Genomic DNA, 56,444 nt, shown 5'->3' with positions numbered 1-56,444 from the left:
GGACCAAAAAGCCATGTGGTTACCTACTATGTCAACGGGGGAAAGGCCGTCAATATCGTTGCTGTTCACGAAACTGAAACCTGGGTCGAAGAATCGTGGAATACGCTCAGCACCAAAGAAGCCTTGCTCGGAGACTTCGAAGGGTGGCATACCTATATCCGCCAGTTGTTTGAGCGTGTTACCGAAGTGTACAGATGGGGTCTGTTCGATCGCGACCCAATGAAGACCTGGTCAAAAGGGCGCATCACCTTGCTTGGCGATGCCGCGCACCCCATGCTGCCTTTTTTATCCCAAGGTGCCGCAATGGCCATTGAAGATGCATACGTTCTGGCCAAGGCGATCGACGGTCTGCCTGGCCGCCTGGATCTTGCCCTGGCTCAATACGAGGCCGAGCGATTGCCACGTACCAGTCGGGTTCAGCTTGAAGCACGCGAGCGCGGCAAGACATATCATTTGTCTTCAAAGGAAGAACAGGCGCGTCGTGATGCAGAATATCGCGAGCAGCAAAAGAAAGATCCGCATGCCGGCGGCATCAAGGCGAACTGGGTGTACGCTTACAATGCGACCGATTTTACCCCTGTAATGGATAGATGAATCATGACCGAGATCACGCGCCCGACAGCGACTCCACCTCGTCCAGCAGGACGCCGTCCCGGGCGCCCGGAAGGCAGTGCGGCCGGAGACAATACTGCCGAACGCATCCTGGATGCCGCCGAAGAAGTATTTGCAGAAGTGGGCTATTCGGGTGCAACCTTGCGCATGGTGGCTGCGCGGGCCGACGTGACCCAGGCGCTGATCAATTATTACTTTCGCAGCAAATACGGGCTTTACGAAGACGTATTCATCCGTCGCGGCAAAACGATTTCCGAAGAGCGCATGAAATTGCTCAAGGACCTCGAGAAGCGCTCTGACGTCACCGTGAAGGATGTCGTCAAGGCGTTTCTGGCGCCGACAATCGCGATGCGAAGCTCGCCGCGCGGCCGACTGTTTCTGCGTCTGCAGGCGCGCTTGCACACCGAGCCCGCAGATATCTCTTACAAGCTTCGTGGCGAAGCGTACGACGCCTCCACGCGTGCTTATATCGATATGTTGGCCAAGGTGTGTCCCCACCTGTCTGCCAAAGATGTCAACTGGCGCATGGGTTTGATGATAGGCGCGTACATGTATGTGTTTTCTGATACGCACCGCCTCGAGCAACTGGCTCCCGGAATCTGCGATCCGGACGATGCTGACGAAATATTCGAACAGATTACGGCCTTTGTCACGGCCGGAATCAGCGCGCCTTCATCGGTCCGCCAAGGTTAGCCGCAGTGTCGGTTCGACGCCGGGCTGGTACCCCACATGCATCATTAGGTGGCCGCTTGGGCCGCGTTACGGGCAGGCGTGCGGGGTAAAGAGTAGGCACCTTCCTGATATGCCCAGGACGGCCATAATGCGTGCGCAAGTGCCTCATGGGCCAAGGTCGTGTCCAGCACCGTTGGCTCATATTTGTCGGGAGCGCTATAGCGAAACTGGCGTGCAGCTTTGTGAGGCTCCAGCACGAGAAGCTGATCGTGCTTGAGGTAGCCATAGTTTTCACCGTACTGCATCATGGCCCGCCCGCCGCCAGCACCTGTCAAATCATGGCCTATCATCGGATGCAAGGCGTCAATCCCGGCCACCGAAAGCAAGGTCGGGGCAAGGTCGATCTGGCTGATCAGGCGCTCATCGCGGCGAGGCGCAATATCTGCCCCAAGAATAAGTGCAGGAATATGAAAATGGCGTAGTGGCACCAGGCTGGCGCCTCCCACCCTTGAGTCGTGGTCGGCCACAACAAGAAACACAGTGTCCTTCCAGTAATCACTTTGCCGCGCCTGTTCGAAGAATCTGCCCAGGGCCCAGTCTGCATAGCGAACCGTATTTTCGACCGTGGCCGGATCCCCGACTGGTTCAATTCGTCCTTCCGGATATTCCCAGGGCGAGTGGTTGCTTACCGAAAAGGCAAGGGTAAGCGTAGGTTGATCTGGCGGGGCGCTGAGAAGGTCGTGCAGCCGGTCGAACATGTCTTCATCCGACACGCCCCAGGTACCGACAAACTTTGGATTCTTGAATGTCGGTCGGTCGTGCAGCTCGGTGAACCCATTACCCAGAAAAAAGCTTTTCATGTTGTCGAAGTGAGCTTCGCCACCATAAATGAAGCGCGACCGATAATCGCGTTGAGTGAGCAATTGGGCCAGAGTGAAGAAATTGCTCTGGGCCCCCGGCAGTCGCAGCACGGCATCCGAGATAGTGGGGGGGAAGCCCGCGCTCACTGCTTCGAGGCCCCGCACCGACCGCGTGCCAGTCGCGTAAGCGCGGGTGAAGTTCCAGCCAATTTTGGCAAGGGCGTCAAAGCAGGGCGTGAGGTTGGCTCCGCCCAAGGCGCCGACATATTGTGCGCCAAGGCTTTCCTGCACAATCAGGACGATATTGAGCGGTTCTGCCCTTCGCGCCGTGGCGGTCTGTTGGTGTAGCGTAGACTTCGGTTGCGCTGGAGCGATTCCTGCCTGTTCGCACACCACGGCCAGCATTTCATCGGTATCCATGCCGCCATATACATCTGCGGCAGACCGCTCGTTCTTCATGCTGTAGATGGCGTAGCATACGTTGTAGAACGAATTGAGCGGCAGGGTGTTGAGCATGCTGTCGCCACAGTAGGCGACTGTCGAGGGGTTGATGGGACGATGGCTCAGCGTGCCCCGGATGGCAATGAAACTGATGGCCAGTGCAGCCACCGACATAAGTGATGCTTGCCACCAGGGTAACGGCCGGTCGGGCACACCGTTTCCGAACAGGACATGACCCAGCAAGGCGAAGGCTGCAAGCGCCAGCGCCGCGCCAATCAACAGACCCTTATAGCCTTTCCACAGCATGCCGAAAACTTCATTGGGGTGGCGCAGATATTCAACATACAGCTTGTTGGGGCGCGTGTCATATTCGATTATGAATTGTGGGGTCGACAGCTCGAGAAGCACAAAAAGCATCCAGCAGAGCATCATCCACCAGCCGGTAATGGCTACCGCCCAGGGCATGTGACCCAACCAGGGAGCGAGCACAGCCGGCATTCCCACGCAGATCGCGATCTGGTGGGCATCAATGCGCAGTCCCCCCTTGAAGACTGGCAGAAGGCCGCCGGCGGATGACACGCGTCGCCATTGCCATGCGGTCAGCAGCCCGCGACTCAATGTGAGCAGCAAGAGGCTCGATACGATAAACAGAATGACAAGTTGGCGCATGGGAAATTGCGTCGGCCGTCGACCTCGAAAGGCGTGTGGCGTACCGCGCAGGCATTGAAAAGGTTGGCGTAATATATAACAATGCGACGGAAAAAGCGCGATCGACAAAACTTCCAGGCACACTCAATGACAAAGAATACGCGTCGCTCATCCGGCCTTCCGTCTTCAGAAAGGTACGATTTCTCCGAGCAGGTGGGTCATTTGCTTCGCCGTGCCTATCAGCGGCACACGGCCCTGTTTCAGCAAATGATTCCAGATACGCAGCTTACGGCGGCGCAGTTTGTCGTACTTTGCGCAATCCGCGATTCGGGAGCATGTTCGTTAAGCCATATCGTCAAGAAGACAGCTATTGACCAGGCTACCATCCGGGGTGTTATCGACAGGCTCAAGGTGCGTAAGCTGGTCTCGGTGCGCCATGATGAAATGGACCGACGCAAGGTTTTGGTCAGTCTCACCGAAGCCGGCGAACAGCTGGTCGAGTCGATGGTCCCTTTTGCCTTTGATATCACCGAGAAGACCTTTGAAGGGTTCAATCCGGCCGAACGAATGGCCTTGCTCTATCTGCTCAATAAAATGAGTGGCGACGATGTCGATGTCGGCAAGACCTAGGGTTTTCGAGTAGTGACGAGCTGGCCAGTACCGTACTTTTTATGATGTATACGCTTTAAATTTGCGTCCGTATCCCCGCGGAACGGCGTGTGTGCATCCTTGTGTCCGCGTTTGAACCCGGTTTTTCCTCGTGCCCCTCGTCGTTTATCAGGCGATGGCAGCCCCTATTTCCAAAATCGAATAAAGGGTTTATCCCTATGATTTGTATCTTTTGTTCAAAAAATTACATGTGTACACTTCAATCGATGCACCATTCCCTTTGATTGGGCACGACACCGGCACCGGGCCGGTGTTGTGCATTGAATAAGGAATTTCCATGAAAGGCTCGAGAGTTTGTTCAGTACTGATGGCCGCAATAGTGGGTGTTTCACTATCGATGTCGGCCTCAGCTAAAGATACGATCAAGATAGGTGAAATCAATAGCTACAAGACGCAGCCGGCGTTCCTGGGGCCGTACAAGAACGGCATGGATCTGGCGGTAGAAGAGATCAACAAGGCCGGTGGTATCAACGGAAAAAAAGTTGAACTCGTCATCCGCGACGACAACTCAAACACGGGCGATGCAGTGCGTGCAGTCGAAGATCTGCTGTCGCGCGACAAGGTCGACGTCCTGACAGGTACCTTCCTGTCCCACATCGGTCTTGCAGTTACCGACTACGCCAAGCATAAAAAAGTTTTCTTCCTGGCCAGCGAACCGCTTACTGACAAGATCGTCTGGGAAGACGGCAACCGCTACACCTTCCGCCTGCGCGCCTCCACATACATGCAGGTCGCCATGCTGGTGCCCGAAGCAGTGAAGATGAACAAGAAGCGCTGGGCGCTGGTGTATCCGAACTACGAGTACGGCCAGTCCGCAGTGGCAACATTCAAGAAGCTGCTGAAAGAAGCTCAGCCCGACGTCGAGTTCGTCGCAGAACAGGCCACACCGTTAGGCAAGGTTGACGCTGCCAACGTCATTCAGGCCCTGGCCGATGCCAAGCCGGACGCCATGTTCAACGTCCTCTTCGCCGCCGACCTGGCCAAGCTGGTTCGTGCCGGAACACAGCGTAACTTCTTCAAGGATCTGTCGGTGGTCAGTCTTCTCACCGGCGAGCCCGAGTACCTCGACCCCCTGGGTGCCGAGACGCCTGAAGGCTGGGTTGTTACCGGTTATCCCTGGTACGCCATCGACACGCCCGAACACAAGAAGTTTCTTGAGGCCTATCAGGCCAAGTTCAACGACTATCCCCGTCTGGGTACGGTCGTTGGCTATAGCGCCATCAAATCATTGGCCGCAGGTATCGAACGCGCCGGTGGATCTACCGATACTGAAGACATGATCAAGGCGTTTACCGGCCTGAACGTGGAAACACCCTTTGGCCCCATCACGTATCGTGAAATCGACCATCAGTCGACCATGGGCGCCTACGTGGGCAAACTCGCCGTCAAGGATGGCAAGGGCATCATGACCGACATCCGGTACATTGACGGTGCCGATGTACAGCCGTCGGATGAAGAGATCAGGAAAATGCGTCCTGCCAATTAAGGCAGCACGCAGGTAACGCGCGCCGCGCCAGCGGCGCGCATCTTCAACCACGGGGTATGAAGAGCAATGGATGTATCGGGTTTAATTGTTCAGCTGCTTAATGGCTTGGCTGAAGCATCATCGCTGTTTTTGGTCGCTGCGGGCCTCTCACTGATTTTCGGTGTCACCCGCATCGTCAACTTTGCGCATGGTTCCTTGTACATGCTGGGGTTGTACATTGCGTACACCCTGGTTCAATCGATCGGTCAGACGCCTCTCGGCTTCTGGGCCGGCCTTATCGCTGCAGCGCTGCTGATTGGTGCGCTGGGCGCTCTGATCGAAATCGTTCTGCTGCGACGCATCTATCGCGCGCCGGAACTTTTCCAATTGCTGGCCACCTTCGCGCTCGTGCTCATCTTCAATGACGCCGCGCTGTGGCTGTGGGGTCCCGAAGACTTGCTCGGCCCACTGGCACCGGGCCTCAACGGTTCCTTCATGATTTTGGGTCGCTACTTTCCGTGGTATGACCTTGTACTGATATTCATCGGGCCTGTAGTGCTGGGCCTGTTGTGGCTGCTCCTGACGCGAACCCGTTGGGGAACCCTTGTCCGCGCAGCTACCCAAGACCGCGAGATGCTTGGCGCACTTGGTGTAAACCAGGCCTGGTTGTTTACCGGTGTGTTTGCGCTGGGTGCCTTCCTTGCCGGCCTTGGTGGAGCAGTCCAGATTCCACGCGTGCCGGCCAACCTGACGTTGGATATCAGCGTCATTGGCGATGCCTTCGTCATTGTGGTCGTTGGCGGCATGGGTTCCATCCCAGGCGCTTACATTGCAGCGCTGCTCATTGCCGAGCTTAAAGCGCTGTGTATTGCGCTTGGCACCGTCACCATTGGGGGCATCAGCTTCGCCTTTCCCAAGCTGACCCTGGTGGTCGAATTCATATTCATGGCCGTCGTGCTTATCTTCCGTCCGTGGGGTCTGTTCGGCAAGCCACAAGGTCACAGCCGCAACTCTGCACCCATCGAAGCGCCGCTGCGTCGTTCCACCATGCCGTTCAAGGTATTCATGGTCGCGTTGATGGTCGTGCTGGTGGCCATTCCGCTGATGTCCGACTGGTATCCCTATGCACCGGTACTGATGCTTGACATCATCATCGCTGCGCTATTTGCACTTAGCCTTCATTTCATGATGGGGCCAGGAGGCATGAACTCGTTCGGGCATGCTGCCTACTATGGCCTGGGTGCCTATGGTGCCGCCTTGCTGCTCAGAGAGGCCGCATTCTCCATGGGCTGGGCCATTGCCACGGCGCCTCTGATTGCCGGTGTCGGTGCCTTGGTGTTCGGCTGGTTCTGCATCCGTTTGTCAGGCGTATACCTGGCCATGCTTACCCTGGCGTTCGCGCAGATCGTCTGGTCGATTGTGTTCCAGTGGGACGATTTCACCGGGGGTTCAAATGGCTTGATCGGCATTTGGCCTCCATCTTGGCTGGAGGGTGATACCTATTACTACTTCGCCCTTGCCATAGTGTTTGTGGCCACCCTGGTGCTCAGGCGTATTCTTTTCTCGCCGTTCGGTTACGCCATGCGTTCCAGCCGTGACTCGGGGCTGCGGGCTGACGCCATAGGCATTGACGTCAAGCGGGTGCAATGGATCACCTTCATCATCTCCGGCGTTTTTGCCGGCCTGGCGGGCGCCTTGTTTGTGTTCTCCAAAGGAAGCGCGGCACCTGAAGTCATCTCAATCAGCAAATCCGTCGACGGTCTGGTCATGGTATTGCTGGGTGGCGTACAAACGCTTATCGGGCCTATCGTCGGCGCTGCGACCTTCAAGGTTTTGCAGGATTACTTCCTGGGCGCAACCGAATATTGGCACGCCATGTTCGGCGGAGTAATTTTGATCCTCGTGTTGGCCTTCCCGCAAGGCATCGCCGGGTATATCAGGCAGGTGTTTGAGGGCATCGAGGCCCGTCGCCTGAGGGTCAAGGAGGAGAAAGCGGCATGAGCCTGCTCGAAGTCAGAAACCTTACCAAGAAGTTCGGTGGCAACCTGGCCGTAGACGACATCAGCTTCGATCTGCAGCAAGGTGAACTCCTGGCCCTGATCGGGCCAAACGGCGCCGGAAAGACCACCACCTTCAACATGGTGAACGGGCAGTTGCAAGCCACTGCAGGCTCCGTGAAGCTTGATGGTGCCGAGCTCATCGGCCAGGCACCCCGCAAGATCGCGCACATGGGCGTGGGGCGTACCTTTCAGATCGCCGCCACCTTTGCTTCGCTGACCGTGGTCGAAAACGTGCAAATGGCCTTGCTGTCGCATCACCGCAGAATCTATTCCTTCTTTAGCGTAGCTGCCGACCAGTACCGCCAGGAGGCCATTGATCTGCTTGCCCAGGTCGGTATGGCCTCCCAGGCCGACCGGCCCTGCAGCGAACTGGCATATGGCGACGTCAAACGCGTAGAGCTGGCCATGGGGCTTGCCAACAATCCCAAACTTCTGCTCATGGACGAGCCCACGGCCGGAATGGCGCCCAAAGAGCGCAACGAGCTGATGGCACTGACCAAAGAGCTGGTTGTCCAGCGCAATATGGCGGTGCTTTTCACCGAGCACAGCATGGACGTCGTCTTCGCCTACGCGGATCGCATGATCGTTCTTGCGCGAGGCAAACTTATCGCCGAAGGCGACGCCAATCACATACGAAATCATCCCAAGGTTCAAGAAGTCTATTTCGGCTCAGGCAAGACCTTTGAAAAGAACCAGACGGCGCAGGCGACAACATGAATCACACAGGCAACACTATCCAACAGCCCCTGCTTGAAGTTTCCGGACTCAACGCCTGGTATGGGGCAGCACACATCTTGTTCGATGTCAGTCTCAATGTCGGACGTGGTGAAGTCGTCGCCCTGATGGGCCGTAACGGCGCGGGCAAGTCGACCACCTTCAAATCCATCATGGGCCTTATGTCCAAATGGAAGGGCGATGTCACATTCATGGGCAAACGCGTGTCCGGCCAGCAGCCCTTCGAAATCGCAAGGGCCGGCCTGGGTTTCGTACCGGAAGACCGGCGCGTATTTACCGACCTCACCGTCACCGAAAACCTCGAGGTCGGTCGTCAGCCCCCGCGCAAATGGCCCGATGGCACCCCCGCTCCAACCTGGACTCCCGAGGCACTGTACAAGCTGTTTCCCAACCTGGGTGCCATGCAAGACCGTCCGGGCGGCTTCATGAGCGGCGGCGAACAGCAGATGCTCACCGTCGCACGTACGCTAATGGGCAACCCCTTTCTTGTCCTGCTCGACGAACCGTCCGAAGGCGTTGCGCCAGTAATTGTCGAGCAAATGGCTGCCATGATCATCGCGCTCAAAGAGCAGGGCGTAAGCATCCTTCTTTCCGAGCAGAACGTCCACTTCGCCGAGCTCGTTTCTGATCGCGTCTACGTGCTCGAAAAAGGACAAATCCGCTATCACGGCTCCATGGAAGAATTGGCCGCCAACGAAGAGGTCCGTCGCGCTTACCTGACTGTTTGAGAGCTGACCGTACCGGTCAAGACGTGTTCCGCTCCACGCCATGGAGCGGAACGTTCTTGCTGTTGGTCTGTATGTTGTTTGGGGTTATTAGTTAAATCGCACCCTGCGCTCAACGAGCTCAGACCGTCGGTGAACTGGCGCGACTCAAACGCAATTTTGCAGAACCCTTCGTCGCGACCATACAGGATTTCATCAGCCTGGCGCCTCAAGAGCCCAAGCAGGCGACGTTGCCCAACACGAAAGTCTTAAAAAGGCACGGACATTCACTCGCCCCGTAACGCCCGAACCTTCTCCTCCAGCCCTTTCCACTCCGGCTTATCTGGCGCAAACCTCATCCGCAAATACTTCAGCAGCGTCACCAGTTGCTCATCATTCATGCTGTCGGCAAACCCCGGCATATATCCCAGTTCAGCCATCGCCGGATTATCAAGTCCGTGTAAAAGAATCTGGATCGTATTGTCCGGATGATCGCTGTGAAGATTCGTGTTCAGTGCCAGCGAAGGACGTGATCCGAACAGTGGGGGACCTTCCCGCGCATCATGGCACACCGCGCACGCCCCTTGGAAAAGGTTCTCGCCCGCCAGCGACAGAACGCGCTGGTCCTCGCGGCTTCGAGCTTCAAGCTGTGCCGCCTTCAATGCCGGTGGCGTATCTGCAGCCGGCAGTGGTGCCAGGGTCGAAAGATAATGTGCCACTGCGCGGACATCATCGTCCGGCAGTTCCGCCATGCTTTGAATCACCGGAGCCATCGGCCCTGATGCCACTCCATGCAATGGCGAATACCCCGTACGCAAATACCGATAGAGCTCCTCTTCCGTCCAAGGGATCGGGGCTCGTGACAAGGCGTTCAGCGCCGGTGCCTCCCAACCTTCTGCAAAGCCTCCTGCAAGGAAATGTTCCCCCTGCTTCTCGGCGCCCAATGCATTGCGCGGGGAATGACAGGCCGCGCAATGGCCCAGACCCTGAACCAGGTAGGCTCCGCGATTCCAGAGCGTCGTCTGAGCCGGGTCAGGCTGATATTGCTCGTTCTTGTGATAAAGCAAATTCCAGCCGGCCAGCAGCGGGCGCGCATTGTAAGGAAATGCCAGTTCTGTGGCGGGAACCGTGTTGCGAACCGGCTCGCGGGTCATCAGATAGGCATAGAGAGACTGCATGTCTGCATCTGAAATCTTGGCAAACGCTGTATACGGAAAGGCCGGGTACAGGTGTCGTCCGTCGCGATGTATGCCTTCACGCATGGCTCGCTCGAAAGCGGCATACGACCAGGTGCCTATCCCCGTCTCTTTGTCCGGAGTGATGTTGGTTGTGTAGATTTTGCCGAACGGAGTTTCAAGGGCCAGTCCACCCGCATTGGGTATGCCGCCCTCGGCCGTGTGGCAGACCATGCAGTCGCCCGCTGCGGCAACCAGTCGGCCGCGCTCGATTGCGGCGGCCGAGTAAATGGACGTGTCGACATTCGCCACCGGAGCTATCGCTCCGCGCCATGGCATGGCTGCCACCAGCAGCCCACCCACAGCAGCCGCAATACCACCCAGCAGCCCGTAACCCGCCTTGCGGCTGCGACGAGACTCGCGTTTCAGAGCCAGTTGGCGCTTGATTTGCTCTTTATCAAACGGCGGCTGGCGAAAGCGGACGCCCGTAGCGTCGTAAATCGCGTTGGCAATGGCAGCTGCAGCAGGAAGTTCGGCATTCCGGCTCCACGCCAGCCCGGTAGGCCCGGGTTGTACCAGTTGAACCTTGGTCGAAGATTGCGCCAGGGGCAGGTCCGTGTCGGGATTCGACCATGTGTCATGTCCGGTGGCTTGACGCAGCCAATGTGCCGCTGCCTTCCGGATATCCGTTTCAACTCGCGGAGCTTCGGATGTCTGCGCTGAACGGGTATTGTGGCCGACCGTCAGCCCGGTAAGGTCGATGGCACCACTACTCGGGTCTATGCGGATGTCGGCCACCCAGGCCGACCAGACCTCACGGGGCGGCTCTTCGGTTGCGTCGATAACATGCGCGTAGGCAAAGCCTCGACCCTCGTAGGGTGTGCGTTTCGCTGTACCTGGGGACGTCCATTTGGCCTTTTCCGCGACTGACGCGATCAGCTCCCGGCCAGTCTCGCTGTCTATTTGGGCGAGGCGTGCGCGAACAGGATCTTTCCCGGATTCCCTGCATGCCTCGTCGAAAAAGGATTCTTGCGCAAACACTTGTGCCGCCGGCGGCAGGCCCAATGTGGCGCTGTCCACTGTCAGGCCCGGTGAAGGGGGTGCGAAGCACGCATGCTTACCGTAGTTCGCGACCTGCACTATCGATTGAGGCCCTTGCGACGTTTCGAAGCCGCAAAGCAAGGCGGCGATAGACGGCCGCTGTCGCGGTGAGACCATCGACGATATTGAAAGCCCCGTTATTCCGGCGTGTTCTGAATCGTTATGGGACTGGGGTTGTGAGCCCATGCCGGCCGATGTGGAGTCAGCCGATCCGACCGAAGCATCGGTCTGGTTTGCCGAGACCTTTAATTCAATCGCGTCGGCGCGAAATGTCTCGGCGTCTTGCTGGACACGGACAGCGCGATTGCACAGGCGGGCGAGAATGGCAGCGTCGGCTGCCACATCGTAACCTTCGGCCGCAACCTGGCCGTTGGCTATGATACGAACCGATTCCTCGGGTACAGCGCATATCTGGCTCAGCTCGCGCCGCAATGCGTCCGGTTGGCGAGTGCACGTCCAGACCGTAAGTTCGGCGCCCGAAAATTGGGCGATCGCCCAGGCTAAAGTTTGCTCAGATGGGGCGGGCCAGACATATGTGCGGGTCAGCGTTGCCGGGTTTCGGGGTGCTGGGCGTCCGCCGGCTGGCAACGATTGCTCGCCCGAAGGCAGCCGGCATGCGTCCATATCGCTCGAAACCGGGGTCGCCCAAGCCGCATGAAGTCTGGATCGAGCCATCAGTGCCTGGCCGTGCTGGGAGGCTACGACGCCAACAAAATCCTTCTGGACGACCACCCTGACCACGCCAGGTGTGGAGCTGGCGGCTTCTGCATCCATATGGTCCAGGCGTGCCCCGGTATAAGCGATGCCGTCCCAGTGCAGAACGGGCGGACGCAGGGTGACGCCGTGAAGCAGCTGGTCCACCGGAGGTGGCGCAATGTCGCCCGACCCCACTACCGAGGGCGAGCTCTGACGAGCAAGTTCCACAGGTGTTGTCATGAATCAGATTTCGCCGCTTGAAGGGCGGCCGCCATAATTTCCACATGCGTTCCGCAACGACAGAGATTGAACTTGAGCTCGTTGCGGATTTGTTGTTCGGTTGGGTGTGGATTGCGATTGAGTAGCGCCTGCAAGGTCATGATCATGCCGTTGATGCAGTAGCCGCACTGGGCGGCTTGCTGGTCAATGAATGCCTGTTGTACGGGAGAGGGGTTTTCGGGTGTGCCGAGCCCTTCGAGTGTGGTGATCTTGTGTCCGGCAAGCCCTTTTACCGGAATGACACAGGAGCGGGCCGCCACTCCGTCTACAAGTACGGTACACGCTCCACATTCACCAAGGCCGCAACCGAACTTGGGACCGTTCAACTGCAGGTCGTTGCGAAGGATGTAAAGCAACGGTGTATCGGCTTCGACCTCTATGGAATGGGTCTTGCCGTTGACGTCGAGCGAAATGGTTTGGGTACGGCGGTTCATGCTCTTGTTCTGATCGTATGCCAGGGATAACTCTGCCATTAAAGTGTATGCGTGATAACTGCGCAGGTAAAGTGCTTCCTGGGGGAACCAGCATGTTGAATGAATTGGCTCCAGATTACCAAAGCAAGCGGCTCAACAAACCGCTGTGAATTAAGGGTTTACCCGAATCGCTTGAGCAAGTTTGCTCCCAAAACTTTATTTTCCCGCGGGATTGGAGTACTTTGAAAATCTAATGTGTGCATGCGATACAGGTAAAGCATTTGGCTGTGTCATCAGCACTCGACCCCATACCCGCATCGTCAACCCAGGGTGCTCGCCATGTCGTTTTCCCAACCAAAAGAGCAGCTACAGGCCTTGTTCGGCCAGCCCGACACCTTATTGATCACCCGGGCTCCGGGAAAGGTGGCCAAGCCACCGCCGCGCCAGCCTGGCATCGCCTCTGACTACCTGCAGCCGTACGACGATGTTTTCATCGCTTTGCTTCCCAATGACCGAGTCCTGGCCTTCAATGGTCACGTCGATCTTGGCACCGGTATTCGTACTGCCTTGGCTCAGATCGTGGCTGAAGAGCTCGAGGTTGGATTCGATCGCGTGAAAATGGTTCTTGGGCATACGTCGGCTACCCCTAATCAGGGCCCGACCATTGCCAGTGCAACCGTGCAGATTTCGGCCGTACCGTTGCGTCAGGCGGCCGCTCAGGCCCGTAAGTATTTGCTTGAGCTGGCGGCCCGGCAATGGGGCGTTGATGTCGGCACGCTTGCGGTCAATGACGGAATCATTACATCTGCTGATTCGCGCCGGACAAGCTATTGGGACTTGCTCAAGGGTGAGCAGGTGCGCCTTGAACTCGACCCCGACGTGGCAATCAAGCCTGCGTCCAGCTATAAGCTCATCGGCAAGCCCGTCCCCCGAGTCGATATTCCGGCCAAAGTTACGGGGCAACCCGTTTACGTGCATGATGTAAGGGTGCCGGGTATGTGGCATGCCCGCGTAGTGCGCCCGCCTTATGTCGGTCGGGACTGCGGTGATTTCGTCGGCAAGAGCCTGATCTCTGTCGACGAGTCGTCCGTGCAGCACATTGCCCCTGACGTACGGGTAGTTGTAATCGGCGATTTCATTGCCGTAGCCGCCGAGCGCGAAGAGCACGCCATCAAGGCCGCCAGAGCGCTTAAAGTCAAGTGGAAGCCAATACCCGATCTCATCGACATGAGCGATGTTGAGTCGGCCGTTCGTGCTCAACCGTTCCAAGAACGAACCTTGCTTGAGCAACAACAGGCCGGCCCCGAGGTTGCCTCCACACACTCCCTGGCTCGCACTTATGTCTGGCCGTTTCAAATGCACGCCTCGGTGGGGCCATCGTGCTCTGTGGCCGATTACCAGGCGGGCCATGTGCGCGTCTGGTCGGGAAGTCAGAACCCGCACATGCTGCGTGTTGAGTTAAGCCGGCTTCTGCAATTGGACGAAGGGGAAATCGAAATCATTCGAATGGAGGCAGCGGGCTGCTACGGACGTAATTGCGCCGATGATGTGTGCGCTGACGCCGCCCTGGTATCGCGCGCTATCGGACGTCCTGTTCGTGTCCAATTGACGCGGGAGCAGGAGCACGGCTGGGAACCAAAAGGCGCTGCACAGGTAATGGATGTCGCCGGCTCCCTCGATGGTAACGGCGATTTGTTGTCCTACCAGTTCCTGACGCGATATCCCTCCAACGATGCACCCACGCTGGCCCTGCTACTGACCGGTCACACCAGCGCCGAACCACGCATGCTAGAAATGGGTGACCGCACCTCGGTTCCGCCCTATCGTTATCCCAATATGCATATTGCCTGCCAGGACATGGCGGCATTTGTCCGTTCGGCGTGGCTGCGAGGTGTGTCAGCACTTCCCAACTCTTTTGCTCATGATTCCTTTATCGACGAACTGGCTTTTGAGATCGGTTGCGACCCTGTTGAATTCCGTCTGCGTCACTTGAAGGAAGAACGTGCTCGCGACGTCATGGCCGAGACGGCACGTCATGCAGGCTGGCGAACCGGTCGACAAGGTTCGCGGGGTTGCCCGGATGAAAACGGCATGCTGCATGGTCGTGGAGTGGCCTATGCCCGTTACACACATAGCCGGTTTCCCGGTTTTGGGGCGGCATGGAGCGCCTGGGTGGTCGACGTGTCCGTGCATGCTGCAACCGGGCGTGTAACCGTGACCCGGGTGGTGGTAGGGCAGGATACCGGTATGGTGGTGAATCCGGATGGCGTCCGGCACCAGATTCACGGAAACATCGTTCAGATGCTCAGTCGCACCCTCAAGGAAGAAGTCGCGTTCAACTCCAAAGGTGTGGTCGACCTCGAATGGGGTGCGTACCCCATTATTTCGTTCACCGATATTCCGCCCATCGAGGTGCTGTTGCTCGACCGTCAGGACGAGCCTCCCATGGGAGCCGGCGAATCGTCTTCTGTGCCGGCACCGGCCGCCATTGCCAACGCCCTGTTTGATGCCACCGGAAAACGGTTCCGCCATGCTCCGTTCACGCCAGACAAGGTGCTGCGTGCCTTGGCGCAGGCCGAGGCAATCGAGGCCATCGCCTGATACATAGGTGTGCCTGGATCTGACCGCGCCTTATGGCACCAGCGCCAGGCCCAGGCGAACCTGTCCGGAACTTTTCTGGTTGTAGCCCAGCAGCGTCTCGCCATAACCCTTGAAGTATTGAAGGTGCAGGTAGCCGTTCATACTGAGAAAGGTGCGTTGCAAGGGCCAGGCGGCCTCGAACTGCATGGCGTTCCGGCCTTCGGTGCCCTGACGATAAAGTCCGGTCAGGACCAGGCCGTTATCCTGGGCCCAGCGCAGTTTCCAATCGACGTGACCGGCATAATGCGCATAGTCGTCGTTGTCCGGTTTCCCGAAATATGCCTTGATACGTGGGGTAAATGCCAGGGTGCTGCCGCCGTCGAAGCGGTAGCGAAACTCGGGTTGAATGAAGACGTCATTTAACGACCTTGAGTCCGGTCCGCTTCTTCCGTTCGACTTGTGTTCGACACCGGCGGTCAAGCCTGCGTAAAACGGACTTTGTTCGCCCGGGCTCCAGATGCGTTCCTTTTGCCAGAACAGACTGGGGTTATAGGTGACGTCGACAAAGGGCTTGGAGTCTCCATCCAGATCCCATAAGGCCAACTGGGTATAACCCAGGTGGAAATGGTTGAAGAAGCTTGGACGAGCGGGGTCAACGGGGGTAAACAGACGGTATTTGAAACTGATCTGAAAGCGCGCGTTGCTTCCGCCTTTCTGGCCCACGTCAAAATAGACGGGCTCGTAGGGTGAGATGGCGTTTCTAAAATTTTCGAATGCCGCCGAACCCGAATCCACGGCGGCTATCGTTGTGGTAGCGGGCGGCTGCGGGCCTTCGGTGGAGTCCGCTCCGGCAGCCGTGACAATTCCGGTTGGAAGCACGGGATCGCTGGCCTGGCCGGGTGAGGCTGCCCCGGCATCCACTACGGGCACCGCTGCCGGGGTGCCCGTAATCGGGCTCTGGTGCAATGCGCTGGTGTCCAGGGCCAGCAGGACGGGCTCACCTTCAATATTTATGGCTTGCAAGCCTTTGGCCTCGGTTGGCACCACCGCCTTCCAGGTAAACGCCGCAAAATTGTTGATCGGAAGATTGACTTGATGGGAAGAACTTTCGAGCTGTGCCAGCGAACGTATTACCTTGCCAGTTTCGCTACGCCATTGCAGCACCAGTGACGGTGGCGGAGTCCAGGGCATCTCGCTGTCGGTATCATTGAAGAGCATCCCCTTGATGCGCACAGTTTCACCGGGGGAGGCCTGGGTGGTGTCCAGCTGATACGTGATGCCAGCCATCGCGGGAGCTGCAGCAAGGGCTGCGGTCACGAACAGTCCGGTCAGAGATGCGGCCAAATTCCATCGGTGACGTCGCTTTTGGTCGGGTCTGTATTTAAGGGCAGGTAGATGGAGTTTGCCACCGGACGAATGATCAGGGCGCGATTTCATAGGCGTTGCGGTTTTTAAAAAACTGATTGCTGGCAACTTTAGCACCATGTGGCGAAGTGGTCCCCACCGCGTGTAAATAATGTGTTTCATGCATCTGCCTCCGCTGTGATTCGGCATCTGCGACTTGCTTATTCTCTTTAATTGCGCAGACACGTTAAAATGCGGGGCGCGCGTACCAATGCGTCAGTAGCTCAGTTGGATAGAGCACGGGCCTTCTAAGCCTGAGGTCGGGGGTTCGAGACCCTCCTGACGCGCCACTTGCCCCTATATAAATCAAGCGCTCACGTTTTGATGCTGCCAGTGTGATGGCACGTTTCAGGCCCGTTTTGGCACCGGAACGACACAAGTCGTCCAGCGCAAATGACTCGGTCTTTGATTCAGTAACGGGGGCCGATCAAGCAACAGCCGACTGTAAAGCCTCTTCCTTTCTTTCAGTCATCGGCGTCAACAGCTCGCGCAATTCAATTTTCTTTGAAATGACCTTGGGGAAGAGCTCTTCTTCTTCCTCTTTGACATGGTGAGAGACGTACTCGCCCAGAACGGTCACTTTTGCCTCAAACAGATCGTCCTGCATTCCCATGCCACGGATCTGTGCAATAAGCTCCTTGGCGCTGGCGTGTTCGACCAGGGCTTCGTTAAGAAGATCACCAAATTCTTCCGGATCGTGCTCACGCAAGAAAGGGTAGAACACTTCTTCCTCGATAGTGGTGTGAGCAGTCAGTTCCATGCAGACTTCTCGCGCGAGCGCTTCCTTCCTGGCGTCGTCTTCGGTGTTTTCAAATTCCTTGAATAGCTTCTTTGCTTTCTTGTGGTCGTCCAGCAGCAGGCTCAGCACATCCTTTTGCGCGACCGGAATCTTCGATTTGTTCATCACGGGCTCCCTGAGGGGGTTGTTCGGTTTTCCAAGAGGCGCCACAGCTGAGCATTTAGCATGCCTCGCTGCACTGACAAGCATTCGGAGGCCGTATCGCACCGCGATCTGCCTCGTGCAAAGGCGTCGTCTATCCACCGGGTCAATCGTGTCTTTTGGTAACAAAGCTGGCTTTACCAAGCTTTAGCACGCATAGTGGCTGAGGGGATATTTTTCCCTTTTAAAATTTAGGACTTACATTGAAAACAGAAATCGGTATTGTGAAGTGGTTCAACAACGACAAAGGCTTCGGCTTTATCATGCCCGAGTCGGGTGGCAAAGACCTCTTCGCTCACTACAGCGAAATCCAAGGCACTGGCCATAAAACCCTCGAAGAAAACCAGCGCGTTTCGTTTGTAGCAACCCAGGGTCAAAAAGGCCCTCAGGCTTCGAACATTCAAGTGCTTTAAATCGTTTGCCTGCCCTTAGAGGCAGGCTGGCGATTAAGCCAAAATATCGCACCCGCTGAAGCAGCCGGTGCGATATTTTTTATTTGTGTTCCGTGGACTTGTCGTCGGGCCCGTCTGACGACTGCAGGAACGATGCCAAGAGCTCGCGTGCCAGCTCGAACTGGTCGCTTCGTACCATCAGCACCTGGGCGTTAAGGCTGCTGGTGACGGGTCCTGGATACATGGTGCTGAAGGCGGCACCTTGCATGAGAAAGTCGATGTCGTAGGCCTGCATCATGGCAGTAAGTACAGAGGCTTCGGATTCCGACTTCGGGGAGTAGAGCGGGGTCATTTCCATTTGGCTCTCCGGGGCTTGGTTGATAAGGCCTGCACCTGATCTTAGCCTGCAAGTTGACTATTTTTACAATGGCTTGACGGCTTCAGCCCAAAGGATGAAGGAAAACCCTTGCCTGAAACCTGGCATCTTGAAACCGCTGGACTTAACGGCTTTAATCAGTGGGCAATCAACGCCGGCCGCGCGGTGGCGCGCCATACATAAAAACAGGAGGATGACATGGCTTTTTCATTTCCGGATATCAATGGTCTACGCTATGTGGGAGAAGACCTGGGCATCGAATTGACCCAGGACGAGGCCGAGAGCTATCACGAGTACCTGAAGGAACTCACGCCGGCATTTCGAATGATCGAAAAGTTGCCCGACCTGCCGCCCGCCGTTAAGTATCCCCGCACGCCGGGTTATCGTCCCGAGGGGGCCGACAATCCGCACAACGCCTGGTACTACAAGACCAACATTAAAGGCGCGCCGCGCGGCAAACTTAAGGGAAAACGCATCGCTGTCAAAGACAATGTCTTCGTCGCCGGCGTTCCGCTTACCAATGGCGCTTCAGTGCTCGAGGGTTTTGTGCCGGATACCGATGCAACTATCGTTACGCGCATGCTGGATGCCGGTGCTGAAATTGCCGGCAAGTCGGTTTGCGAGTACCTGTGTTTTGCGACCAATAGCGCAACGGCCAATACCGGACCCATCGACAATCCCCGGGCTCCCGGCCATACGACCGGCGGCTCCAGTAATGGCAGTGCCGCTCTGGTGGCGGCTCATGAGGTGGACATGGCCATCGGGGCTGACCAGGCCGGGTCCATTCGCATGCCCGCTTCTTTCTGCGGCATTGTCGGCCATAAGCCAACCTACGGATTGGTTCCTTACACCGGAGTCTTGGGCATTGAGTATTCATTCGACCATGTCGGGCCAATGGCCGACACCGTCGAAGAATGTGCGCTGTTGCTCGAAGTCATTGCGGGCGACGACGGCATTGATGGGCGTCAAAAGGGTGTGCGTACCCAGCCCTATACGAAGGCGCTGGGCAAGGGTGTAAAGGGCCTGCGGATCGGTGTAGTGCAAGAAGGCTTCGGCCGCCCCGAATCAGAAGAAGGGGTCGACCAGGCTGTGCGTGAAGCCGCCAAGCGCCTGCAACAGCAGGGCGCCACGGTTGATCTGATTTCCGTCCCCTGGCACAACATCGGTTCTGCGCTATGGTTGCCTATCGGTATCGAAGGTTCCTACCAGAATCTGGTGCATGGACATGGAATCAGTTATGGCACGCTGGGCGAATATTCCCTTTCTTTCATGCGGGCCATTTCGGGCTGGCAAAATCATGCCAACGAGCTGGCTCCCACCATCAAGGGCAGCTTGCTGACCGGAGAGCTGCTCAAGCGGCATGGCGGCCGGCTTTATGCCAAAGCACGCAATCTGGTGCGTCGACTCAGATCGGAATACGACGCCTGGCTAGACCAGTACGATGTGCTCCTCATGCCGACCACGCCGATGACGGCCACCGAACTGGTCTTTGAGGACGCCTCGCCCAAGGATGTCCTGCACGCAAGCTGGGGGCCACTCAACAATACATGCCCGTTCGACCTGACCGGCCACCCGGCGATATCGGTATGCTGCGGCATTTCGGATGGCAAGCCGGTAGGACTGATGATCATCGGGCGTCATTTTGAAGATGCCACGGTGTTCCAGGTGGCTGACGCGGCCCATCAGCAACAAGGCTGATCTTCAACTGGCAAGTGTTCGGCGGCGGCAAGATCAGCCGCTGAACATCTCTGCCGGCAGGTGTTTCATGGCCTCGTAGGTCATGCCAATATGCTCGGACAATACCTTGCACGCCGTATCGGCGTCATGTGCCAGAGCTGCGTCGAGTATGGCCTGATGTTCGCGGTGTACGTCTCGAGGAATTGGCTTGTGCATGATTGCCAGTCGACGGTAGCGCTCGGCCTGCTGGTAAAGAATGCCCAGGAAATGGCGGACCCACGCGGAAGTACAGGCACTGATCAAGGCTTGGTGGAATTCGCGGTTGCGCTCTTCCCACTCGTCAAAGTGGTCGTCCTGCTGGCCGTCCAATCGTTTTTCTGCACGATCCAGTCTGTGAAAGGCAGCCACAAGCCGGCTTTCCCACACGTCATCTCCATTTTGCATGGATTGCCTGAGCGCTTCGCACTCCAGCAGGATGCGAGTCTGGGTAATGTCGTGAAAATCGGCAAGTGACATCGGCTTGACATGAAAGCCCCGCTGATCCTGAGCCACTACAAGCGCGTCGGACACCAGTAGCGCCAACGCTTCGCGCAAGGTTCCGGCGCCAACGCCGTATGCATCTTTCAGGTGTTCGACCCGCAGCTTGGTACCTGGTGCAAGCCGTCCTTCGATAATGTCGCGACGCAGGCTGCGATAGGCGGTACCTACAAGGGTCTTGCCCGAGCCGCCGTTTCCGCTGCGGAATTCTGCGGTGACCGGACCGGGCGCTGCGGATTCAATTGGATGATCCATATGCCGTTTCTGCTCTGTCAGTGTTGGATTGGCGCTCGGCCTGTCAGTTGCGGGATGTGGGTGTATTCGGGCCCTTTGCAGGCACGCCATGCTGAGCTATTCTACATGAATGAACAGGTTTATTTATATTTTTCTAAAATCTCGATAAAACTTGTTGACGCCGATATTTTATCAATTTATCCTATAACTGTGCTGAACAGCGCGGGTTGATTAGTCGCTGGAAAGAGGAGACGGCTTTGATTCATTTACACGATATTCGGTATGTCAGGCTTGGCACTGCCGACCTTGATGCTGCTGCCAGGTACGCCACCGATTTGTTGGGTCTGGAAGTGGCACGACGCGACAAGAATGCAGTGTATTTTCGTTCCGACAGTCGCGATCACACCCTATGCTACTTTCTGGGAGACCCCAGTGATCACACTGCTGCCTTCGAGGTAGACACCCCTGAAGAACTCAGCAATGCCGCAGCCGTACTCGAAGCCAAGGGGTATAAGGTTACGCAAGGTCGCGCCGAAGAAGCTGAACAGCGCTATGTGCGCGACTTCATTAATTTCAAGGATCCTTCCGGCAATAGCATCGATCTGGTTTATGCGCCGCATCACAGTGGTCGGCGGTATTTTCCCTCGCGCGATGCGGGCATTACTGGGTTCAGCCATATTGGCTTGCGGACTCTGGACGGCCGGCGCGACGAAGTATTCTGGACCAGCTTGCTGGGCGCCAAGGTCAGCGACCGCATCGGCGATGCTCCGTTATTGCGCATTGATGAAGTTCATCACAAGATCGCCTTGTTTCCCTCTACCTATCCTGGTGTGCAGCATATCAATCACCAGGTAGAAAGTATCGACGACATCATGCGGGCGTATTACATTCTGCGAGAGCGGAATGTACCCATCAAGTTCGGACCGGGGCGCCATCCTACTTCGGGGGCAGTCTTCTTGTACTTTGAAGGTCCCGACGGAATGATCTATGAGTACTCCACCGGCGTAAGGCTCATTACAGAAGAAGACGAGAAAACCTACCGCCCGCGTGCCTTCCCGGCAATTCCTTCATCTTTCTGCATGTGGGGTGCCAAGCCTGACATCCCGGAGTTCAAGTCGTGAGCAGTGCCGGCATCATGTCTGCAGCCGCACAGCAGCAACATCTGCTGCGGCTGGCTGCGCGTGCGCTTGCCAGAGCGAATCTGGTACATGCCTATGGTCATTGCAGCATGCGGCTGGACGATCACCATTTTTTGGTGTGCGCTCCACAGCCCATGGGCCTGATCAGCGACTCTGACAACGGTACTGTGGTCAGTATCGATGGCGAGTTGCCGGATGGTGTGTTGGGCGAGGTACGTATTCATCAGGAAATATACCGGCGTCGTCCCCAGGTCGGCGGGGTGGTCCGCAGCATGCCTCGCGACGTCATGACACTATCGGCGGCGGGGATTACGCCGGCCCCCAGGCACGGCATGGGAACCTATTTTTCTCCCGAAGTACCACTTTGGAATGATGTCCAGCTTATCCGCAACAAAGACCTTGCTCGGGGCGTCGCAGAGACCATGGCTGAAGCACCAGCGGTGGTGATGCGCGGCAATGGCGCCGTCGTTGCGGCCGAGTCTCTGGAAAAGGCGGTGGTACTTACCTGGTATCTGGAGGACGCGGCGCGCATTGAATTGCAGTTGCGATGCGCGGGCCTGGCTTCAGACGATGGCATCATCGCGCCGGCTGCTGCCAGGCAGCGAGCTACCGACGCAGGACGAATCTTTGAACGTATGTGGGAATACCTTATTGCCGGAGACAGCAGTTCATCCGGTGTGTTTATCAACGAGAGCACTCAATGAAAGACTTCAAGAACTTCATCAATGGTCAGTGGGTAACGTCGAATAAAACCTTCGAAAATCGCAACCCGGTCGACAATAGTCTTAATGGACTTGTACACGAAGCGTCGGCTCAGCAAGTCGACGAAGCGGTACGTGCAGCGCGTGCTGCCCTGGGCCCGTGGTCGCGAATGAAAGTGCAGCAGCGGGTCGATCTGCTTCATGCGCTCGTCGACGCAATCGAGCGTCGCTTTGAAGATTTTCTGGATGCAGAAATCAAGGACACCGGCAAGCCACATGTACTTGCCAGCCATGTCGATATTCCGCGCGGAGCCGCCAATTTCAAGGTCTTCGCTGATCTGATCCGCAATATCCCGACAGAAACCTTCCCGATGGACACGCCGGATGGAGGCAAGGCATTGAATTACGGCGTGCGTGTGCCCCGAGGCGTCATCGGTGTGATCTGCCCATGGAACCTGCCACTGTTGCTCATGACCTGGAAGGTCGGTCCAGCCCTGGCTTGTGGCAACACTGTGGTAGTCAAGCCTTCAGAAGAAACCCCCGCGACGGCCACTCTTTTGGGCGAAGTCATGAACGAGGTAGGCATACCCGCCGGAGTTTATAACGTTGTGCACGGGTTCGGACCAGATTCTGCGGGCCAGTTCCTGACGGAGCATCCCGACGTGGACGGCATCACGTTCACCGGTGAAACCGGAACGGGCGAAGCCATCATGAAGGCAGCCGCCAAGGGCGTGCGTCCGGTTTCTTTCGAGCTGGGTGGCAAGAACCCGGGCATTGTGTTCGCCGACGCCGATTTCGACAAGGCCGTCGCCGGCATCACGCGGTCGGCGTTCGAAAACAGTGGCCAGGTCTGCCTGGGTACCGAACGAGTCTATGTACAGCGCCCGATTTTCGAGCGCTTCGTCGAGGCTCTCAAGCAGAAGGCTGAATCGTTCAAAATGGGCGATCCGCGCGAAGAGGGCATGAACTTCGGTCCGCTGGTGTCCCAGACGCACCGCCAGAAAGTCCTCAGCTACTACGAAAAAGCCCGTGCCGAAGGCGCCACGATTGTTACCGGCGGTGGCGTGCCCGATTTGCCCGCTCCCCTGAACGAAGGGGCCTGGGTGCAACCTACCATCTGGACGGGTCTGCCCGAATCGTCGCCTGTCATCCGCGAAGAAATTTTCGGACCGTGCTGTCATATCAGGCCATTCGATACCGAAGAAGAAGTCATCGCTTTGGCCAACGACACCAAGTACGGCCTTGCGGCAACCGTATGGACCCAGGATCTGGGCACAGCACATCGCATGGGCGAAGCCTTGAATGTGGGCCTTTGCTGGATCAACTCGTGGTTCCTGCGCGACCTGCGGACTTCGTTCGGCGGGGCCAAGCAGTCAGGCATTGGCCGCGAGGGGGGTGTGCACTCGATGGAGTTCTATACTGAACTTCGCAACGTCTGCATCAAGCTATAAGACGCTACAGGCAACAAAATGAACGAGCAAAAAATTCAACAATACGGCGATCAGCTTTACGAAGCCCTCGTGTCGCGCCAGGCCATCTCTCCTCTTACCGAGTCCGAGCCCGACATCACCATTCAAGACGCCTATCGCATTCAGCTGCGCATGATAGAGCGGCGTCTGCAGAATGGAGCGGAACAGGTCATCGGCAAGAAGATCGGCGTGACCAGCAGGCCGGTGATGGACCTTCTGAAAGTCGACCAGCCCGACTTCGGACATCTGACCTCTTCAATGGTGTATGGCGATGGCGCTGCCATCGAGGCGGCTTCCCTGATTGCGCCCAAGGCAGAAGGTGAGATCGCTTTCATTCTCAAGCATGATCTATGCGGCCCTGGCATCACGAATGCCGATGTCCTGCGTGCCACTGATTACGTGTTGCCATGTTTCGAAATCGTCGATTCGCGAGTGCGTGACTGGAAGATCCGCATTCAGGATACCGTTGCCGATAACGCCTCGTCAGGTGTCTTCGTGCTGGGTGATGCGGCCGCAGATCCTCGCAAGATCGATCTGTCGCTGGTCGGGATGACGCTCGAAAAGAACGGAGATGTTGTCGGTACTGGAGCCGGGGCGGCGGCTCTGGGTCATCCACTCAATGCCGTTGCCTGGCTTGCCAACACCTTGGGCGAACTGGGTATGTCCTTGCGTGCCGGCGAAGTCATCTTGTCTGGCTCGCTCGCATCAATGATTCCAGTCCAGGCTGGTGACAATCTGCGAGTCAGCTTGGGCGGCATCGGGTCGGTCGGCGTCAGGTTTATATAAGGAATTCACATCATGGCCCTAGATCAGGCAACCATACAGAAACTGGCCGTCCATCTGGACGAGGCCGAAATGCAGTGCAAGGAAGTCACGAAGATAACTGATGATTACCCGGACATGGATTGGGACGACGCCTACGCGATCCAGGACGCCATCCGTGCCATCAAGACCAGTCGTGGTGTGCGAATCACCGGTCTGAAAATGGGCTTGACCTCGCACGCAAAGATGAAGCAGATGGGTGTGGTCGACCCGGTGCGTGGTTTTCTTACCGACTACGGCACGCTGGCTGACGGCGGCGAGTGTGACACGTCGTCGTTGATTCACCCCAAGGTCGAAGCAGAAATCGCTTTCGTTACAAGCAAGCCATTGAAGGGGCCTGGCTGCCACATTGGTGCAGTATTGGCGGCCACCGATTTCATCCTTCCTGGCATTGAAATCATCGACTCCCGTTACAAGGATTTCAAATTCGATCTCAAAAGTGTCGTGGCGGACAACACGTCGGCGGCCCGATACTTGGTTGGCGGCAATGCTCGCAGCCCCATCGGCATCGACCTGAAGAACCTGGGCGTTGTCATGGAAAAGAACGGCGAGGTGGTTGCTACGGCAGCGGGGTCGGCAGTGCTGGGGCATCCTGCTCAAAGCGTGGCCATGTTGGCCAATATGCTGGGCGCACGCGGTGAGGAAATCCCCGCAGGTACCCTGATACTTACCGGTGGCGTCACCGAAGCGGTGGCTGTCGGCAAGGGCGACAATATTACTGTGCGCTACCAGCATCTGGGTTCGCTCTCGTTGCGTTTCGTGTAGTGGCTCGCACATCGACAAAGGAACTGATATGACACAAGCTGGCAAAATCAAAGTAGGCATTATCGGGTCGGGCAATATTGGCACCGACCTCATGATCAAGGTCCTGCGCCAGAGCAAGGGTCTGGAAATGGCGGCCATGGTGGGAATTGACCCCCAATCCGACGGCCTGGCCCGTGCTCAGCGCATGGGCGTGCCGACCACAGCCGAAGGCATCGATGGTCTCGTGGCCATGCCCGGGTTTTCGGATATTCGGATCGTGTTCGACGCCACCTCGGCGGGCGCCCACGAGCGACACAATGCGGTATTGCAAGAGCACGGTGTGCAGGTCATCGACCTGACCCCGGCTGCGATCGGCCCATACGTCATTCCGTCGATCAACCTCGACGAGAAACTGGATGCGACCAACATCAACATGGTCACCTGCGGCGGCCAGGCCACGATTCCCATGGTCAAGGCTGTGTCTGACGTTGCCAAGGTGCACTATGCCGAGATCGTGGCTTCGATTTCAAGTCGTTCGGCAGGCCCGGGTACGCGCGCCAACATCGATGAATTTACAGAAACCACATCCAAAGCCATTCAGGTTCTGGGCGGTGCCACCCGTGGCAAGGCCATCATCATCCTGAATCCTGCCGAGCCGCCGCTCATCATGCGCGACACGATCTTCACGCTGTCCGAACCAGCTGACCAGGACGCCATCCGCGACAGCGTTCAGGCCATGGTGCAGAAAGTGCAAAGCTATGTACCAGGCTACCGGCTCAAGCAAGAGGTGCAGTTCGATCTGTACGACGAGAGCCGGCCGCTTAACGTGCCCGGGTTGGGCAAGCTGACGGGACTCAAGACCTCCATATTCCTCGAAGTCGAAGGGGCGGCTCATTATCTGCCGGCCTATGCAGGCAATCTGGACATCATGACGTCAGCCGCGCTGGCCTGTGCAGAACGCCTGGCAGAAACCCGCATGAGCGGCATGGCCGTATAAGGCTGCAAGGAGCAACATATGAGCGACAAGAAAATCTATATTTCGGACGTTACGCTGCGCGACGGCAGCCACGCTATCCGACATCAGTACAGCCTGGACAACGTACGTCAGATCGCCAAGGCACTTGACGAAGCCCGTGTCGATTCCATCGAGGTCGCGCACGGCGATGGTCTGTCGGGCTCGAGCTTCAACTACGGTTTTGGTGCACATACCGACCTTGAGTGGATCGAGGCGGTGGCCGAGACTGTCAGCCATGCCAAGGTCGCGACTCTTTTGCTGCCGGGCGTGGGTACGGTGCACGATCTGCGCGCTGCCTACGATGCCGGAGCGCGCATTGTGCGCGTCGCTACGCATTGCACCGAGGCAGATATTTCCAAACAGCATATCGAGTATGCGCGTGAACTTGGCATGAACGCCGTTGGCTTTCTGATGATGAGCCACATGAACGAGCCGGCCAAGCTCGCACAGCAGGCCAAACTTATGGAAAGCTACGGTGCCACCTGTGTGTATGTGGTGGATTCCGGCGGTGCCCTGAACATGAATGACGTCCGTGACCGCTTTCGTGCTTTCAAGGACGTACTCAAGCCCGAAACCGAAACCGGCATACACGCTCACCACAATCTGTCATTGGGGGTGGCCAATTCCATCATCGCTGTCGAAGAGGGATGCGACCGCGTTGACGCCAGCCTTGCCGGCATGGGCGCAGGAGCCGGCAATGCGCCGCTTGAAGTGTTCATTGCGGCCGCAGAACGCATGGGTTGGAATCATGGTTGCGATTTATATAAGTTGATGGACGCGGCAGACGACATCGTGCGTCCCTTGCAGGACCGTCCCGTGCGGGTCGACCGCGAAACGCTGGCATTGGGCTATGCCGGTGTCTATTCCAGCTTCCTGCGACATGCCGAAGCGGCCGCAGAAAAGTACGGTCTCAAAACCGTCGACATTCTGGTTGAGCTTGGCCGCCGCCGCATGGTGGGCGGTCAAGAAGACATGATTGTCGACGTCGCTCTTGATCTGCTGCAAAAAGAAAACGCCTGAGCAGAGAGGCACCATCAATTTTAAAGAAGGGCAGGGCCGAATGTCGGTCCTGCTCAAACAACGGGAGACAAGTAATGAAAAAAACCGCGATCGCTGCTTTTGCGGCGGGACTGTTCATGGCCGTTCCGGCTGCTCACGCCGACATCACTGTCGGGTTCTCGGGAGTCTTGTCCGGCCCACAGGGGGTTCTGGGCCAGGATCAGCGCGATGGGTTTCTGCTGGCCATAGAAGAGTTGGGTGGCAAGCTTGGTGGGCAGAAAGTCAACGTGGTCATTGAGGACGACCAGCTCAAACCGGACGTCGGTGGTCAGATCGTTCAAAAGTTCCTTGAGCGCGACAAGGTAGATGCCATTGTTGGACTGGGCTTTTCGAACGTGCTGATGGCAGAACTGCGGCGCATCAAGGACTCCGGTGTCGTGGCAATTGCTACCAACGCCGGCCCGGGCCCCATTGCAGGCCGTCTATGCGCGCCCAACCTGTTTGGTCTTGCCTGGCAGAATGACACCATGTCCGAGGCGATGGGCCAGTACGCGCAAGACGTTGGCCATAAGAATGCTTACCTCATGTCCTCTGCCTATCAGGCAGGCAAAGATAAACTCAATGGGTTCAAACGCTACTTCAAGGGCGAGATCGTAAACGAGGTATACACGCCGCTTGGACAACTGGACTTCTCTGCCGAAATTTCGGCCTTGCAGGCAGCCAGTCCCGAAGCCCTGTTCGTGTTCTACACGGGCGGTACGGGCGTGAATTTTGCACGTCAGGTTCGTCAGGCTGGTGTCATGGGCAAGATACCGGTGTATTCCGAGGGCATGATCGATTCCAACACCCTGGTTTCGCTTAAAAACCAGGCGGACGGCAACATATATGGCGCCACCTGGGCTCCGGTCCTCGATAACCCGCATAGCAAGAAGTTCGTTAAGGCCTTTGAAGGCAAGTATGGTCATACGCCGTCCGAGTACGCGGCCAATGGTTATGACGCAGCCTACTTGCTGGATACCGCTGTACGCAAGCTCAATGGGGATGTCTCCGATCGTCAGGCTTTCGTCAAGGCGGTGAAAGAGGCAGGTTCAGAGTTCCCGACGGTTCGAGGCAAGTTTGCGTTCAATACCAACAATATGCCCATTCAGAATGTCTACGCATTCAAGGCAATCGGCCAGGGTGATGACGTAATGGTCAAACAGGTTGCAACGGTATTCACTGACCACCAGGACGCTTACGTGTCCGAGTGCGACATGAAGTAAGCCGCCGCTGCGCGCTATTTGCGCTGCGCCACGGAGCCGGTTATTCGGCCCCGTGGCAACCATCACCACGGAATGTTTAGATGAATAGTTCCTTGTTTCTTTCACAGCTGCTCAATGGTTTGCAGCTGGGCGTGTTGCTATTCCTGTTGTCGTCGGGTCTCACCCTTATCTTTGGCATCATGAATTTCATCAACCTCGCCCATGGCTCCTTGTACATGATCGGCGCATTCGTTGGCGCAGCCAGCTATAACGCCAGCGGCTCGTTCTTGTTTTCGTTGCTTGCGGCAGTGGCTGCGGCAGCGATAGTCGGTCTGGTTCTGGAGCATCTGGTCGCCCGACCCCTATATCGCAACGATCATCTTTATCAGGTGCTGGCAACGTTCGGGCTGATGATGTTCTTTAATGAACTGGCGATCGTCATCTGGGGGAATCGACCTTATTTCGTGACGATTCCCGAGGTTATCCGTGGCTCAGTGGAAATTCTTGGTGCTCCTTATCCGGTATACCGGCTCCTTATCATCGCCGTGGGAATCGTGGTGGCATTCGGCGCCTGGTTCCTGATACAACGCACGCGCTTCGGCATGCTGGTCAGAGCCGGTACCACACATGCTTCGATGGTAAGCGTACTGGGTGCCAACGTTGACTTGCTCAAGAAATCCCTGTTCATGTTGGGGGCCGCCCTGGCGGGATTGGCGGGCACCCTGGCCGGACCGATCCTGTCTGTGCAGTCCGGAATGGGGGACCCCGTATTGATTCTTGCTCTGGTAGTCATCGTCGTAGGTGGCATTGGTTCCATCCGTGGGGCCCTCTTCGCGGCCATATTGATCGCGGTAATCGATACCCTGGGCCGCGCTTACCTGCCAGCACTGTTGACACTTTTTCTTGCGCCAACCGCTGCCAACACAGTTGGCTCGGCCGTGGCCTCTATGCTCATCTACCTGCTGATGGCGTTTGTCCTGGCTTTCAAGCCCCACGGGTTGATGGTTTCGGCCAAACGTTAAAGCGCAGGAGCACGATATGAATACACGCAACATTACGCGCATCAGCCTGCCGATACTGTTTTTATTGCTGGCTGCATTGCCCTTTGTCGCTCATGCGCTTGATGAGCCGTTTTACGTTACCTTCTTCGCTCGCGTGCTTATTTATGCATTGGCAGCCTGCGCATTGAATATCGTGCTTGGCTTTGCCGGTCTGGTAAGTTTCGGGCACGCCATGTTTATTGGCCTGGGCTGCTATGCCGTCGGCATACTCAGTCATTACGGCATCTCTAACGGCTGGATTCAGCTTGCGGTTTGTATAGCGATCTGCATTGTGGTGGCCGTGCTTGTCGGTTCGGTGTGCCTGCGAACCTCGGGCATAGGCTTCATCATGATCACGCTGGCTTTTTCGCAGATGCTTTATTTCCTGATGGTCAGCCTGACTGTTTTTGGTGGTGATGATGGGCTGAATATTTACGAACCGAGCAATTTTGGTTTCTTCGAACTCAGCGGTAGCGTTGAAGTGTATTGGACAACCTGGGCACTGTTGCTGGCCCTCACCGTATTCCTGTATCGGCTTCGGACGTCGCCGTTTGGCATGGTGTTGCAGGCCACTCATATCAACCCTCGTCGGGTCGACGCCTTTGGTTATTCGGTATTTCGGGTTCAGTTGTCTGCCTATGTGTTGTCGGGCGTGGTCACAGGGCTCGCCGGATTCCTGCTCGCCAACCTTACCGCGTTTGCCGTACCCAACTACATTTCGTGGCATCTGTCAGGCGAGCTGATTGTCATGATCGTAATTGGTGGTATCGGGCTGGTTACGGGTCCGATTTTTGGCGCCCTCGTATTCTTGTCGCTCGAAGAAGTCCTGAAGGGGCTGACAACGCACTGGATGTTGATCATGGGTCCCATCATCGTGCTTATCGCGCTGGCCGGTCGTAATCAGTTTGCCTGGCTCAAGACATTTCTGAATCGGCCACCCAGGGCAAGCGCTGTTCCGCGGGTCAAGACAGCAGGAGAATCACGATGAATGCACCTTCGTTAACCGTAGAACGGCTTGTACGCCATTTCGGCGGCCTGAAGGCTACCGACGAAGTCACGCTTGATGTGCGCCCCGGAGAACTGCATGCGATCATCGGTCCGAACGGCGCCGGAAAAACCACATTGATCAATCTGCTGACGGGCGAACTGGCAAACGACGGCGGGCGTATTCTTGTTGATGATGTCGACGTTACCGAGAAACCTGTGCAGCAGCGCGTTGAACTGGGGCTGTTGCGCTCGTACCAGATCACCTCTGTCTTTGATGCATTTACGGTCCGGGAAAACGTCTGTCTGGCAGCGCGAAGAACGCAGGGAGTTCGCATGGCCGTGTGGAAGCCGCTCACGGGCGACTCAGAAACCATGCAGGTGGCCGATCGCGTAATGACCGATTGTCAGTTGCTTCATGTGGCTGACGAGAAGGCGGCCAATCTGGCGTACGGACAACGGCGGCAGCTGGAAATTGCGATGGCTCTGGCGGCCGGGCCACGTCTGCTGTTACTGGACGAGCCGATGGCCGGAATGAGTGCCGCCGAAGGGGCCGCAGCAATTGAACTGCTGCATACGCTGAAAGGGCAATACACCATCGTCCTGATCGAACATGACATGAATGCCGTGTTTTCATTGGCCGACCGTATCAGTGTGCTGGTGTACGGCAAGATCATTGCCACGGGCACAGTCGACGAAATCCGCAATCATCCCGATGTGCGCAAGGCATATCTTGGTGATGATGAAGACGCCTGATACCAGGAGTACGCATGCTTTCCATACAGAATCTCGCCGCCAAATATGGCCCCTCTCAGGCGTTGTTTGACGTGAGTCTTGACGTTTCTCAGGGTGAGGTGATTGGCCTGATAGGTCGCAACGGCATGGGCCGCACGACGGTCATCAAGTGCCTCTTTGGTTTATTGCAGCCATGTGCTGGCAGCATCCATTTTGACGGAGCCGACCTTGCCGGCTTGCAACCGTACCGGATCGGCCGCATGGGCGTGTCGCTGGTGCCCGAGGGCCGACAGATATTTCCCACACTTACCGTCGAAGAGAATCTGCTCGCAACGGCCTCGAAGTCCGGTGGAAGCAATCCGTGGTCACTGCACACGATTTACCAGTTGTTCCCACGACTGCAAGAGCGTCGCAGCAATATGGGTAACCAGTTGTCAGGGGGAGAGCAGCAGATGCTGGCCATTGGCAGGGCGCTCATGACGAACCCCAGACTGTTGGTGCTGGACGAAGCTACAGAGGGACTGGCGCCCGTCGTCCGGGCCGAAATCTGGAAGGTTCTGCAACGCCTTAAAGAGCAGGGCCTCTCGATGATTGTGGTCGACAAGAACACGAAGGCCCTGCTGCGGCTGTCTGATCGAAATGTGATTCTGGACAAGGGCGTCACGGTATGGCGCGGCACGTCACCCGAGCTGTCTGCTCAGCCCGAGCTCATTACCCGCTACGTGGGGGTTTGAGTTCGTCGGGCAGCCTGTTCATCCCGTATCATCTGCTCCAGTTTTCGTCGGGCCCGGACAGCGCCTGCGTCGCTGGGGAGCAATACTGGCTTCAGCGCGAATAAATCATCGGTCTCCATGGCTTGCTGCTGAGCCCTTAGCATGGGCTCGTCTTCGTTGCTGAATGCATTGTGCATAATAGCCTGGCGACGACTGTTGATCTCTTCGTCATCGACGCAGAACCGTCGGGTCAGCCAATAGAAATAGTGCGAGGTCGTCTCTGTTTCCGGCGTCGCAATGTGTGCATTGTCAGTGCGCAGGCCTTCGCTCTGGGGGTCGTTCTGCGGTGTAATCGTTATATCCAGATGCATGATGGCCGGCGCCTGCCAATGGACGACCGTCCGGAAGTGGACAGGCTGACCCGGTTCCGGCATATGCCGATCATAAGCGGGCGGGGCGCTGTCGTGTTTGCATTCCCACGTGATATGTACCTCGTCGCCATGCTCAGCGACCTGCGGCCTGGCGCGGGTGAAGGCGCCTCCACCCACGGAGTCCGAGTGAACGAAGTCGGCGTGGCTCAGGTCCATTACGTTGTCAGCGATTAACTTGTAGTTGCACCCGGTTCGAAGATAGCCACGTGATCCCGCGCTGGGCGGAGCTGAATGCAGACGTGAAAAGTCTGGCAGACGCGTGCGGTCCGCCAGGCTGGGCTCGCCCATCCATATCCAGGCAATACCGTCCTTCTCTTCGATCACATAGGATTTGACACGTGCCGCGGAAGGAATGGTGTCACTATGGGGGTTGGCAACGCAACGCCCGCTACAGTCGAACTGCAAGCCGTGATAACCGCACTCGATGGCGTCGCCCTTGACGCGGCCCAGGTGCAGGGGCACGAAGCGGTGCGGGCAAAGGTCGTGCAGCGCAGCCAATTGCATATCGCTGCGGCGAAAGAAAACGATGGGCCGATTCAGCAGCTTTCGATGCAACATCTCGCCTGGCTTGATTTCGTCAGCCCAAGCGGCCATATACCAGGCGTTTTCAAGAAATGGCACGACTGTCTCCAGATGGGAACAAACTTCTACTCTAGCTATTGTTCCAGAATATATATAGTGGATTAGGCTTATTTGTACTATTTGGTTTGTTTATAGACTATGCTGGTGGGAGGATGCCGGTTCGTCGGAACCTGCAGACAGGCCTTGGGTATATGGCACTGAAGGAAACGATTCCCGCTGGGCGTGAGATGAAGCTTGACCTGAATTTACTGCGTGTGCTGGTGACAGTACATGACACCGGTAGCGTGACCGTAGCAGCCGCTCGTCTGGGTATCAGCCAGCCGGCGGCCAGTGCCGCGTTAGGGCGCTTGCGAACAGCCCTGAATGACCCCTTGTTTGTCCGCGAGGGCATGCGCATGCGCGCCACACCAATGGCTCTGCGCATCCTGGACAAGACGCGCGAAGTTCTGGAGGTCATTGACCGGGATATTCTTGCTCCCTCCACTTTCGACCCTGCTGCAGCCCAAGGGGAACTGTCGGTTTGCCTGAGCGAGATTGGTGAAGTGGTGCTGTTGCCAGAGTTGTATCATCGGCTACGGCGTGACGCTCCCGGCTTGCTGATAAAAACCGTAAGCCTGGGCCCCGATGAGTTGGAGCACGCGCTGTCGGAAGGCGAGGTAGACATGGCCATCGGTTATTTTCCAGATCTTACCGGTGCGGCCATTTATCAGCAGCGGCTGTTTTCGCATGTGCTGGCATGCATGGTACGGGCGGGCCACGCCATTGAAGGGCAACGCATGAGCATGGCGCAGTTCAGACAGGCCGAACACCTGCTGGTCCGGGACGGCAGCCGCACTATGGAAATGTACGAACGGTACATCCAGGCTCAGGGGATACGCAGAAAGGTCGGCCTGCAGATGTCTCACTACTTAAGCGTTCCTGGTCTGGTCGAAGAGACTGACCTGGTGGTGGTTCTGCCCCGGACCATCGCGCTGGGCTTTTCTCGAAGCCGACGCCTGCGAGTCCTGGCGCCGCCGCCAGGCTTTCCGCGTTACGACCTCAAGCAGTACTGGCATCGCAGGTTTCACAACGATCCACGGCTGATGTGGCTCCGTGCCGTAGTGCGTGAGCTTTACGATGGATTTCTGTCCGATACCTCGGCCGTGCCCTCGGCGTCTGTGCCGGACAACCCTCTGGTACCGACAGGGCGTACCCGTGAACCCCGTCGGCCATCGAGTACCCGCGAAAGGAATCGCAAAGGTTAGAATCTTAGCGAAGGGGTAGTGTTTGCCCGCGTGTTGGCATCCCCTGCATATATACGAACATGGAGATTAATGATGGGCCAAAATGGCAAGACAGCGGCGCGTGTACAGTGTCCGGCAGCAGATAGCGAACGCCAGTACAACCTGCGGGAGGCGTTCCCCAGCTACCCCGCAACCCGGGAAACCTGGGTTAAGGCCAGTCAGGAGCTGGTGCGTAAAGTTTCGCCTCAACTTGATCTGGCATACGGAGACGGCCCACTGCAGAAGCTGGATTACTTCAGTGCACAGACTGGTGGCCCGTTGCTGGTGTTTGTTCATGGCGGTTATTGGCAGGGCGGGGACAAGGCCGACGTAAACTTCATGGCCGGCCCCTATATTGCGGCAGGCATCAACGTGGCTGTCATCAATTATTCCCTTGCTCCTGAAGCTCGTATTGAGCAGATGGTTTCCGAAGTCCGGCGCTCGCTGGTCTGGCTTGGATCGCAGGCTGACAAGCTGGGCTTCAATCCGGCTCGGGTATCGCTGATGGGCCATTCGGCTGGTGGGCATCTGATTGCCATGATGGTGGCGCGTACGAACGATCCTGCTCCCTCGGAGATGCCTGCCATCGTCAACCTGTTCCCGATCAGCGGAGTGTTTGATCTGCCGCCGCTGCTGCCCTCATCCATCAATAATGCTTTGGGTCTGGACGAGGCCCGTGCCGAAGCGCTGAGTCCGCTGGCCTGGCCCGGGCCGGACAACACGTATATTCACACGTTTGTCGGAGCGGGCGAGACCGAACAGTTTCATATCCAGTCCGAAACCCTTGGAAAGGCCTGGAATGTAGCCCGGCACGATTCAGTACCCGACACCGATCACTTTACTATCCTGAATGTTTTGGCAGACGGCTCGTCCGAATTTGCGCAGGCCGTCATTGCGGCGATCAAGGGTTGAGGCATGACCGAAGCCAGTCAAACCAGCTCGGCCGCCTGGACGGCGCGCAGTCTGAAAAGTGTATGGCATCCCTGTACGCAGATGCAGCATCACGAGACGACCCCTCTGCTCGCCGTCAGTCGCGGCAAGGGTGCCTGGCTGTTTGACCATGAGGGCCGGCGGTACCTGGACGCGATCAGCTCCTGGTGGGTGAACCTCTTTGGGCACGCAAACCCCCGTATCAATCTGGCGCTCAAGGATCAGCTTGATCGGCTTGAACACGCCATGTTGGCGGGCTTTACTCACGAACCGGTCGTCCAGTTGTCTGAACAGCTCTCAGCGCGTACAGGCAATACCCTGGGCCATTGCTTTTATGCGTCAGATGGCGCCTCAGCGGTCGAGATTGCACTCAAGATGAGCTTTCACTACTGGCGTAATACGGGCAAGCCTGATAAACGCGAATTCGTTTGCCTTAGGGGAAGCTATCATGGCGAAACTCTTGGTGCGCTCAGCGTCACTGACGTAGCCTTGTTTCGCGACGCATATGGCCCATTGCTTGGCAAGCCGCATATCACCGATTCGCCGGACGCCCGGCAGGCCGGCGAAGGTGAGACAGCGGCGGATCAAGCCCGAAGGGCCGCAGCTGCACTCGAAGATCTGCTAAACGAACGGGCCGGGTCGGTTGCTGCAGTCATAGTCGAGCCGCTGGTGCAGTGCGCAACCGGAATGGCCATGCACGACCCCCTCTATCTGGTTCTTCTGCGCGACTTGTGCAACCGCTACGATGTCCACCTGATCGCCGATGAAATTGCTGTGGGCTGTGGTCGGACAGGTACCTTTTTCGCGTCCGAGCAAGCAGCCATCTGGCCGGATTTCATGCTGCTTTCAAAAGGCATTACCGGGGGGTATCTGCCGCTTTCGCTGGTCATGACGCGTCAGCATATCTACGATGCGTTTTACAGCGACGAGGTTTCCAAAGCATTTCTTCACTCTCATTCTTATACCGGCAATCCTCTGGCATGTCGGGCAGCGCTGGCGACCCTGCAAATATTTGAAGAAGATGATGTGCTGAATGCCAACCACGTACTGGCCGGCAAGATTACGCGTGCTTTTGGGACTTTGGCGGAGCATCCGAAGGTTCGCAATTTTCGTCAATGCGGAATGATCTGGGCGTTTGACGCCCAGGTAAACGACGCGGACACGTCCTTTGCCCGCCGTTTCTTCACGATCGGCCTCGAGAGCGGCCTGTTGTTGCGGCCCATTGGCAATACCGTCTATGTCATGCCGCCATATATTCTTGATGATAACGAGGTGATGCACCTGGCAAACAGCGTGCAGACGGTTTTTGAAAAAGCGCTGATGTCATGAGTCCGCTGGATACCGTTCTTGCCCGCCTGGCTGAACTGGAGCAGCAAGGGCTGCGCCGAAGGCGTCGAACTTCAGACAGCCCCTGCGGTTCACAGCTGCAGGTTGACGGGACACACGTACGTGCGTTTTGCAGCAACGACTACCTGGGTCTGGCGGCCGACCCGCGAATCGCAGATGCGCTTAAGGACGGAACCGACCGCTACGGAGTCGGAAGTGGGGCGTCCCACCTGATCAGCGGCCATTACAAGGTGCACGATCAGCTGGAGCAGCGATTGGCAAGCTTTGTGTCTGAACATATCCCGAACGTGGCTGCCTTGTATTTTTCTACCGGGTATATGGCGAACGTGGGGGCGATTGCTGCGTTGGCGGCCCTGGATCCGAGTGTCGAGGTGTTTTCCGAAGCCTTGAATCACGCCTCGTTAATCGATGGAATGCGGCTGGCGCGCGTCAAAGTCAAGGTATATGGGCATTGCGATGTATCCGAACTTGAAGGGCTGCTGGCGACGAGCTCTGCCAGAGTCAAGCTGGTAGTCACCGACAGTGTTTTCAGCATGGATGGCGACCTGGCTCCATTGCCGCGTATCTTGCAGCTTTGTGAAAAGTACGGGGCATGGCTACTGGTTGACGACGCACATGGCTTTGGCACCCTTGGCGGACAGGGTCATGGGGCGCTGGAACACTTTGCCTTGCGTTCTGAGCATCTTATCTATGTGGGCACCCTGGGCAAGGCCGCAGGCGTTGGCGGAGCCTTCGTCGCTGCAGACTCCAGTGTCATCGACTGGCTGGTACAGCGGGCACGCGCCTATGTTTACAGTACCGCCTCGCCGCCTGCTCTGGCACAGGCGCTGCTCGAAAGTCTCGACATCATTGAAGGCCCGGATGGCAAGTCCAGGCGTGCCCGATTGCACCATTTGATCGACCTCCTGAACCGCGAGCTGCGCCTGACGCATTGGACGAAGCTGCAGTCCTCAACCGCCATTCAACCCATACTGTTGGGTGACAATGAGCAAGTTGTTCAAGCAAGCAGGCAACTGCACGAGGCCGGTTTCTGGGTGCCGGCCATTCGACCCCCGACAGTTCCGCCCGGCACGGCGCGCTTGCGCATCACTCTGTCGGCTGCTCATGCCGATGCAGATGTCGCTGCCTTGGCCGACACTCTGAATCAAGTGGAAAGCAGGCTGTACCGCCCATGAAAACTCAAGCCAAATTCGCTTGTTTTGTGACCGGAACCGATACCGAGATCGGCAAAACCCTTGTCAGCAGCGCCTTGTTGCATGCTCTTTGTCGGCAAGGCCTGCGATCCGCAGGCATGAAGCCCGTGGCTGCCGGTGCACAGGAGCGCGACGGTGTCTGGCACAACGACGACGTCGATCGGCTCAACGCCGCCGGCAACGTCGTGTTTCCGCCTGAACTGGTAACGCCCTACCTGTGGCGTGAACCAGTGGCACCACATATTGCGGCACAGCGCGCCGGTGTGCAGATGTTCTCAAGCCAGATCCTGCGCGCCTTCAATCGCATGAAGTCAGAGTGTAACGCCGTGGTGGTTGAGGGAGTAGGCGGCTTTTGCGTGCCCTTGTCTGATTACGTCGACACGGCAGATGTGGCTCGTGAGCTGAACCTGCCGGTGATAATGGTGGTCGGGATGCGGCTGGGGTGCATAAACCATGCCTTGTTGACGGTTCAAGCCATTGCGGCTCAGGGGTTGCAACTTTCAGGCTGGGTGGCCAATACGGTCGATGCCGACATGCCCTACCTGCAAGAAAACGTCGAGACTCTCCGGCGTCGGTTGAGCGCCCCGTTACTCGGTCATGTGCCGCGCCTGGCGGATGCCACTGCCGAGGCTGCGGCCGCTCATATCGACTTCACTCTACTGCCCAACTGGCCCTTTGCCGATCATAAATAAGGGCTGGCCAGCCAGATGATCTTGTTGCGCAATCGCTTGATGAAGGGGATGGCGGCCAGTGTATCGAGCGTAACCAGGTCGGAGTCGGCAATCTCGGCGTCAATTCTTTGTTCGAGCTCTGCTGCCATCTGGCGGCTGTGGATTTCAACGTCAAGTTCGAAGTTCAGTCTCAGGCTGCGCGGATCCAGGTTCGATGAGCCTACATATGACCACGCACCATCAATGGTGATGAGCTTTGAGTGATTGAACGTGCCGCGTGCGCGCCAGACGCGACAGCCGTTGCGAATAACCTGATCCAGCTGGGCTGTCATTGCGTAGTTTACAAGGCGCAGGTTGTTCTGGCCGGGGATAACAATATCCACCTGAATTCCACGTCGGGCTGCTGTGTTGAGCGCGCCCAACAGCGCGACATCGGGCAGGAAATAGGGCGACTGTATGCGTATGCTGTGCTGGGCAACTGCAAATGCGCCCAGCAGCATGTGATGTGTGCTGAGTATGGTGCGGTCGGGGCCCGAGCGGATGCAGCGTGCAGGGACCCGTGGTTCGGGAGGCGACCAGTTCGCACAGCACCAGGTCTCGTGAGGTAGCACTTCGCGCGTGGTGAATTCCCAATCTTGCGAGAACACTGCGGTCAGTTGCAGGACGATGGGGCCTTCTACCTTGAAATGTGTGTCTCGAGCCGCGGGCTCGCCCGATGGACCGGTGGTAAAGCCCGCCCGGATGTTCATCCCTCCGGTAAAGCCAATGCACCCATCGACAATCAGAATTTTTCGGTGACTGCGCAAGTTGGCATAAGGCATGCGCATGCCGAGAGGGTTGGTCATGAACAACGCCGTCCGTACTCCCAGGCGACGAAGCAGGGAAACGATGGGAGGCCGCGAGTACTTTGACCCGATTGCATCGATCAATACACGAACTTCAACTCCGCGCTTGACCGCCCGAGCCAACGCATCTGCAATCATGCGTCCCTTTTGATCGTTGTCGAAGATATACGTCTGAAGGGCGATTGAAACCTTGGCATTTTCAATCGCTTCGATCATGGCCGGATAGGTTTCATCTCCGCTGCAAAGAAGCTGGATGTGATTTCCGTCGCATAGCGGAAAGCTGCTGACCGTGTCTCCCAGGGTGCGCAGGGACTCGAACTGCGGCGCCGAATAGGGCGCGACCTCGGTAATTGGCGTGTCGTCCAGCGTGCTGTAATCGCGCAAGGACCTATCCCGCTGTTGTGAAATCTGGTCCTGGCGGACACGATTGATCCCGGCGATCAGATAGAAGAAGGCACCGAACAGCGGTGAAAAAATGATCACACCCACCCAGCCAATGGCGGCGCGGACATCTGTCTTGTTCATGGCGGCATGAATCGCCGCGGTAACGGCAGCCGTCACAGTGAACAGAAACACAAAGTGCGGCCAGTACTCTTGCAAGAGTTCCTGCAGGGAAAGCAGCATGGTTACGGGTACGAAACGAATGTTCTTGTGTGAAGTGCATGGTGTGGTGTTATACCCATGCATAATCGATCAAGTATATAGAAAAGCCGGCTGCAGGTTTGAAGCGATTTGAACTGCGAAGGTCTGGACGGAGCAAGAAAGCAGGGTGCAGGCATTGCGGCCTACATCAGTGCGGCTGGCGGAAGCCCAGGCTTGAACTTGCCACCTTTGAAATTCATGCTAGAATCCCAATTCTTTGCTGAGCCGATCTTAGGCTTATCAAGCAACGGTGACCGTAGCTCAGTTGGTAGAGTCCCGGATTGTGATTCCGGTTGTCGTGGGTTCGAGTCCCATCGGTCACCCCAGAATTCTCTTGTTAAATCAAGCAACTGCGCCGCTGCCTTCAGCGGCGTTTTTTGTTGGGTCTTGAGTTTCACCAGAAACTGACCGCGTCGGCATGCGCGGACAATTGGCTTTAGCCAGCTGCGTCTCATTCTTGAAGTTCTGTTGAAAACTGATTTGACTGCCGCAATGGGCCTCGAGTAATTTCCTGTTGAGGCTTCGGGCCGAGTCTGTGTCCGGTCGCCCAGAACCAATCACAACACGGGGGTGACATGATCCAGTTTGTCGAGCTTGATGGAGCCAGGGTGGCATATCGTGTTGACGGTGAAGGACCGCCGCTATTGCTGGTATCTGGTACCGGGGGCGACCTCAATAGCAATTGGGATCACCTGATGCCGGCGTTGATCGGCCGACGAACGGTTCTTCGGGTTGACTATTCGGGCTCGGGCCATACGCAGGATGACGGCGGGGTCTTGACCCTTGCCACTCTTGCGAGTCAGGTGATGGCGGCCGCCACGGCCAATGGTTTCGAATCGTTCGACTTGCTCGGATATTCGCTGGGTGGAGCGGTGGCGTCTGCAATTGCGGCCGAAGGTAAGGGTCAAGTGCGCTCCTTGATGTTGCTGGCCCCATTGGTGAATGGATCTGAGCCCCGGCTTCAGCTCCAGTTTGATATTTGGCAACAGCTTATTCGTACCGATCCCGTCACGTTTGCCCGACTCGTCCTGTTGAATGGATTCAGTCCGAGATTTCTTCGACAGTTTACGCACGAGCAGATTGCGCAGTGGACTGAATTGATCTGTGCATCCAATCATTGGGACGGCCTGCTTCGCCAGGTTGAGCTCGATTCGCGTATCGACATTCGCTGTGACCTGCCCAAGATCAGCGCCCGCACGTTGGTTGTTGGCGGAGCGCAAGATTTCGTGCTTGGATCGAACCAGGCTGCACAGGCAGCGGCGTTGGTTCCGGGAGCGCAATATACAGAGCTCGACGCCGGTCACATGATGCCGTTTGAATGCCCCGAAGATCTGCTGGATGTCATCGAGAAGTTCCTCACCTCGACGTGAACATGCTTGTGACACCAATCAAGCCTGCAAGGCAAAACATGAGTAAAGTAGCACTAGCCATATTGAGTCGGGGCGACGCATGAAACGCATATTGAGCTGGTCCGGGGCATTTCTGGCCTCTCTTTTTCTGGTCGCGTGCGCGCAACTTCCATCTCTTGACAAGCGAACGGTATCGACAGCGTATATCGATACAGCGGACACTACTTTAGGCCGTGCAATTGTTCCTTTGGCCGCCAAGCATGTCGGGAACGCAGGGGTAACGCCTCTGATGAGCGGAGGAAGTGCATTCGCTGCCAGGGCTCTGATGGCTCAAGCTGCTGAAAGATCCATCGATATCCAGAACTACATCTGGCATGACGATATGGCGGGCGTCCTGCTATTCGACGCTTTGGTTGACGCCGCCAACCGCGGTGTACGGGTCCGACTTCTGCTGGACGACAACAATACGGTCGGCATGGACGGCGTTCTGGCGGCGCTGGACAGTCACGACAATATCGAAGTCAGGCTTTTCAATCCTTTTGTACAACGCAACTGGCGCTGGTTGGGCTATCTCACCGATTTTGCAAGATTGAATCGTCGCATGCATAACAAGTCGTATACGGTAGACAACCAGGCTACCATCATCGGCGGACGCAATGTCGGCGACGAATATTTTGGCGCTTCGGAAGAATTCCAGTTCATTGATCTGGATGTGTTGGCTGTCGGCCCCGTCGTTACCGAGGTCTCCAAGGATTTCGACCGTTATTGGGAAAGTGCCTCGTCCTATCCTGTGGACCTCATCCTGGCACCGGCGAACGAAGGCGGGCTCGATGAACTCAAGGCTCGTGCCCGGAGCATCAGGGAAGACGAGCGGGCTGCGGGGTACGTCAAAGCCATGAACGAGTTGCCGCTCGTCAAGCAGTTGCTGGACGGCAGTATCGAGCTTGAATGGGCGGTTACCCGAATGGTCAGTGACGATCCCTCAAAAGGGCTCGGTGAGGCCGACGATCATGAAATGCTGCCTCAGCGACTAGGGAGAATATTCGGTGTGCCAGAGCAAGATCTGTTCATGGTGTCTTCGTATTTCGTACCGACCAAAGCTGGGGTCGACTATCTGACAGCGCTTGCTGAAAGCGGGGTTCAGGTGACCATCCTGACCAATTCCCTTGAGGCGACGGATGTGGCTGCAGTCCATGCCGGCTATGCGAAGCGTCGACTTCCGTTACTGCAATCAGGAATCACGCTTTACGAACTCAAGAAAGTGACGTCGCCTGCTGCGTTCCGCGACCGGGGTCTGACCGGAAGTTCAGCTTCCAGCCTGCATGCGAAAACCCTTTCGGTAGATGGACAGAAAATCTTTATCGGCTCCTTCAATTTTGACCCGCGTTCTGCGCGCTTGAACACTGAAATCGGGTTTGTAATCGAAAGCCCCAGGCTTGCGCAGAATTTACCGGCAGCGCTTGAAAAACAGGCAGCCGATATGGCCTATCGCGTATTTTTGAGTGATTCAAATGAGCTGCGTTGGGAAGAGGTGAAGGATGGCGAGCGTATCGTACATACTTCAGAGCCCGGCGCCAGTGTGTGGCGTTTGATGGGAGTGTGGATTCTTTCACATCTGCCCATTGAATGGCTGTTATAGCGATGCCAGGTGCCATTGGTGCTTCCCGCATACAGCAAGCCCCGGCCAGCTTTTGCGTGTTGAAATAAATTGGCCGGCTCCGGGGCATGCCCGGCACCGGCCAATCATCAAATCAGGCTGTTCGTACCTGCTGAAGCCTTTTTATTTGTTATAGCGGGTCTTGACTTCGGACATGCAGCGATCCTGAGCATCGCCGGACATGGCCTTGCATTTTTCCTTTTCAAGCTCGAACTGCGCGTCTTTCTTTTCCTTGTTGGCCTCATGCCGTGCGTCGGCAGTCTTGGCGCTTTGCTTGCTGTCAGCCTTGGCCTGATCACGATTTGTTTCGGCCTGCTTTTCGCAAACATCCTTCTCATCACCTTCAAGATTTTCGCAGCGTTTCTTTTCGGCTTCGTATCGCTGATCGATCTGATCATCGCTCATTGCCGCGTGATTTCGATTGTGCTGGTCTGCCTGTTGCGTGGCTGCTGCGCCCTGATTGGCTGCCTGACCGTTGTTGGTCTGTGCAATTGCGCTGAAGGTGGTGAGGCTGAAACCCAGAACCAAAGTACCAAGAACGGGTTTAAGTATTTTCTTCATGGAAAGCTCCTGTGGAAATTTATGATCACGTTCATTTATTCAGGCGTCGGCGTGGCGCCTTGCCGTGGATAGTCATAAGCAATCGCTGTGCCGCGGTTTCGCGCCAATGCGATGTAGCCGTTCTCAAGGAGCTCGACGCAATTCCGCTGATGGGTATTTGATCTGTGCGCGATACTTTGACACGGTCCGGCGCGCCACCATTACGCCCTGGCCTGCAAGCTTGCGAGCAAGCATCACATCAGACAAAGGATTCTTCGGGTCTTCCGCGTCAATCATCTCCTGAATCAACGCTCGCACAGACCCGGCAGAGCAGGTTCCTCCGGATCGTGTGGAAAGTTCACGAGAGAAGAAATGCTTGAACTCGAAAATGCCCCTTGGAGATGCCAGGTATTTATTACTTGTGGCTCGAGAGACGGTCGATTCATGCATGTTGAGTTCTTCGGCGATTTCGCTGAGCATGAGCGGCCGCAGGGCGACATCGCCATAGTCGAAGAATGTCTGTTGTCTGGCAATAATGGCCTGAGCGACTCGCAAAATCGTGGAGTTGCGTTGTTCGAGACTACGTATCAGCCAGCGCGCTTCTTGCAGGGCCTTGGCCATCAGGCCGCGCTCCTGGTAGCGGCTTTCCTTGAACAGTCGCGCGTAGGTGCTGTGCAGCTGAGCACGTGGAATGGCGTCGTTGTTTGGTAATGCTACCCATTGCTTGCCGATCTTCCGGACAATGACGTCGGGCACGATATAGCAGGATGGGTCGATTGAAACATAACGGGTTCCTGGGCGAGGATCCAGCCGGCGAATCAGTAGGCAAGCCTGGCGTGCTTCTTCTTCGGTGCAACCGAAAGTCCGCATCAACCCGGCATAGTCACATCGCCCTACTTTGTCTAACGCCGAATTTGCGATGTCGATTGCCAGGTTCCGGCAGCTTGTCTCTGCCGGCATGGCCTTGAGCTGCAGCGTAAGGCATTCTGCCAGGTCGCGGGCCGCTATTCCCGGGGGGGCAAGTTGCTGTATCAGTTTCAATGCGGTATTCCATTCGCATTCCGAAGCTGGGGGGTTGACCAGCTCGTCGCAACCCAGATCGGCAAAGGACACGCGCAGGTATCCGTCCTCATCCAGAGCTTCGATAATGAATTCAGACAGCAGGCGATCACGGTCGCTTAGTGGTTGACCAAAAAGGCTGTCTCGCACGGTCTCGTGGAGCCCCGTTGAAGCCCGGGCCCACTGGCCGATATCGGTGTCGGCACCATCCACGCCACGCGATGAGGGATAGTCTCCCGAGTATGAGGTGGCGTAATCTTCATGCTCGGGTATTACCTCCACGTTTTCTTCGCGGATTGGCGTTTCAGCCTGGATATGTTCGTACGATTCGCTGGTTCCTTGAGTTTGGGTCGTGCCCGAATCAAGGGAGTTGTGGGCGTATTGGCCAGCCACGTCTTCGGCCGGCTCTGAGTGGGTTTCGTCGCGCCCCTCTCCTGCATCAGGCTCAGGCTCCGCCTCCTCCAGAAATGGATTCGTAGCAATAGCCTGGGCTACTTCCTGGGTGAAATCGAGAGTGGACATCTGCAGCAGCTTTAATGACTGCTGTAGCCGTGGGGTCAGGCTTAATTGTTGTTTGGCGCGTAGTTCGTGGGCGATTTGGACCACTTTATGTCTCCTTCGAAATCAAAACACAGAACTTCTATCAGGTACTAATGCAAGATCTGTGCCAGTTAGTGCAAGAAGACGTAAATGCCAGGCAGGCCGCGCCATGATTAGCTGTACGCGGCAAAAGTCGTGCCCGGCTACAGTAGCGGCGTAACCTGATGTTGCTCGGACCCATAGTGAAAATTACCTGTCGTGTAAGAAGTGCTGGGCGTTTTATGCTGGGTTGCCCGATAACCCACACCACTATTTGGTTCGGTTCCAGACGAGTCGTGCTGTACGAAGCGGAAGGCTTTGAACCAGACAGCTGGCTACGTATGGTTTACGTAGGCTGGGCGGCGCGTACCCATTATTTTTATGTTCAGTGCCCGTTTCGAAATAGATAAGAAGGCTATTCAAGACCGTGTAAAGCGGGGCCACTATCGCCGCAAGCGGGTTCGCACCGGACGCATTGAAATTATTTGGGTAACCAAATTTATTACAGGATTTTCGGCGGCTTGACAGAGCCTCTGCTTTCGTTCTGCGCCGCCTGCACGTTTGGCCGACGCCGCGTACCCGGATTACACGGGGAAACGTCTGGTTGGTGCGCAAGTTCACCGCAACGATAGCCATGGATAATCCGGTCTGCGACACGGTTTGGCATGAATTATTTTCCGTATTTCAGAGCTGGTTGTTGCGTCAGACTGGCGCGGCGCTCTCGGCTAATATATAAAGTGGATACTTCGCCACAAGAAAAACTACGAAAAGCTGCTTATCATAGAGTTTCAATTGTCATACGGATTTACTTCTGTATTATTTTAGAACGCGTACCATACTTCAACCAGAACAAGATAAATTCCCTGATCCTGGTGGTTGGGGCTGACGACGACGCTCGCGACGTCGACTGCTTTCGAGACACATGCCCTACTTACTTGTAATAGAAGACGAATCCGAGACCCGGCATCTGATTGCAGAGATCGCTGAGGAAGAAGGCTATGATGTCGACCAGGCGGGGGACATACGGCAAGCTCGCATCCTGATAGAACGACGTCATCCCGACGTTATCCTGCTCGACATGCATTTGCCTGACGGTAACGGTATGGAGTTGTGGCAGGATCTCAAGCTGCCCAATACCGATGTGGTGTTTGTCACCGGACACTCGACTGTCGATAGTGCAATTGAAGCCCTGCGATGTGGCGCCATCGACTATTTGCAGAAACCAGTCAGTTTGCGCCGCCTCAAGATGATTCTTGCGCAAATCAAGGGGGCTGTTCAATCCAAGCCCCAAAGTGTGGCTGGAGCGGCATTTGAGAAAATAATTGGCAAGTCTCCGGCCATCCATGTGCTGCGCGCCCACATCGAAAAAGTGGCCCCGACCACTGCAACGGTATTGTTGGTTGGCGAAAGTGGTACCGGAAAGGAATTGGCCGCCGAGGCCATACACCTGGCCAGCGCGCGTCACGCCAAACCGTTCATGCCAGTCAATTGCGGTGCCATATCTCCTAACCTTATCGAGAGCGAACTGTTTGGCCACGAGAAAGGTAGCTTTACCGGAGCCGACCGCCGCCACAAGGGGTATTTCGAACGAGCTTCCGGCGGCACCCTGTTTCTGGATGAGATCACCGAGATGTCGATGGAGCTCCAGGTGCGGCTATTGCGCGTGCTGGAAACCGGTCGCTTCATGAGGGTAGGAACGCATACCGAAATTGAAGCTGACGTTCGTGTGGTGGCGGCCACCAACCGTAACCCGGAACAGGCAGTCCAAGAGGGCGCGCTTCGCGAAGACCTGTACCATCGGCTAAGTGTCTTTCCAATCCAGTTGCCGCCGCTGCGAGAGCGCGAAGACGATGTCTTGCTGCTGGCCCAGCACTTCCTGGACGAGCTCAACGCCAGCGAGAAAACAGCAAAGCGATTTTCTCCGGAAGCACTTTCTGCCATGCGTACCTATCAATGGCCGGGAAATGTGCGCGAGCTGCGAAATTTCGTCTATCGCAGCTACATCCTGGCCGACGAGGTGATAAAGGGCGATTTCAACGCCTTTGACCTGGTCGAGAAAACCCCCAGCCAAGGGCCGGAGATCCTGGTGCCTGTTGGTGTGCCGTTGGCGGACGCCAACAGGCAGCTCATTCTCGCCACCTTGAAGCAGTGCGGCGGGGTCAAGAAGCTGGCGGCCGAAACCCTGGGGATCAGCATCAAGACGCTCTACAACCGTCTTGAAGAGTACGGCGAGCTGCACGAAACAACTGATTAAGGTCGCGCACCCCTAGCAGGTCTGCTTCTTGCAACGTCTCCTTGATTGCACAACCAAGGAGCACATCATGCCCAACGACGACACAGAACGCGACGCAGAACGTCTGGAGCGCCTTAAGGCCGACCCGCGAACCCCTCCGGCAATTGGCCCTAGCGATTCGTCGGACACCGCCAGCGAGTTGCCCGATAGTTTCCCCGACACTGATAGCGACCGATATAGTACTGGCGAACGCGCGGGCGTTGAAAATCAAGACGATCCAGCCGGAGACGATGTTGAGCCGGACAAGGTTGTTTCAGATCGCGACGCTGGTTTGTCGCACACACCGCCAGATCCCGAACGCAATGGAGGATGAACAGGCACGCAGATTGCTCTGAACAGGTGATGCAACGATCACCAATGGGAGAGCACTGTGGCGTTGAGAATACTGGCTGTTACTTCTGAAGCGTTTCCTTTGGCAAAGACAGGCGGGCTGGGCGATGCCGTAAGTGGCATGGCCCGCGCCGTTCACTCCCGAGGGCCTGACATCACGGTCATGCTCCCATCGTACAGAGGAGTCCGTCAGCGTTTGCTGCACGCCTCGGTGATAGGACACATGCATGGATTGCCTGGTGGTGACGCCAGGCTAGTAAAAGGGCTTTGCCCGGAATCGGGTCTTGACATAATCGTTCTGGAGAACGATGCCCTGTATGACCGAGAGGGGCTTTATCTGGATGAAAGTGGAAAAGAATATTCAGATAATGCCATCCGGTTTGCCGCTCTGTCTCACGCAGCCGCGCGTGTGGCAGCAGGCTTTCCAGGCGTGCCGGGCTTCGACATCCTGCACGCGCACGACTGGCATGCGGCCCTCGCACCCCTTGTGTTGCGGCAGCTGGGGGCGAAGGACGTCCGCACGGTCCTGACGCTGCACAACGTGGCCTTTCAGGGCTGGTTCGACACATCCGTCGCGCAACAGATTGGCATCGATTCGGATCTGTGGGACAACGCCGGTCTGATGCATGGGGACTGCGTGAATTTCCTCCATGCCGGCATTACATGTGCCGACAAGATTACTGTAGTCAGCGGTAATTACGCCCAGGAGATTCTGACTCCTGAGTTTGGCTGCGGTCTTGAAGAGCTTTTGCGGCGTCGGCAGGACGACATAATTGCGATTGCAAATGGCATCGACGTATCTGTCTGGAACCCGGTGTCCGATCCGTATCTGAAAGGGAGCCAGTTCAGCGCTGACCATTTATTCAACAAGTCTGTGTGCAAGCGTCGACTGCAAGAAACATTCAGCCTCGAGCCTGATGCCGAATCCACAGTAATTGGCATGGGCAGCCGGCTGACGGGCCAGAAGATGGCGGACGTCGCCGCTGAAGCGATTCCCTTCCTGCTGGACTCTCACCCCGGACTCCAGGTGTGCGTAATCGGATGCGGTGAAAAACACATCGAAGCGCGCCTGCGGGAAATCGGGGACCAATATCCTGGTCGATGCGCGGTGCACATCGGATACTCCGAAGAACTGGCACACCTGCTTCACGCGGGATCCGATATTCTGCTTCATGGCAGTCGTTTCGAACCCTTTGGGCTAACCCCTTTGTATGCCATGCGATACGGCACTATCCCGATCGGTTCGCGTACCGGAGGAATGGTTGACACCATTCATGATCCCGGCAGTGTTGGCACTGACGAGGTCATGGGGCTGGCAACGGGATTGCTTTTTGACGGCGACCAGGTCGCGGACATATATAACGCCATCGAACGGGCCCTTCGCTTGCGCTCCATCAATACGATATGGCGCCGCATGCAGCGAAACGCGATGTTGCGGGACTTCAGCTGGGAACGCGCCGCACCGGCTTACCTGCATTGCTATCAGGCTCTTTGCTCGGGTCGCTTGGAGGTGGTGTCACCCGTGCTGACAGCCTCTGTACGCGAGGCGAAACGTACGGCTGCCGTCAGAGCCGGCTCACGGCAAATAGGGATATCCGCTGCCTGAGGAAGCCAGAAGCAGTAAGCGGGATGGGGAAAGTGGATGAACGAGTTCGATAAACGCTTCGGTGACTGCGGGCGTCTGCTGGCGATTGACAAGGTGCCTCAACCAGTAGAACCTGGCTGGCCCGAGCTTTGCCGCGAGGCGTTTGACCATGCCTTCAATGGATTGTTGCTTCCCCCGGGCTTTCCCATGTTCGCCGAAGAGGGAGCGGTTTATGAGTTGGCTGGTGGCGATGAACTCGTCGGATTGCTGAACCCAGCGCTACTGGCCGCCGAAGCCTCAAAATACGGTTTACAGGTTTACGCCGATGTTGAGTTGAGCGAGTCGTTATCGGCATCCGGGTGGACGGATTTTTTCATACGCGGAGTGAACAATGGTTTGGCAGGCTTCCTCATTCGTGAGCCTGGCAGATTTGCTCCCGCAGATTGGGCGCGCCTCGTGGCTTCAGTTCGCGGCGTCAGGACCGACACACGATTTCTCCTGTGGACTCCAGGTTCCACGCCCGCGCAGCTTATGGAGCTACGCGGTGCCGGTTTTGACGGAACGTTTCTTTCATTGCCCTGGTGGGATGAACGCTCGCCGTGGCTGGCAGATGAATATGCGCGGCTTGATGCAGTGGCATCAGTCATCGTCCCGGTCGATGCCAATGATGCCGGCGAAATGCTCGACGCCAATCTCCCGGATTTCGAACAGTATATGGGCCGGCGTTTATGGACAGCCGCCATTGCCGGAAACGGTGTTCTGGTGCCCCAGTTTGTCCTGCACAGTCGTGTGTCCGATGAAGTGAAAGCGGTCAATCAATGGTTGGCACGGCGACGGTCCATAAAGCAGCCTCTGGTCGTACTGAACGGCCTGCTCGGCCCTGGAACCGTTGTATTCAGAGGTGGAGACGGTATTGTCCTTAACCCGGACCGGTTGCGCGAGGCCACACTTGATTGGCGACTGGTGCAATCTCGCCTGCCGACCGATTCGGCCGTCATTGATCAGGCTGTGTCTGACAATGTTGATTCATTGCTGCCCCAGGCGTATTGCCGCTTCTCGGTAAAAGCCCTGCCTTTTATCAAGCTGAAGACAATCAGCACTGCCGAGAAGCGTCGACTGGGGCTAGGGGTGATGAACGCTGCGCGGATCGCTATTGAAGCGGTCAGGCCCCAGGTTGAGGATGGGCGTTTTGCAGTAAAGACTGTCGTCGGAACCACACTTGAAATTACAGCAAATATTTTCATGGATGGCCACGAGCGTCTGGGTGCCAGTGTGTTATGGCGGGCCGCGGATGAGTCCGACTGGCGCGAGGTTCTGATGACGCACGAAGGAAATGACAGATGGAGTGCGTCGATAACGCTTGTTCGTGTCGGAAGGCATCAATTCCATATCAAGGCGTGGCATGACCGATGGGAATCTTACCGGGCAGCAGTGATCAAGAAACGCGATGCCGGAATGGACGTGGCCGTCGATATTGAGGAGGGCAGGTTGATGTTGGGAGATGCAGTGCGGATCGCCCGTCGCATACATCCAGGAATAACGTCCATGCTGGAGGGGCTGATCGAGTCCGGTGACGGCGACCTGCTGTTGGCGGATTCCACGGCTCAGGCCATGCGCACCATTGGCTTCCGTGCTTTTGAAACGCGCTGTCAGCACGACTATCCCATTATGGCCGAGCGCCGCGCTGCCGTTTTTTCTACCTGGTATGAACTGTTTCCACGATCTGAAAGCAGCGTGCCCGGACGCCATGGCACGTTTGTCGAGGTGCGCCGTCGATTGGCTGCCATCAAGGAAATGGGTTTTGACGTCCTCTATTTTCCCCCTATTCACCCCATTGGACGAACGAACAGGAAGGGCCGGAACAATAGTCTGACCGCAGGCAAAGACGATGTAGGAAGCCCTTATGCCATCGGTTCGGAAGACGGAGGCCACGATGCGGTTCATCCGCAGCTGGGCACACTGGACGATTTCAGGCAATTGCTTCACGCCACAAAGGAACACGGGCTGGAGGTTGCGCTGGATTTTGCCATCCAGTGCTCTCCGGATCATCCCTGGCTCAAGCAACATCCGAACTGGTTCAATTGGCGACCCGACGGCACCTTGCGCTACGCCGAGAATCCGCCAAAACGTTATGAGGATATCGTTAACCCCGAGTTCTACCAAGACTTTGAACTGAAGCCAAGAGCATCGTTGTGGCGCGCTCTTCGTGACGTCGTTCTTTTCTGGATAGAGCAGGGCGTGAGAATATTCAGGGTAGACAACCCCCATACCAAGCCCTTGCCCTTTTGGGAGTGGATGCTGGGCGAGATTCATTCCAGGCATCCTGACGTGATTTTCCTTTCGGAAGCATTTACCCGCCCCGCCATGATGTACAGATTGGGCAAGGTCGGTTTCTCGCAGTCTTACACCTATTTCACGTGGCGCAACAATAAGGCCGAATTGACCTCTTATCTGGAGGAGCTTGCCACGGCACAGGTAGCCAACTTTTTTCGTCCTAATTTTTTTGTCAACACCCCGGATATCAACCCGTATTTTTTGCAAAATTCGGGACGGTCAGGGTTTCTGATCCGGGCCGCCCTGGCGGCAACGCTATCAGGATCCTGGGGCATGTATAGCGGCTTCGAGCTGTGTGAGGCCGCCGCCTTGCCGGGGCGGGAAGAATATCTGGATTCAGAGAAGTACGAGTTGCGTCAGAGAAACTGGAGCCAGTCTGCAAACATCATCCCTGAAATCACACAACTTAATCGCGTTCGAAAAAGTACGCCTGCGCTTTGGACCCACATGGGTGTGCGTTTTCATCCCGCCCATGACGATCACGTCTTGTTTTTCTCGAAGTCCACTCCCCAGAAGGATAGCGTGGTGCTGGTTGGAATCTGCCTGGATCCCCATGCGTCCAGACGTGCGTGGCTCGACTTCCCATTCTGGTCATGGGGCTTGCCGGACCATGCGACGGTACACATGGAGGATGCCTTGTCAGGAAGGGAATTTGACCTTCAGGGAAACAGTCACCAGGTCGAATTTACTCCTGAGAGTCCCTACTTCATCTGGCGTGTAAGGGGGCTTGAATGAGGGCGCGCAATGATGCTGGAAATGATCCCAAGCGTGAATCGATAACCGTGTCTCGCAACGAGCCGGGATGGTACAAGGATGCGGTTATATACCAACTGCACGTAAAGTCATTTCAGGATTCCAATGACGACGGCGTTGGCGATTTTGCCGGCCTTATTTCACGTCTGGACTATATCGCCGAGCTCGGTGTCGACACGGTGTGGCTTCTGCCGTTCTACCCGTCTCCCAGGCTTGATGATGGTTACGACATTGCCGATTATCGTTCGGTCCATCCGGACTACGGCACACTGGCCGATGTACGGCGTTTCATACGCGCCGCACATGCCAGAGGGCTCAAGGTCATTACCGAACTGGTCGTAAACCACACCTCTGATCAACATCCCTGGTTTCAACGTGCCAGAAGGGCTCGTGCGGGATCCGCTGCGCGCGATTTCTACGTGTGGTCTGACAACGACCAGGCCTACGCCGGTACACGAATCATATTTTGCGACACCGAGAAATCAAACTGGACGTGGGATCCGGTTGCCGGCGCGTATTTTTGGCATCGCTTTTATTCCCATCAGCCTGATCTGAACTATGACAACCCGCGCGTGCTCAAGGAAGTGATCAGTGTCATGCGGTACTGGCTCGACATGGGCGTGGACGGACTAAGGCTGGATGCCGTACCGTATCTCGTCGAGCGGGAGGGCACCAATAATGAAAACTTGCCTGAAACACACGATGTCCTGCGACGTATCCGCACGGTGATGGATCAGGATTATCCCGACCGTTTGTTGCTTGCCGAAGCGAATCAATGGCCTGAAGACGCCCAGGAGTATTTTGGGCAGGGGGATGAATGTCATATGTCATTCCACTTTCCATTGATGCCGCGTATGTACATGGCGATAGCTCGAGCGGACCGGTTTCCGGTCACCGACATCATGCGCCAGACCCCTCCTATCCCGGAGAACTGCCAGTGGGCCATATTTTTGCGCAACCACGATGAGCTCACCCTCGAAATGGTGACCAGCAGCGAGCGTGACTATCTGTGGGATTTTTACGCGGCAGACCGGCGCGCCAGAATCAATCTGGGAATTCGACGGCGTCTCGCGCCCCTGATGCAGCGCGACCGTCGACGTATCGAGCTGATGAACAGCTTGTTGCTGTCGATGCCTGGAACACCTGTGCTTTATTACGGTGATGAAATCGGCATGGGCGACAACATTCACCTTGGAGATCGTGATGGTGTAAGAACGCCGATGCAATGGACTCCCGACCGTAACGGCGGTTTTTCACGTGCCGATCCTGAAAGCCTGATCCTGCCCTTGTTGATGGGGCCGTTGTACGGCTATGAGGCCGTCAATGTAGAGGCGCAGCAGCGCGATGCGCATTCCTTGCTGAACTGGACACGTCGGATGTTGGCCAAGCGGCAACAAAAAAGAGCCTTCGGAAGGGGGGCGCTGCAATTCCTTTATCCCGGCAACCGAAAGGTTCTGGCGTATCTGCGTGAACTGGGTGAAGAGGTTCTCTTGTGCGTGGCCAACTTGTCGGATGCTTCACAGCCAGTTGAGCTCGACCTTTCTCAACTGGCGGGCAGGGTACCTGTGGAGTTATTGGGGGGGACACCCTTCCCGGATGTTGGCGACTCACCATACATGTTGACCTTGCCACCCTACGGATTTTATTGGTTTGAGCTTAGTGCGCAGGCCAACTCGCCATCCTGGCACGCTGCGCCGGTTGATCAGCCACCGGAGTACGTCACTTTGGTCTTGCGCCGTGGTGCGTCAGGCACACGACTGCTGGAGGAGTCACGCAAGGCTTTGTGTCGCGAAGTGCTGCCCGCCTATCTGGCCCGACAGCGGTGGTTTCCGCAGGACAAGCCGGTTGGACAGGTCAGTTTGGAGTATGCGGTGCCTCCGGGTACTGACGCAGGTACGTTCTTGACTGAACTACGCGTGAAAGACAAGGACGGCGAGCGAGCGTATTTCATGCCAGTAGTCATAGTGTGGGATGAGTCCACGACAGCGATGCAGCAACAACATGGGATGGCACGAGTCAGGCGAACGGCAGACACTGGCTTGTTGGTTGATGCCGTCAGCGTGCCACAGTTCGCGCTTCAAATGCTTGAGTGTTTCCGCTGCAATGCCCGGTATGAACTTCCCGGCGAGTATGGCAGTCTGGAGTTTCAGTCCGAGGAAGGCGTGCATGGCCTGCCCGAATTAACCTATGAAGATATTGATTGGTTTCAGGGTGAACAGTCGAATAGCTCGCTGTGGCTTGGCGACCTGGCGGTTCTGAAGCTGCTGAGAAATGTCCAGCCGGGAGAGCATCCAGAAGCCGAGATGACGCGTCACTTGACCCGGGTCGGCTATCCCCACAGTGCCGCCTTGCTCGGAGAGCTCAAGAAGATCGACAAGCAGGGCCAATCTTATACGTTGGCCTTGCTGCACGCCCGGGTTCCGAACCAAGGCGACGCGTGGTCCTGGACAAACGAGTTCTTGAAACGGTCGCTGGAGAGTGCGACGTTGACTGGCGAGACTGCCGGCGATTATCAAGATGACCTGACGGCGTATACCGCTGTGGCGGCGATTATCGGCCGCCGCCTCGCCCAGCTGCATGGATCTCTGGCCCAGGCCGACGGCGACGCTGCCTTTACACCCGAGACTGCCACGGCTGCCGACGCTCGACGGTGGGTCAAGGATATACGCTCCATGACTCAGGCAGCCATTTCGGCAGCCTGGAGCAATCGTGATCGTCTGGCCTCTGTCGGGCTTGCCCAGGCGTTACATCTTCGTGATGTGTGCAAAGAAATCCTGGCATGGGTCGATCGGGCGGCAACGCGCATTGCAGGGCACCGGCGCACCCGCATTCACGGAGACTTGCATCTGGGGCAAGTGCTGATTGCCCAGAGTGATGTTTATTTTGTTGATTTCGAAGGGGAGCCCGATCGTCCGCCTGCTGCGCGTCGTGCCAAGGCGAGTCCGTGGCGTGACGTCGCGGGCTTGCTCCGATCGATAGATTATGCCGCGCGAGGGTTTGCGCAGCTTGCGCCGGCCGCAGTTTCGGTAACGCCCGGTCAGGTGGATACGGACGTCACCGCCGAGTCGTCCGATGGAGTAGCGCTGGCGGTGCCCGACGCGCGAACCACGCGCGAACGGCATGCTCGGCTTCTGGAGCAGTTCAGGGAAAGCGCGAGTCAGGCTTTTCTTGCAGCCTACCGGGCCCAGGCCTTGGATTCATGCCCGGAAGTACTCGATGAAAAGACGGATGGCGACTTGCTTCAATTGGCGTTGCTGGAAAAGGCGGCGTACGAAGTGTGTTACGAAGCAGGGCATCGTCCCGACTGGATAGGCGTCCCGCTTGACGGCTTGGCCAGGATAGCGCGAGGCATTGCAGATCCGGCCGCCGTCTCCGATCCCGAGGTCGAGCATGAGTGAGTCGCGTGTCCACACCGATTACGGCCCGCTCCTGGGCGAGCTTGATATGCACTTGCTGGCCGAAGGCCGTCATGAATTTCTGGCCGACTGTCTGGGGGCACATCCTTGCACTGTACAAGACACAGAGGGCACCCGATTTGCGGTTTGGGCGCCGAATGCCCGTCGAGTCGCAGTGATAGGAGACTTCAATAACTGGCAGGGAGATCGCCATGTCATGCGGTTGCGACCTGAATGCGGGGTATGGGAGCTTTTCGTTCCCGGAGTCGGTGAAGGAGCCTGCTACAAATATGAAGTGCTCGGTCGGGATGGCCATCTGCTGCCACATAAGGCCGATCCGGTGGCACGACGAACCGAACCACCACCTGCTACCGGGTCGATCGTAACCGCGGGCC

Annotated in this window: 46 protein-coding genes and 2 tRNA genes (1 of these 48 only partly in view); 37 read left to right on the top strand and 11 right to left on the bottom strand. The window is 56.8% G+C overall.

The features are described 5' to 3' along the window. On the top strand, window positions 1-594 hold a 594-nt coding region (locus Q1J88_RS03485), incomplete at its 5' end, for an FAD-dependent monooxygenase (RefSeq protein ID WP_301116098.1). Between the two features lie 3 nt (window positions 595-597). Further along, a complete protein-coding gene (locus Q1J88_RS03480) occupies window positions 598-1,305 on the top strand; it encodes a TetR/AcrR family transcriptional regulator (protein ID WP_301116097.1) in 708 nt (235 codons plus the stop codon). 44 nt (window positions 1,306-1,349) lie between these two features. Here Q1J88_RS03480 and Q1J88_RS03475 read toward each other — a convergent pair whose 3' ends face one another. Next, window positions 1,350-3,254 carry an LTA synthase family protein gene (locus Q1J88_RS03475; RefSeq protein WP_301116096.1) on the bottom strand — a complete coding sequence of 635 codons (1,905 nt, stop codon included), beginning with the start codon at window positions 3,252-3,254 and terminating at the stop codon, window positions 1,350-1,352. Window positions 3,255-3,380: 126 nt separating this feature from the next. Between Q1J88_RS03475 and Q1J88_RS03470 the strand changes: the two genes are divergently transcribed. The 5 genes from Q1J88_RS03470 to Q1J88_RS03450 all read left to right on the top strand — a co-directional run bounded on the left by Q1J88_RS03470 (window position 3,381) and on the right by Q1J88_RS03450 (window position 8,890). Then, window positions 3,381-3,863, top strand: coding sequence for a MarR family winged helix-turn-helix transcriptional regulator (locus Q1J88_RS03470; protein ID WP_301116095.1), 483 nt, complete (start codon window positions 3,381-3,383; stop codon window positions 3,861-3,863). A gap of 376 nt (window positions 3,864-4,239) precedes the next feature. Next, a complete protein-coding gene (locus Q1J88_RS03465; protein WP_301116102.1) occupies window positions 4,240-5,388 on the top strand; it encodes an ABC transporter substrate-binding protein in 1,149 nt (382 codons plus the stop codon). A gap of 66 nt (window positions 5,389-5,454) precedes the next feature. Next, entirely contained in the window at window positions 5,455-7,368 is a 1,914-nt protein-coding gene (locus Q1J88_RS03460; RefSeq protein WP_301116093.1) for an ABC transporter permease, read from the top strand. Next, window positions 7,365-8,144, top strand: a complete 780-nt coding sequence (locus Q1J88_RS03455) for an ABC transporter ATP-binding protein (protein WP_301116092.1) — start codon at window positions 7,365-7,367, stop codon at window positions 8,142-8,144. The genes Q1J88_RS03460 and Q1J88_RS03455 overlap by 4 nt, the downstream gene beginning before the upstream one ends. Further along, on the top strand, window positions 8,141-8,890 hold the full coding sequence (locus tag Q1J88_RS03450) for an ABC transporter ATP-binding protein (protein ID WP_301116091.1): 750 nt from the start codon (window positions 8,141-8,143) through the stop codon (window positions 8,888-8,890). Before Q1J88_RS03455 ends, Q1J88_RS03450 begins: the two co-directional genes overlap by 4 nt. Window positions 8,891-9,153: 263 nt before the next feature. Here Q1J88_RS03450 and Q1J88_RS03445 read toward each other — a convergent pair whose 3' ends face one another. Beyond that, window positions 9,154-12,078, bottom strand: a complete 2,925-nt coding sequence (locus Q1J88_RS03445; protein WP_301116089.1) for a c-type cytochrome — start codon at window positions 12,076-12,078, stop codon at window positions 9,154-9,156. Then, the gene (locus Q1J88_RS03440; protein WP_301116101.1) at window positions 12,075-12,551 is read right to left on the bottom strand and encodes a (2Fe-2S)-binding protein; all 477 of its coding nucleotides are present in this window, start codon (window positions 12,549-12,551) and stop codon (window positions 12,075-12,077) included. Before Q1J88_RS03440 ends, Q1J88_RS03445 begins: the two co-directional genes overlap by 4 nt. A gap of 318 nt (window positions 12,552-12,869) precedes the next feature. Between Q1J88_RS03440 and Q1J88_RS03435 the strand changes: the two genes are divergently transcribed. Beyond that, the gene (locus Q1J88_RS03435) at window positions 12,870-15,131 is read left to right on the top strand and encodes a molybdopterin cofactor-binding domain-containing protein (protein WP_301116087.1); all 2,262 of its coding nucleotides are present in this window, start codon (window positions 12,870-12,872) and stop codon (window positions 15,129-15,131) included. Between the two features lie 30 nt (window positions 15,132-15,161). Here Q1J88_RS03435 and Q1J88_RS03430 read toward each other — a convergent pair whose 3' ends face one another. Continuing rightward, the gene (locus Q1J88_RS03430) at window positions 15,162-16,427 is read right to left on the bottom strand and encodes a phospholipase A (RefSeq protein ID WP_301116086.1); all 1,266 of its coding nucleotides are present in this window, start codon (window positions 16,425-16,427) and stop codon (window positions 15,162-15,164) included. Between the two features lie 300 nt (window positions 16,428-16,727). Here Q1J88_RS03430 and Q1J88_RS03425 point away from each other — a divergent pair. Then, window positions 16,728-16,804 (top strand) — tRNA-Arg (locus Q1J88_RS03425). 137 nt (window positions 16,805-16,941) lie between these two features. Here Q1J88_RS03425 and Q1J88_RS03420 read toward each other — a convergent pair. Beyond that, complete coding sequence (locus Q1J88_RS03420; protein WP_301116085.1) at window positions 16,942-17,418, bottom strand: hemerythrin domain-containing protein; 477 nt, start codon at window positions 17,416-17,418, stop codon at window positions 16,942-16,944. Window positions 17,419-17,657: 239 nt separating this feature from the next. Between Q1J88_RS03420 and Q1J88_RS03415 the strand changes: the two genes are divergently transcribed. Then, on the top strand, window positions 17,658-17,867 hold the full coding sequence (locus Q1J88_RS03415) for a cold-shock protein (RefSeq protein WP_301116083.1): 210 nt from the start codon (window positions 17,658-17,660) through the stop codon (window positions 17,865-17,867). A gap of 79 nt (window positions 17,868-17,946) precedes the next feature. Here the strand turns inward: Q1J88_RS03415 and Q1J88_RS03410 are convergent, their stop codons facing one another. Beyond that, entirely contained in the window at window positions 17,947-18,204 is a 258-nt protein-coding gene (locus Q1J88_RS03410; protein ID WP_301116081.1) for a hypothetical protein, read from the bottom strand. Window positions 18,205-18,420: 216 nt separating this feature from the next. Here Q1J88_RS03410 and Q1J88_RS03405 point away from each other — a divergent pair, with 216 nt between their 5' ends. After that, entirely contained in the window at window positions 18,421-19,920 is a 1,500-nt protein-coding gene (locus Q1J88_RS03405; RefSeq protein WP_301116080.1) for an amidase, read from the top strand. A gap of 33 nt (window positions 19,921-19,953) precedes the next feature. Here Q1J88_RS03405 and Q1J88_RS03400 read toward each other — a convergent pair whose 3' ends face one another. Beyond that, on the bottom strand, window positions 19,954-20,691 hold the full coding sequence (locus Q1J88_RS03400; RefSeq protein WP_301116078.1) for an FCD domain-containing protein: 738 nt from the start codon (window positions 20,689-20,691) through the stop codon (window positions 19,954-19,956). A gap of 236 nt (window positions 20,692-20,927) precedes the next feature. Here Q1J88_RS03400 and Q1J88_RS03395 point away from each other — a divergent pair, with 236 nt between their 5' ends. The 12 genes from Q1J88_RS03395 to Q1J88_RS03340 all read left to right on the top strand — a co-directional run bounded on the left by Q1J88_RS03395 (window position 20,928) and on the right by Q1J88_RS03340 (window position 32,293). Continuing rightward, the gene (locus tag Q1J88_RS03395) at window positions 20,928-21,791 is read left to right on the top strand and encodes a VOC family protein (RefSeq protein ID WP_301116077.1); all 864 of its coding nucleotides are present in this window, start codon (window positions 20,928-20,930) and stop codon (window positions 21,789-21,791) included. A 14-nt stretch (window positions 21,792-21,805) separates the two neighbouring features. Next, a complete protein-coding gene (locus Q1J88_RS03390) occupies window positions 21,806-22,513 on the top strand; it encodes a class II aldolase/adducin family protein (RefSeq protein WP_301116100.1) in 708 nt (235 codons plus the stop codon). After that, on the top strand, window positions 22,510-23,961 hold the full coding sequence (locus Q1J88_RS03385; RefSeq protein WP_301116075.1) for a 2-hydroxymuconic semialdehyde dehydrogenase: 1,452 nt from the start codon (window positions 22,510-22,512) through the stop codon (window positions 23,959-23,961). Before Q1J88_RS03390 ends, Q1J88_RS03385 begins: the two co-directional genes overlap by 4 nt. 18 nt (window positions 23,962-23,979) lie before the next feature. Then, entirely contained in the window at window positions 23,980-24,765 is a 786-nt protein-coding gene (gene dmpE, locus Q1J88_RS03380; protein WP_301116073.1) for a 2-oxopent-4-enoate hydratase, read from the top strand. Between the two features lie 12 nt (window positions 24,766-24,777). Then, entirely contained in the window at window positions 24,778-25,566 is a 789-nt protein-coding gene (gene dmpH, locus Q1J88_RS03375) for a 2-oxo-3-hexenedioate decarboxylase (protein ID WP_301116072.1), read from the top strand. A gap of 28 nt (window positions 25,567-25,594) precedes the next feature. Next, window positions 25,595-26,542, top strand: coding sequence for an acetaldehyde dehydrogenase (acetylating) (locus Q1J88_RS03370; protein WP_301116070.1), 948 nt, complete (start codon window positions 25,595-25,597; stop codon window positions 26,540-26,542). A gap of 18 nt (window positions 26,543-26,560) precedes the next feature. Continuing rightward, on the top strand, window positions 26,561-27,580 hold the full coding sequence (gene dmpG, locus Q1J88_RS03365) for a 4-hydroxy-2-oxovalerate aldolase (protein WP_301116068.1): 1,020 nt from the start codon (window positions 26,561-26,563) through the stop codon (window positions 27,578-27,580). Window positions 27,581-27,654: 74 nt separating this feature from the next. Further along, entirely contained in the window at window positions 27,655-28,821 is a 1,167-nt protein-coding gene (locus tag Q1J88_RS03360; protein WP_301116066.1) for an ABC transporter substrate-binding protein, read from the top strand. Window positions 28,822-28,901: 80 nt separating this feature from the next. Continuing rightward, window positions 28,902-29,822 (top strand): branched-chain amino acid ABC transporter permease, encoded by a 921-nt coding sequence (locus tag Q1J88_RS03355; protein ID WP_301116065.1) that lies wholly within the window; start codon window positions 28,902-28,904, stop codon window positions 29,820-29,822. Window positions 29,823-29,838: 16 nt separating this feature from the next. Then, entirely contained in the window at window positions 29,839-30,828 is a 990-nt protein-coding gene (locus Q1J88_RS03350; protein ID WP_301116063.1) for a branched-chain amino acid ABC transporter permease, read from the top strand. Further along, complete coding sequence (locus tag Q1J88_RS03345) at window positions 30,825-31,580, top strand: ABC transporter ATP-binding protein (RefSeq protein WP_301116061.1); 756 nt, start codon at window positions 30,825-30,827, stop codon at window positions 31,578-31,580. The genes Q1J88_RS03350 and Q1J88_RS03345 overlap by 4 nt, the downstream gene beginning before the upstream one ends. Window positions 31,581-31,594: 14 nt before the next feature. Beyond that, window positions 31,595-32,293 (top strand): ABC transporter ATP-binding protein, encoded by a 699-nt coding sequence (locus Q1J88_RS03340; RefSeq protein ID WP_301116059.1) that lies wholly within the window; start codon window positions 31,595-31,597, stop codon window positions 32,291-32,293. On the opposite strand, the gene Q1J88_RS03335 is transcribed toward Q1J88_RS03340, so the two are convergent. Continuing rightward, entirely contained in the window at window positions 32,278-33,324 is a 1,047-nt protein-coding gene (locus tag Q1J88_RS03335) for an aromatic ring-hydroxylating dioxygenase subunit alpha (protein WP_301116056.1), read from the bottom strand. The genes Q1J88_RS03340 and Q1J88_RS03335 overlap by 16 nt on opposite strands. Window positions 33,325-33,476: 152 nt before the next feature. Between Q1J88_RS03335 and Q1J88_RS03330 the strand changes: the two genes are divergently transcribed. From Q1J88_RS03330 to bioD, 5 genes are all read left to right on the top strand, one after another. Next, window positions 33,477-34,529, top strand: a complete 1,053-nt coding sequence (locus Q1J88_RS03330; protein WP_301116054.1) for a LysR family transcriptional regulator — start codon at window positions 33,477-33,479, stop codon at window positions 34,527-34,529. Between the two features lie 69 nt (window positions 34,530-34,598). Further along, a complete protein-coding gene (locus Q1J88_RS03325; RefSeq protein ID WP_301116052.1) occupies window positions 34,599-35,459 on the top strand; it encodes an alpha/beta hydrolase in 861 nt (286 codons plus the stop codon). Between the two features lie 3 nt (window positions 35,460-35,462). Next, on the top strand, window positions 35,463-36,806 hold the full coding sequence (locus Q1J88_RS03320; RefSeq protein WP_301116050.1) for an adenosylmethionine--8-amino-7-oxononanoate transaminase: 1,344 nt from the start codon (window positions 35,463-35,465) through the stop codon (window positions 36,804-36,806). Then, on the top strand, window positions 36,803-37,999 hold the full coding sequence (bioF, locus tag Q1J88_RS03315) for an 8-amino-7-oxononanoate synthase (protein ID WP_301116048.1): 1,197 nt from the start codon (window positions 36,803-36,805) through the stop codon (window positions 37,997-37,999). The genes Q1J88_RS03320 and bioF overlap by 4 nt, the downstream gene beginning before the upstream one ends. Then, a complete protein-coding gene (gene bioD / locus Q1J88_RS03310) occupies window positions 37,996-38,709 on the top strand; it encodes a dethiobiotin synthase (protein ID WP_301116046.1) in 714 nt (237 codons plus the stop codon). The genes bioF and bioD overlap by 4 nt, the downstream gene beginning before the upstream one ends. Here bioD and cls read toward each other — a convergent pair. Next, window positions 38,700-40,157 carry a cardiolipin synthase gene (gene cls / locus Q1J88_RS03305; protein ID WP_301116044.1) on the bottom strand — a complete coding sequence of 486 codons (1,458 nt, stop codon included), beginning with the start codon at window positions 40,155-40,157 and terminating at the stop codon, window positions 38,700-38,702. The two genes, bioD and cls, sit on opposite strands and share 10 nt — an antisense overlap. A gap of 268 nt (window positions 40,158-40,425) precedes the next feature. Here cls and Q1J88_RS03300 point away from each other — a divergent pair. The 3 genes from Q1J88_RS03300 to Q1J88_RS03290 all read left to right on the top strand — a co-directional run bounded on the left by Q1J88_RS03300 (window position 40,426) and on the right by Q1J88_RS03290 (window position 43,163). Next, window positions 40,426-40,501: transfer RNA gene (locus tag Q1J88_RS03300), tRNA-His, on the top strand. A 249-nt stretch (window positions 40,502-40,750) separates the two neighbouring features. Beyond that, entirely contained in the window at window positions 40,751-41,545 is a 795-nt protein-coding gene (locus Q1J88_RS03295) for an alpha/beta hydrolase (RefSeq protein ID WP_301116042.1), read from the top strand. Between the two features lie 79 nt (window positions 41,546-41,624). Continuing rightward, complete coding sequence (locus tag Q1J88_RS03290) at window positions 41,625-43,163, top strand: phospholipase D family protein (RefSeq protein ID WP_301116040.1); 1,539 nt, start codon at window positions 41,625-41,627, stop codon at window positions 43,161-43,163. A 141-nt stretch (window positions 43,164-43,304) separates the two neighbouring features. Here Q1J88_RS03290 and Q1J88_RS03285 read toward each other — a convergent pair whose 3' ends face one another. Both Q1J88_RS03285 and Q1J88_RS03280 read right to left on the bottom strand, forming a co-directional pair. Continuing rightward, entirely contained in the window at window positions 43,305-43,742 is a 438-nt protein-coding gene (locus tag Q1J88_RS03285; protein ID WP_301116038.1) for a hypothetical protein, read from the bottom strand. A 123-nt stretch (window positions 43,743-43,865) separates the two neighbouring features. After that, entirely contained in the window at window positions 43,866-45,386 is a 1,521-nt protein-coding gene (locus Q1J88_RS03280) for an RNA polymerase factor sigma-54 (protein ID WP_301116036.1), read from the bottom strand. 895 nt (window positions 45,387-46,281) lie between these two features. Here Q1J88_RS03280 and Q1J88_RS03275 point away from each other — a divergent pair. The 6 genes from Q1J88_RS03275 to glgB form a co-directional block, all read left to right on the top strand. Next, window positions 46,282-47,613, top strand: a complete 1,332-nt coding sequence (locus Q1J88_RS03275; RefSeq protein WP_301116034.1) for a sigma-54 dependent transcriptional regulator — start codon at window positions 46,282-46,284, stop codon at window positions 47,611-47,613. A gap of 67 nt (window positions 47,614-47,680) precedes the next feature. After that, complete coding sequence (locus Q1J88_RS03270; protein WP_301116032.1) at window positions 47,681-47,965, top strand: MatE family transporter; 285 nt, start codon at window positions 47,681-47,683, stop codon at window positions 47,963-47,965. Between the two features lie 57 nt (window positions 47,966-48,022). Then, window positions 48,023-49,588 carry a glycogen synthase GlgA gene (gene glgA, locus Q1J88_RS03265; RefSeq protein ID WP_301116030.1) on the top strand — a complete coding sequence of 522 codons (1,566 nt, stop codon included), beginning with the start codon at window positions 48,023-48,025 and terminating at the stop codon, window positions 49,586-49,588. 36 nt (window positions 49,589-49,624) lie between these two features. After that, window positions 49,625-52,636 carry an alpha-1,4-glucan--maltose-1-phosphate maltosyltransferase gene (locus tag Q1J88_RS03260; protein ID WP_301116028.1) on the top strand — a complete coding sequence of 1,004 codons (3,012 nt, stop codon included), beginning with the start codon at window positions 49,625-49,627 and terminating at the stop codon, window positions 52,634-52,636. Continuing rightward, on the top strand, window positions 52,633-56,052 hold the full coding sequence (gene treS / locus Q1J88_RS03255) for a maltose alpha-D-glucosyltransferase (RefSeq protein WP_301116025.1): 3,420 nt from the start codon (window positions 52,633-52,635) through the stop codon (window positions 56,050-56,052). The genes Q1J88_RS03260 and treS overlap by 4 nt, the downstream gene beginning before the upstream one ends. After that, window positions 56,045-56,444 carry the 5' end (the start) of a 1,4-alpha-glucan branching protein GlgB gene (gene glgB, locus Q1J88_RS03250; protein WP_301116023.1) on the top strand. It continues 1,520 nt past the right edge of the window, so 400 of the gene's 1,920 nt are visible here — the first part of the coding sequence; its start codon is at window positions 56,045-56,047; the stop codon falls past the right edge of the window. Before treS ends, glgB begins: the two co-directional genes overlap by 8 nt.

The sequence above is a fragment of the Pusillimonas sp. genome (genome assembly GCF_029263785.1).
In the GTDB taxonomy this organism is placed as follows: Bacteria; Pseudomonadota; Gammaproteobacteria; order Burkholderiales; family Burkholderiaceae_B; genus Pusillimonas.
This window is presented reverse-complemented; position numbering and strand designations above follow the sequence as displayed.

Coding starts and splice junctions, on each gene's coding strand:
- Q1J88_RS03325 (WP_301116052.1), top strand. CDS start 34,599: ATGATGGGCCAAAATGGCAAGACAGCGGCGCGTGTACAGTGTCCGGCA.
- dmpG (WP_301116068.1), top strand. CDS start 26,561: ATGAGCGACAAGAAAATCTATATTTCGGACGTTACGCTGCGCGACGGC.
- Q1J88_RS03420 (WP_301116085.1), bottom strand. CDS start 17,418: ATGAACAAATCGAAGATTCCGGTCGCGCAAAAGGATGTGCTGAGCCTG.
- Q1J88_RS03455 (WP_301116092.1), top strand. CDS start 7,365: ATGAGCCTGCTCGAAGTCAGAAACCTTACCAAGAAGTTCGGTGGCAAC.
- Q1J88_RS03290 (WP_301116040.1), top strand. CDS start 41,625: ATGAAACGCATATTGAGCTGGTCCGGGGCATTTCTGGCCTCTCTTTTT.
- Q1J88_RS03330 (WP_301116054.1), top strand. CDS start 33,477: ATGGCACTGAAGGAAACGATTCCCGCTGGGCGTGAGATGAAGCTTGAC.
- Q1J88_RS03450 (WP_301116091.1), top strand. CDS start 8,141: ATGAATCACACAGGCAACACTATCCAACAGCCCCTGCTTGAAGTTTCC.
- cls (WP_301116044.1), bottom strand. CDS start 40,157: ATGCTGCTTTCCCTGCAGGAACTCTTGCAAGAGTACTGGCCGCACTTT.
- Q1J88_RS03470 (WP_301116095.1), top strand. CDS start 3,381: ATGACAAAGAATACGCGTCGCTCATCCGGCCTTCCGTCTTCAGAAAGG.
- Q1J88_RS03285 (WP_301116038.1), bottom strand. CDS start 43,742: ATGAAGAAAATACTTAAACCCGTTCTTGGTACTTTGGTTCTGGGTTTC.
- Q1J88_RS03475 (WP_301116096.1), bottom strand. CDS start 3,254: ATGCGCCAACTTGTCATTCTGTTTATCGTATCGAGCCTCTTGCTGCTC.
- dmpE (WP_301116073.1), top strand. CDS start 23,980: ATGAACGAGCAAAAAATTCAACAATACGGCGATCAGCTTTACGAAGCC.
- Q1J88_RS03355 (WP_301116065.1), top strand. CDS start 28,902: ATGAATAGTTCCTTGTTTCTTTCACAGCTGCTCAATGGTTTGCAGCTG.
- Q1J88_RS03345 (WP_301116061.1), top strand. CDS start 30,825: ATGAATGCACCTTCGTTAACCGTAGAACGGCTTGTACGCCATTTCGGC.
- Q1J88_RS03480 (WP_301116097.1), top strand. CDS start 598: ATGACCGAGATCACGCGCCCGACAGCGACTCCACCTCGTCCAGCAGGA.
- Q1J88_RS03390 (WP_301116100.1), top strand. CDS start 21,806: ATGTCTGCAGCCGCACAGCAGCAACATCTGCTGCGGCTGGCTGCGCGT.
- Q1J88_RS03370 (WP_301116070.1), top strand. CDS start 25,595: ATGACACAAGCTGGCAAAATCAAAGTAGGCATTATCGGGTCGGGCAAT.
- Q1J88_RS03270 (WP_301116032.1), top strand. CDS start 47,681: ATGCCCAACGACGACACAGAACGCGACGCAGAACGTCTGGAGCGCCTT.
- Q1J88_RS03400 (WP_301116078.1), bottom strand. CDS start 20,691: ATGGATCATCCAATTGAATCCGCAGCGCCCGGTCCGGTCACCGCAGAA.
- Q1J88_RS03320 (WP_301116050.1), top strand. CDS start 35,463: ATGACCGAAGCCAGTCAAACCAGCTCGGCCGCCTGGACGGCGCGCAGT.
- bioF (WP_301116048.1), top strand. CDS start 36,803: ATGAGTCCGCTGGATACCGTTCTTGCCCGCCTGGCTGAACTGGAGCAG.
- Q1J88_RS03275 (WP_301116034.1), top strand. CDS start 46,282: ATGCCCTACTTACTTGTAATAGAAGACGAATCCGAGACCCGGCATCTG.
- Q1J88_RS03360 (WP_301116066.1), top strand. CDS start 27,655: ATGAAAAAAACCGCGATCGCTGCTTTTGCGGCGGGACTGTTCATGGCC.
- Q1J88_RS03460 (WP_301116093.1), top strand. CDS start 5,455: ATGGATGTATCGGGTTTAATTGTTCAGCTGCTTAATGGCTTGGCTGAA.
- Q1J88_RS03405 (WP_301116080.1), top strand. CDS start 18,421: ATGGCTTTTTCATTTCCGGATATCAATGGTCTACGCTATGTGGGAGAA.
- Q1J88_RS03435 (WP_301116087.1), top strand. CDS start 12,870: ATGTCGTTTTCCCAACCAAAAGAGCAGCTACAGGCCTTGTTCGGCCAG.
- Q1J88_RS03260 (WP_301116028.1), top strand. CDS start 49,625: ATGAACGAGTTCGATAAACGCTTCGGTGACTGCGGGCGTCTGCTGGCG.
- treS (WP_301116025.1), top strand. CDS start 52,633: ATGAGGGCGCGCAATGATGCTGGAAATGATCCCAAGCGTGAATCGATA.
- Q1J88_RS03410 (WP_301116081.1), bottom strand. CDS start 18,204: ATGGAAATGACCCCGCTCTACTCCCCGAAGTCGGAATCCGAAGCCTCT.
- Q1J88_RS03295 (WP_301116042.1), top strand. CDS start 40,751: ATGATCCAGTTTGTCGAGCTTGATGGAGCCAGGGTGGCATATCGTGTT.
- Q1J88_RS03385 (WP_301116075.1), top strand. CDS start 22,510: ATGAAAGACTTCAAGAACTTCATCAATGGTCAGTGGGTAACGTCGAAT.
- Q1J88_RS03440 (WP_301116101.1), bottom strand. CDS start 12,551: ATGAACCGCCGTACCCAAACCATTTCGCTCGACGTCAACGGCAAGACC.
- dmpH (WP_301116072.1), top strand. CDS start 24,778: ATGGCCCTAGATCAGGCAACCATACAGAAACTGGCCGTCCATCTGGAC.
- Q1J88_RS03445 (WP_301116089.1), bottom strand. CDS start 12,078: ATGACAACACCTGTGGAACTTGCTCGTCAGAGCTCGCCCTCGGTAGTG.
- bioD (WP_301116046.1), top strand. CDS start 37,996: ATGAAAACTCAAGCCAAATTCGCTTGTTTTGTGACCGGAACCGATACC.
- Q1J88_RS03340 (WP_301116059.1), top strand. CDS start 31,595: ATGCTTTCCATACAGAATCTCGCCGCCAAATATGGCCCCTCTCAGGCG.
- Q1J88_RS03350 (WP_301116063.1), top strand. CDS start 29,839: ATGAATACACGCAACATTACGCGCATCAGCCTGCCGATACTGTTTTTA.
- Q1J88_RS03465 (WP_301116102.1), top strand. CDS start 4,240: ATGTCGGCCTCAGCTAAAGATACGATCAAGATAGGTGAAATCAATAGC.